This is a genomic window from Streptomyces sp. NPDC014861 (genome assembly GCF_043081625.1).
GTDB lineage: Bacteria > Actinomycetota > Actinomycetes > Streptomycetales > Streptomycetaceae > Streptomyces.
This window is the reverse complement of the sequence record NZ_JBIBWV010000001.1, coordinates 284,702-339,349: the sequence shown is the minus strand read 5'-3', so window position 1 is coordinate 339,349 and position 54,648 is coordinate 284,702. Positions and strand designations below refer to the sequence as shown.

57 protein-coding genes (2 of these 57 only partly in view) are annotated in these 54,648 nt (G+C 73.7%); 33 read left to right on the top strand and 24 right to left on the bottom strand.

Features of this window, described 5'->3' with window-relative positions; translation table 11 throughout:
• The 3 genes from ACF1BN_RS01405 to ACF1BN_RS01395 form a co-directional block, all read right to left on the bottom strand.
• Positions 1 to 1,128, bottom strand: partial view of an MDR family MFS transporter gene (locus ACF1BN_RS01405; RefSeq protein ID WP_392329532.1) — the 5' portion only. The gene continues 975 nt to the left of window position 1, outside the view; only the first 1,128 of its 2,103 coding nucleotides appear in the window; its start codon is at positions 1,126 to 1,128; its stop codon lies off the left edge, out of view.
• 63 nt (positions 1,129 to 1,191) lie between these two features.
• Positions 1,192 to 1,440, bottom strand: coding sequence for a hypothetical protein (locus ACF1BN_RS01400; protein WP_373307825.1), 249 nt, complete (start codon positions 1,438 to 1,440; stop codon positions 1,192 to 1,194).
• A 356-nt stretch (positions 1,441 to 1,796) separates the two neighbouring features.
• Complete coding sequence (locus ACF1BN_RS01395) at positions 1,797 to 2,855, bottom strand: ATP-dependent DNA ligase (RefSeq protein ID WP_392329531.1); 1,059 nt, start codon at positions 2,853 to 2,855, stop codon at positions 1,797 to 1,799.
• A gap of 52 nt (positions 2,856 to 2,907) precedes the next feature.
• Here ACF1BN_RS01395 and ligD point away from each other — a divergent pair, with 52 nt between their 5' ends.
• Together ligD and ACF1BN_RS01385 are read left to right on the top strand one after the other, a co-directional pair.
• Positions 2,908 to 4,020: a non-homologous end-joining DNA ligase gene (ligD, locus tag ACF1BN_RS01390; RefSeq protein ID WP_392329530.1), complete on the top strand. Its 1,113-nt coding sequence runs from the start codon at positions 2,908 to 2,910 to the stop codon at positions 4,018 to 4,020.
• A gap of 45 nt (positions 4,021 to 4,065) precedes the next feature.
• A complete protein-coding gene (locus ACF1BN_RS01385; RefSeq protein ID WP_392329529.1) occupies positions 4,066 to 4,338 on the top strand; it encodes a WhiB family transcriptional regulator in 273 nt (90 codons plus the stop codon).
• Between the two features lie 27 nt (positions 4,339 to 4,365).
• On the opposite strand, the gene ACF1BN_RS01380 is transcribed toward ACF1BN_RS01385, so the two are convergent.
• The 3 genes from ACF1BN_RS01380 to ACF1BN_RS01370 form a co-directional block, all read right to left on the bottom strand.
• Positions 4,366 to 5,340, bottom strand: a complete 975-nt coding sequence (locus ACF1BN_RS01380; RefSeq protein WP_392329528.1) for an acyl-ACP desaturase — start codon at positions 5,338 to 5,340, stop codon at positions 4,366 to 4,368.
• 205 nt (positions 5,341 to 5,545) lie between these two features.
• Complete coding sequence (locus ACF1BN_RS01375) at positions 5,546 to 5,803, bottom strand: hypothetical protein (RefSeq protein WP_392329527.1); 258 nt, start codon at positions 5,801 to 5,803, stop codon at positions 5,546 to 5,548.
• Positions 5,804 to 5,815: 12 nt separating this feature from the next.
• Complete coding sequence (locus ACF1BN_RS01370) at positions 5,816 to 6,661, bottom strand: helix-turn-helix domain-containing protein (protein ID WP_392329526.1); 846 nt, start codon at positions 6,659 to 6,661, stop codon at positions 5,816 to 5,818.
• Between the two features lie 204 nt (positions 6,662 to 6,865).
• Here ACF1BN_RS01370 and ACF1BN_RS01365 point away from each other — a divergent pair, with 204 nt between their 5' ends.
• A complete protein-coding gene (locus ACF1BN_RS01365) occupies positions 6,866 to 7,330 on the top strand; it encodes an ATP-binding protein (protein ID WP_392329525.1) in 465 nt (154 codons plus the stop codon).
• Here the strand turns inward: ACF1BN_RS01365 and ACF1BN_RS01360 are convergent.
• The 3 genes from ACF1BN_RS01360 to ACF1BN_RS01350 all read right to left on the bottom strand — a co-directional run bounded on the left by ACF1BN_RS01360 (position 7,316) and on the right by ACF1BN_RS01350 (position 10,314).
• On the bottom strand, positions 7,316 to 8,986 hold the full coding sequence (locus ACF1BN_RS01360; RefSeq protein WP_392329524.1) for an ABC-F family ATP-binding cassette domain-containing protein: 1,671 nt from the start codon (positions 8,984 to 8,986) through the stop codon (positions 7,316 to 7,318). The two genes, ACF1BN_RS01365 and ACF1BN_RS01360, sit on opposite strands and share 15 nt — an antisense overlap.
• A gap of 252 nt (positions 8,987 to 9,238) precedes the next feature.
• Positions 9,239 to 9,655 carry an SsgA family sporulation/cell division regulator gene (locus ACF1BN_RS01355; protein ID WP_376602287.1) on the bottom strand — a complete coding sequence of 139 codons (417 nt, stop codon included), beginning with the start codon at positions 9,653 to 9,655 and terminating at the stop codon, positions 9,239 to 9,241.
• A gap of 164 nt (positions 9,656 to 9,819) precedes the next feature.
• Entirely contained in the window at positions 9,820 to 10,314 is a 495-nt protein-coding gene (locus tag ACF1BN_RS01350) for a (4Fe-4S)-binding protein (protein ID WP_392329523.1), read from the bottom strand.
• A 144-nt stretch (positions 10,315 to 10,458) separates the two neighbouring features.
• Between ACF1BN_RS01350 and ACF1BN_RS01345 the strand changes: the two genes are divergently transcribed.
• A complete protein-coding gene (locus ACF1BN_RS01345; protein ID WP_392329966.1) occupies positions 10,459 to 11,553 on the top strand; it encodes a WD40/YVTN/BNR-like repeat-containing protein in 1,095 nt (364 codons plus the stop codon).
• Between the two features lie 100 nt (positions 11,554 to 11,653).
• Here the strand turns inward: ACF1BN_RS01345 and ACF1BN_RS01340 are convergent, their stop codons facing one another.
• Positions 11,654 to 11,953: a YciI family protein gene (locus tag ACF1BN_RS01340; RefSeq protein ID WP_360315913.1), complete on the bottom strand. Its 300-nt coding sequence runs from the start codon at positions 11,951 to 11,953 to the stop codon at positions 11,654 to 11,656.
• Positions 11,954 to 11,987: 34 nt separating this feature from the next.
• Positions 11,988 to 12,545, bottom strand: coding sequence for an SMI1/KNR4 family protein (locus tag ACF1BN_RS01335; RefSeq protein WP_392329522.1), 558 nt, complete (start codon positions 12,543 to 12,545; stop codon positions 11,988 to 11,990).
• 77 nt (positions 12,546 to 12,622) lie between these two features.
• Here ACF1BN_RS01335 and ACF1BN_RS01330 point away from each other — a divergent pair, with 77 nt between their 5' ends.
• From ACF1BN_RS01330 to ACF1BN_RS01315, 4 genes are all read left to right on the top strand, one after another.
• The gene (locus tag ACF1BN_RS01330) at positions 12,623 to 13,339 is read left to right on the top strand and encodes an endonuclease V (protein ID WP_392329521.1); all 717 of its coding nucleotides are present in this window, start codon (positions 12,623 to 12,625) and stop codon (positions 13,337 to 13,339) included.
• A gap of 56 nt (positions 13,340 to 13,395) precedes the next feature.
• Entirely contained in the window at positions 13,396 to 13,536 is a 141-nt protein-coding gene (gene mmpA / locus ACF1BN_RS01325; RefSeq protein ID WP_392329520.1) for a morphogenic membrane protein MmpA, read from the top strand.
• On the top strand, positions 13,533 to 13,964 hold the full coding sequence (locus ACF1BN_RS01320) for a VOC family protein (protein ID WP_392329519.1): 432 nt from the start codon (positions 13,533 to 13,535) through the stop codon (positions 13,962 to 13,964). Before mmpA ends, ACF1BN_RS01320 begins: the two co-directional genes overlap by 4 nt.
• 72 nt (positions 13,965 to 14,036) lie before the next feature.
• Positions 14,037 to 14,468, top strand: coding sequence for a RidA family protein (locus ACF1BN_RS01315; RefSeq protein WP_392329518.1), 432 nt, complete (start codon positions 14,037 to 14,039; stop codon positions 14,466 to 14,468).
• 29 nt (positions 14,469 to 14,497) lie between these two features.
• On the opposite strand, the gene ACF1BN_RS01310 is transcribed toward ACF1BN_RS01315, so the two are convergent.
• The gene (locus ACF1BN_RS01310; protein WP_392329965.1) at positions 14,498 to 15,715 is read right to left on the bottom strand and encodes a saccharopine dehydrogenase family protein; all 1,218 of its coding nucleotides are present in this window, start codon (positions 15,713 to 15,715) and stop codon (positions 14,498 to 14,500) included.
• A 263-nt stretch (positions 15,716 to 15,978) separates the two neighbouring features.
• Between ACF1BN_RS01310 and ACF1BN_RS01305 the strand changes: the two genes are divergently transcribed.
• From ACF1BN_RS01305 to ACF1BN_RS01290, 4 genes are all read left to right on the top strand, one after another.
• Positions 15,979 to 17,229: a CaiB/BaiF CoA transferase family protein gene (locus ACF1BN_RS01305; RefSeq protein WP_392329517.1), complete on the top strand. Its 1,251-nt coding sequence runs from the start codon at positions 15,979 to 15,981 to the stop codon at positions 17,227 to 17,229.
• On the top strand, positions 17,226 to 18,377 hold the full coding sequence (locus tag ACF1BN_RS01300) for an acyl-CoA dehydrogenase family protein (RefSeq protein WP_392329516.1): 1,152 nt from the start codon (positions 17,226 to 17,228) through the stop codon (positions 18,375 to 18,377). The genes ACF1BN_RS01305 and ACF1BN_RS01300 overlap by 4 nt, the downstream gene beginning before the upstream one ends.
• A gap of 169 nt (positions 18,378 to 18,546) precedes the next feature.
• Complete coding sequence (locus tag ACF1BN_RS01295; protein ID WP_392329515.1) at positions 18,547 to 19,761, top strand: acetyl-CoA C-acetyltransferase; 1,215 nt, start codon at positions 18,547 to 18,549, stop codon at positions 19,759 to 19,761.
• Between the two features lie 39 nt (positions 19,762 to 19,800).
• Positions 19,801 to 21,975, top strand: coding sequence for a 3-hydroxyacyl-CoA dehydrogenase NAD-binding domain-containing protein (locus ACF1BN_RS01290; protein WP_392329514.1), 2,175 nt, complete (start codon positions 19,801 to 19,803; stop codon positions 21,973 to 21,975).
• Here ACF1BN_RS01290 and ACF1BN_RS01285 read toward each other — a convergent pair.
• The 3 genes from ACF1BN_RS01285 to ACF1BN_RS01275 are packed head-to-tail and all read right to left on the bottom strand — an operon-like array spanning position 21,962 to position 23,518.
• On the bottom strand, positions 21,962 to 22,699 hold the full coding sequence (locus tag ACF1BN_RS01285; RefSeq protein WP_392329513.1) for a MerR family transcriptional regulator: 738 nt from the start codon (positions 22,697 to 22,699) through the stop codon (positions 21,962 to 21,964). The two genes, ACF1BN_RS01290 and ACF1BN_RS01285, sit on opposite strands and share 14 nt — an antisense overlap.
• Before the next feature lie 55 nt (positions 22,700 to 22,754).
• Positions 22,755 to 23,309, bottom strand: coding sequence for a Clp protease N-terminal domain-containing protein (locus ACF1BN_RS01280; RefSeq protein ID WP_392329512.1), 555 nt, complete (start codon positions 23,307 to 23,309; stop codon positions 22,755 to 22,757).
• On the bottom strand, positions 23,309 to 23,518 hold the full coding sequence (locus ACF1BN_RS01275; protein WP_317875982.1) for a helix-turn-helix domain-containing protein: 210 nt from the start codon (positions 23,516 to 23,518) through the stop codon (positions 23,309 to 23,311). Before ACF1BN_RS01275 ends, ACF1BN_RS01280 begins: the two co-directional genes overlap by 1 nt.
• A gap of 163 nt (positions 23,519 to 23,681) precedes the next feature.
• Between ACF1BN_RS01275 and ACF1BN_RS01270 the strand changes: the two genes are divergently transcribed.
• Positions 23,682 to 24,179 carry a hypothetical protein gene (locus ACF1BN_RS01270; RefSeq protein ID WP_392329511.1) on the top strand — a complete coding sequence of 166 codons (498 nt, stop codon included), beginning with the start codon at positions 23,682 to 23,684 and terminating at the stop codon, positions 24,177 to 24,179.
• A gap of 22 nt (positions 24,180 to 24,201) precedes the next feature.
• On the opposite strand, the gene sph is transcribed toward ACF1BN_RS01270, so the two are convergent.
• On the bottom strand, positions 24,202 to 25,185 hold the full coding sequence (sph, locus tag ACF1BN_RS01265; RefSeq protein ID WP_392329510.1) for a sphingomyelin phosphodiesterase: 984 nt from the start codon (positions 25,183 to 25,185) through the stop codon (positions 24,202 to 24,204).
• A 172-nt stretch (positions 25,186 to 25,357) separates the two neighbouring features.
• Here sph and ACF1BN_RS01260 point away from each other — a divergent pair, with 172 nt between their 5' ends.
• Positions 25,358 to 25,849, top strand: a complete 492-nt coding sequence (locus ACF1BN_RS01260; RefSeq protein WP_392329509.1) for a hypothetical protein — start codon at positions 25,358 to 25,360, stop codon at positions 25,847 to 25,849.
• Between the two features lie 146 nt (positions 25,850 to 25,995).
• Positions 25,996 to 26,898: an oxygenase MpaB family protein gene (locus tag ACF1BN_RS01255; protein ID WP_392329508.1), complete on the top strand. Its 903-nt coding sequence runs from the start codon at positions 25,996 to 25,998 to the stop codon at positions 26,896 to 26,898.
• A 22-nt stretch (positions 26,899 to 26,920) separates the two neighbouring features.
• Here the strand turns inward: ACF1BN_RS01255 and ACF1BN_RS01250 are convergent, their stop codons facing one another.
• On the bottom strand, positions 26,921 to 28,441 hold the full coding sequence (locus ACF1BN_RS01250) for a M1 family metallopeptidase (RefSeq protein WP_392329507.1): 1,521 nt from the start codon (positions 28,439 to 28,441) through the stop codon (positions 26,921 to 26,923).
• Between the two features lie 223 nt (positions 28,442 to 28,664).
• Here ACF1BN_RS01250 and ACF1BN_RS01245 point away from each other — a divergent pair, with 223 nt between their 5' ends.
• Positions 28,665 to 29,975 (top strand): M14 family metallocarboxypeptidase, encoded by a 1,311-nt coding sequence (locus tag ACF1BN_RS01245; protein ID WP_392329506.1) that lies wholly within the window; start codon positions 28,665 to 28,667, stop codon positions 29,973 to 29,975.
• A gap of 116 nt (positions 29,976 to 30,091) precedes the next feature.
• A complete protein-coding gene (locus tag ACF1BN_RS01240) occupies positions 30,092 to 30,397 on the top strand; it encodes a hypothetical protein (protein WP_392329505.1) in 306 nt (101 codons plus the stop codon).
• A gap of 162 nt (positions 30,398 to 30,559) precedes the next feature.
• On the opposite strand, the gene ACF1BN_RS01235 is transcribed toward ACF1BN_RS01240, so the two are convergent.
• Positions 30,560 to 31,528 (bottom strand): NAD(P)/FAD-dependent oxidoreductase, encoded by a 969-nt coding sequence (locus ACF1BN_RS01235; protein ID WP_392329504.1) that lies wholly within the window; start codon positions 31,526 to 31,528, stop codon positions 30,560 to 30,562.
• A 53-nt stretch (positions 31,529 to 31,581) separates the two neighbouring features.
• On the opposite strand from ACF1BN_RS01235, the gene ACF1BN_RS01230 reads away from it, so the two are divergent.
• On the top strand, positions 31,582 to 33,219 hold the full coding sequence (locus ACF1BN_RS01230) for an ABC-F family ATP-binding cassette domain-containing protein (protein WP_392329503.1): 1,638 nt from the start codon (positions 31,582 to 31,584) through the stop codon (positions 33,217 to 33,219).
• Positions 33,220 to 33,571: 352 nt separating this feature from the next.
• Complete coding sequence (locus tag ACF1BN_RS01225; protein ID WP_392329502.1) at positions 33,572 to 33,976, top strand: hypothetical protein; 405 nt, start codon at positions 33,572 to 33,574, stop codon at positions 33,974 to 33,976.
• A 337-nt stretch (positions 33,977 to 34,313) separates the two neighbouring features.
• On the opposite strand, the gene ACF1BN_RS01220 is transcribed toward ACF1BN_RS01225, so the two are convergent.
• Both ACF1BN_RS01220 and ACF1BN_RS01215 read right to left on the bottom strand, forming a co-directional pair.
• The gene (locus ACF1BN_RS01220) at positions 34,314 to 36,776 is read right to left on the bottom strand and encodes a Tex family protein (RefSeq protein ID WP_392329501.1); all 2,463 of its coding nucleotides are present in this window, start codon (positions 36,774 to 36,776) and stop codon (positions 34,314 to 34,316) included.
• A gap of 119 nt (positions 36,777 to 36,895) precedes the next feature.
• The gene (locus ACF1BN_RS01215) at positions 36,896 to 37,762 is read right to left on the bottom strand and encodes a hypothetical protein (protein ID WP_392329500.1); all 867 of its coding nucleotides are present in this window, start codon (positions 37,760 to 37,762) and stop codon (positions 36,896 to 36,898) included.
• A gap of 127 nt (positions 37,763 to 37,889) precedes the next feature.
• Between ACF1BN_RS01215 and ACF1BN_RS01210 the strand changes: the two genes are divergently transcribed.
• Positions 37,890 to 38,888 carry a GlxA family transcriptional regulator gene (locus tag ACF1BN_RS01210; protein WP_392329499.1) on the top strand — a complete coding sequence of 333 codons (999 nt, stop codon included), beginning with the start codon at positions 37,890 to 37,892 and terminating at the stop codon, positions 38,886 to 38,888.
• Between the two features lie 26 nt (positions 38,889 to 38,914).
• Positions 38,915 to 39,556, top strand: coding sequence for a DJ-1/PfpI family protein (locus ACF1BN_RS01205; RefSeq protein WP_392329498.1), 642 nt, complete (start codon positions 38,915 to 38,917; stop codon positions 39,554 to 39,556).
• Between the two features lie 3 nt (positions 39,557 to 39,559).
• On the opposite strand, the gene ACF1BN_RS01200 is transcribed toward ACF1BN_RS01205, so the two are convergent.
• Positions 39,560 to 40,312 (bottom strand): enoyl-CoA hydratase/isomerase family protein, encoded by a 753-nt coding sequence (locus tag ACF1BN_RS01200; RefSeq protein ID WP_392329497.1) that lies wholly within the window; start codon positions 40,310 to 40,312, stop codon positions 39,560 to 39,562.
• Between the two features lie 72 nt (positions 40,313 to 40,384).
• Between ACF1BN_RS01200 and ACF1BN_RS01195 the strand changes: the two genes are divergently transcribed.
• Positions 40,385 to 41,092, top strand: coding sequence for an HdeD family acid-resistance protein (locus ACF1BN_RS01195; protein ID WP_392329496.1), 708 nt, complete (start codon positions 40,385 to 40,387; stop codon positions 41,090 to 41,092).
• Positions 41,093 to 41,222: 130 nt separating this feature from the next.
• Positions 41,223 to 41,738 (top strand): ATP-binding protein, encoded by a 516-nt coding sequence (locus tag ACF1BN_RS01190; RefSeq protein WP_392329495.1) that lies wholly within the window; start codon positions 41,223 to 41,225, stop codon positions 41,736 to 41,738.
• Here the strand turns inward: ACF1BN_RS01190 and idi are convergent.
• The 3 genes from idi to ACF1BN_RS01175 form a co-directional block, all read right to left on the bottom strand.
• Entirely contained in the window at positions 41,704 to 42,336 is a 633-nt protein-coding gene (gene idi, locus ACF1BN_RS01185; protein ID WP_392329494.1) for an isopentenyl-diphosphate Delta-isomerase, read from the bottom strand. The genes ACF1BN_RS01190 and idi overlap by 35 nt on opposite strands.
• 150 nt (positions 42,337 to 42,486) lie before the next feature.
• Entirely contained in the window at positions 42,487 to 43,752 is a 1,266-nt protein-coding gene (locus ACF1BN_RS01180) for a GNAT family N-acetyltransferase (RefSeq protein ID WP_392329493.1), read from the bottom strand.
• 189 nt (positions 43,753 to 43,941) lie between these two features.
• A complete protein-coding gene (locus tag ACF1BN_RS01175; RefSeq protein ID WP_392329492.1) occupies positions 43,942 to 44,883 on the bottom strand; it encodes a cation diffusion facilitator family transporter in 942 nt (313 codons plus the stop codon).
• Positions 44,884 to 45,294: 411 nt separating this feature from the next.
• Between ACF1BN_RS01175 and ACF1BN_RS01170 the strand changes: the two genes are divergently transcribed.
• The 10 genes from ACF1BN_RS01170 to hpnE form a co-directional block, all read left to right on the top strand.
• Positions 45,295 to 47,118 (top strand): DUF5941 domain-containing protein, encoded by a 1,824-nt coding sequence (locus ACF1BN_RS01170; RefSeq protein ID WP_392329964.1) that lies wholly within the window; start codon positions 45,295 to 45,297, stop codon positions 47,116 to 47,118.
• A complete protein-coding gene (locus ACF1BN_RS01165; RefSeq protein WP_392329491.1) occupies positions 47,115 to 47,852 on the top strand; it encodes a sugar phosphate nucleotidyltransferase in 738 nt (245 codons plus the stop codon). The genes ACF1BN_RS01170 and ACF1BN_RS01165 overlap by 4 nt, the downstream gene beginning before the upstream one ends.
• Positions 47,840 to 48,901 (top strand): iron-containing alcohol dehydrogenase family protein, encoded by a 1,062-nt coding sequence (locus ACF1BN_RS01160; protein ID WP_319013220.1) that lies wholly within the window; start codon positions 47,840 to 47,842, stop codon positions 48,899 to 48,901. The genes ACF1BN_RS01165 and ACF1BN_RS01160 overlap by 13 nt, the downstream gene beginning before the upstream one ends.
• On the top strand, positions 48,879 to 49,658 hold the full coding sequence (locus ACF1BN_RS01155) for a CDP-alcohol phosphatidyltransferase family protein (RefSeq protein WP_392329490.1): 780 nt from the start codon (positions 48,879 to 48,881) through the stop codon (positions 49,656 to 49,658). The genes ACF1BN_RS01160 and ACF1BN_RS01155 overlap by 23 nt, the downstream gene beginning before the upstream one ends.
• Positions 49,659 to 49,821: 163 nt before the next feature.
• The gene (locus ACF1BN_RS01150) at positions 49,822 to 50,754 is read left to right on the top strand and encodes an ABC transporter permease (protein ID WP_392329489.1); all 933 of its coding nucleotides are present in this window, start codon (positions 49,822 to 49,824) and stop codon (positions 50,752 to 50,754) included.
• On the top strand, positions 50,747 to 51,535 hold the full coding sequence (locus ACF1BN_RS01145) for an ABC transporter ATP-binding protein (protein WP_392329488.1): 789 nt from the start codon (positions 50,747 to 50,749) through the stop codon (positions 51,533 to 51,535). Before ACF1BN_RS01150 ends, ACF1BN_RS01145 begins: the two co-directional genes overlap by 8 nt.
• A gap of 119 nt (positions 51,536 to 51,654) precedes the next feature.
• On the top strand, positions 51,655 to 52,290 hold the full coding sequence (locus ACF1BN_RS01140; protein ID WP_392329487.1) for a TetR/AcrR family transcriptional regulator: 636 nt from the start codon (positions 51,655 to 51,657) through the stop codon (positions 52,288 to 52,290).
• 231 nt (positions 52,291 to 52,521) lie between these two features.
• Complete coding sequence (gene hpnC, locus ACF1BN_RS01135) at positions 52,522 to 53,439, top strand: squalene synthase HpnC (RefSeq protein WP_392329486.1); 918 nt, start codon at positions 52,522 to 52,524, stop codon at positions 53,437 to 53,439.
• Entirely contained in the window at positions 53,436 to 54,380 is a 945-nt protein-coding gene (gene hpnD, locus ACF1BN_RS01130; protein WP_392329485.1) for a presqualene diphosphate synthase HpnD, read from the top strand. The genes hpnC and hpnD overlap by 4 nt, the downstream gene beginning before the upstream one ends.
• Positions 54,380 to 54,648, top strand: the beginning of a protein-coding gene (hpnE, locus tag ACF1BN_RS01125) for a hydroxysqualene dehydroxylase HpnE (protein ID WP_392329484.1). It continues 1,135 nt past the right edge of the window; the window shows 269 of its 1,404 coding nt (coding positions 1-269); its start codon is at positions 54,380 to 54,382; the stop codon falls past the right edge of the window. Before hpnD ends, hpnE begins: the two co-directional genes overlap by 1 nt.

Genomic DNA, 54,648 nt, shown 5'->3' with positions numbered 1-54,648 from the left:
CGACTCCGGCCAGGTGCCGGTCGTCTCGTCCATCAGCGACAGCAGATAGAGCCCGACGCCCATCACCGCGCAGCCGACGATGGGGAAGATCCGGTAGTGACCGGTCTTGCTGACCACGTTGCCGCTGAAGACGGAGGCGATCAGCAGGCCGACGACCATGGGCAGGGTCCGGATGCCGGAGACCGTCGCCGAGTCCCCGTCCACGTACTGGAGATAGGTCGGCAGGAAGGTCATCGCGCCGAGCATCGCGAAGCCGACGACGAAGCTCAGCACCGAGCAGACGGTGAAGACCGGGTTGCGGAACAGCTTCATCGGCAGCATCGGTTCGGCCGCCCGGGACTCCGCCCAGCAGAACAGGCCGAGGGCGAGGATGCCGCCGACGAAGAGCCCGATGATGACGCCGGAGCCCCACGCGTACTCGTTGCCGCCCCAACTGGTCGCCAGGATCAGGGCGCTGGAGCCGACCGCGACGAGCGCGATGCCGAGGTAGTCGATCACCGGCCGGCTCGCCGAGCGGACCGAGGGGATCGTGCGGGCGGCGGCGATGACGACGAGGATCGCGATCGGCACGTTGACGTAGAAGGCCCAGCGCCAGCTGGCGTGGTCGGTGAACAGGCCGCCGAGCAGCGGTCCGATGACCGTGGAGACGCCGAACACGGCGCCGATCGCGCCCTGGTACTTGCCGCGTTCGCGCAGCGGGATCACGTCGGCGATCAGCGCCATCGAGGTGACCATGAGGCCGCCGGCGCCGATGCCCTGGAGGCCGCGCCAGACGATCAGCAGCGTCATGTTGGTGGCGAGGCCGCAGAGGAACGAGCCGGTGATGAAGATGACGGCGGAGATCTGGAAGATCACCTTGCGGCCGAAGAGGTCGCCGAACTTGCCGACCAGGACGGTCGCCACGGTCTCCGCGAGGAGGTAGGAGGTGACGACCCACGACATGTGGGCCGCGCCCCCGAGGTCCGCGACGATCGTGGGCAGGGCGGTGCCCACGATGGTCTGGTCGAGCGCGGCCAGGAGCACGCCGAGCATGATCGTGCCGAACACGATGTTGCGGCGGCGCCCGTCGAGCACGGGCGGTGCGGGCGCGGCCGGGGCGGCTGGGCTTGCGTCGCTGGTCGTGGTCACCCTCGCAGCGTCACACCGCGTCGCCCCCGCTGCCCGGCGGGTGCGGCCGAACGGGCGAGGCCGTCAGGGGCGTACGGGCAGCGTCGGGTGGTGCTTGGCCAGGATCTTGTTGGCCCGGGCGAGAGCGGCCAGCGCGTGCTCGCGGTCGGCCCGGTCCTCCGCGCAGAGCGGTCCGCGGAAGCGGTAGACCTCGCGCGCCGCGCAGTCCGCCTCGATCTCCGCCTGGAGGACGTGCGCGGGCAGACAGGAGCCGATGAGGGCGGCCACGCGGTCGGGGATCGGGACGGGGACGAGGGGAGAGGGCGAGGCGATCACGGGTCAGTCCTAGCGGTTCGTGGGGGCGGACGGGAAGGGCTCTCACCTCCATACGTACCGGACGGCGGGAGCGGTTCCGGTACGGCTCCGGTGCCGCCGTACGCCGGGGGCGCCCGCTCCGCTCCGAGTGCGCGGGCGCACCCGCCCGGCCCCCTCCGCGGCGGGTGATCACGTGCGCCGGCGTTCCCGCAGGTACGGGGCACGGCGCCGGACCGGGATTCCGCACGGACCTTGCGCATCGCGGGCGGCGGCGGCCGGCGGCGGAGCCGGGCGGGCGCGGCGCAAGCCCCCGGACGGAGGTCGTGGTGTGAAGGAAATCACGTGGCGCCGGGGCGTCCGGACCGGGACGATCGTCAGCTCAGTACGTCCGACAGGTCGTACGAGACGGGCTCGTCCAACTGCCCGTAGCCGCACGACCCGGGGGCGCGGTCCGGGCGCCAGCGCTTGAACTGCGCGGTGTGCCGGAAGCGGTCGCCCTCCATGTGGTCGTAGCCGACCTCGCAGACCCGCTCGGGCCGCAGCGCCACCCAGGACAGGTCCTTCTTCCCCGACCAGCGGCTCGGCGCGCCGGGCAGCCGGGCCCCCGCGTGGGCGGCCTCCTCGGCCCAGGCGGCCCACGGGTGCCCGTCGGGCGGGTCCATCCGCAGCGGCTCCAGCTCCTCGATCAGCTCGGCGCGGCGCCTCGCGGTGAAGGCGGCGCAGACGCCGACGTGCTGGAGGGCGCCCCGGTCGTCGTACAGGCCGAGGAGGAGCGAGCCGACGGCGGGCCCGCTCTTGTGGAAGCGGTAGCCGGCCACGACCACATCGGCGGTGCGCTCGTGCTTGATCTTGTACATGAGCCGCGCGTCGGGCCGGTAGGGCAGGTCGAGCGGCTTGGCGATCACCCCGTCGAGCCCGGCGCCCTCGTACTGCTCGAACCAGCGCGCGGCCAGCTCGGCGTCCCGGGTGGCGGGGGCGAGGTGGACGGGGGCGGTGACGCCGTCGAGCATCCGCTCCAGGGCCTCGCGGCGCTCCGCGAGCGGGGTGTCGAGGAGGGCGTCGTCCCCGAGGGCGAGCAGGTCGAAGGCGACGAAGCGGGCCGGGGTGGTCTCGGCGAGCATCCGGACCCGGGAGTCGGCCGGGTGGATCCGCTCGCTGAGCCGGTCGAAGTCGAGCCGCCCGCCGTGCTCGACGACGATCTCGCCGTCCACCACGCACCGCTCCGGCAGCCGCTCCCGCAGCGCCTCCACGAGTTCGGGGAAGTAGCGGGTGAGGGGCTTGCCGGTACGGCTGCCGATGACGAGGTCAGGGCCGTCGCGGTGGACGATGGCCCGGAAGCCGTCCCACTTGGCCTCGTACTGCATCCCGGGCGGGATCTTCTTCACGGCCTTGGCGAGCATCGGCTTCACGGGCGGCATCACCGGCAGATCCATGGGTTGATTGTCCGGTATGCGATAGATGTCGGCGAGCTCTAGGGTGGCGCCCATGGCAGGCAAGACGGCAGCGGTGGAACTGGAGGCCGGCGGGCGCACCGTCCGCGTCTCCAACCCGGACAAGATCTACTTCCCTGAGCCCGGCTACACCAAGCTGGACATGGTCACCTACTACCTCGCCGTCGGCGAGGGCGTCACCCGCGCCCTGCGGGACCGCCCGACCACCCTGGAGCGCTACCCCGACGGGGTGACCGGCGAGTCCTTCTTCCAGAAGCGGGCCCCCAAGTACCTCCCGGACTGGATCCCCACGGCGCACATCACCTTCCCCAGCGGCCGCTCCGCCGACGAGCTGTGCCCCACCGAGCCGGCCGCCGTCCTCTGGGCCGCCAACCTCGGCGCCGTCACCTTCCACCCCTGGCCGGTGCGCCGCGCGGACACCGACCACCCCGACGAGCTCCGCCTCGACCTCGACCCGCAGCCCGGCACCGACTACGCCGACGCCGTCCGCGCCGCCCACGAGCTGCGGGCCGTCCTCGACGAGTACGGACTGCGTGGCTGGCCCAAGACCTCCGGCGGCCGGGGCCTGCACGTCTTCGTCCCGATCCGCCCCGACTGGACCTTCGTCCAGGTCCGGCGGGCGGCCATCGCCTGCGGCCGGGAGCTGGAGCGGCGGATGCCGGACCGGGTCACGATGAAGTGGTGGAAGGAGGAGCGCGGCGAGCGGATCTTCGTCGACTACAACCAGACGGCCCGCGACCGCACGATCGCCTCCGCCTACTCGGTCCGCCCCCGGCCGCACGCCCCCGTCTCGGCACCGCTGCGCTGGGAGGAGATCGACGACGCCGTGCCGCGGGACTTCGACATCCGTACGATGCCCGCCCGGTACGCCGAGCTCGGCGACGTCCACGCCGACATGGACGACGAGCGCTTCGACCTGGAGCCCCTCCTGGAGCTGGCCCGGCGCGACGAGGCCGAGCACGATCTCGGGGACCTGCCCTATCCGCCCGAGTACCCGAAGATGCCCGGCGAGCCGAAACGGGTCCAGCCGAGCCGGGCGAGGAAGGCCGCCGGCGGGGATGCCGGCGAGGCTTCCGGTGGGGATGCCGGCGCGCGGCCCGGCAAGGATTCCGGCGCGGCCTCCGGTGCGGTCGACGAGCCGCATTGATCGGACGTTGACGGTGTGTTTAGCGCCCCGGGCGAGGGTGGAGCCATGCAGACCGACACGGACGTCCTGACCTTCCCCGCCCCCCGCCCCGCCGGCGACCTCTCCTGGCGCGAGAACGCCCTGTGCGCCCAGGCGGGACCGGAGTTCTTCTTCCCCGCCCCCGGCTCCTCGACCCGCGAGGCCAAGCAGCTCTGCGGGGGCTGCGAGGAGCGCGTCGCCTGCCTGGAGTACGCGCTGGCGCACGACGAGCGGTTCGGGGTGTGGGGCGGGCTGTCGGAGAAGGAGCGGGGGCGGCTCAGGCGCGCACAGCGCTCCTGAACCGCCCTCGGGGGAGTGCGGCGGTGCTCAGCCGGCGGCGCGCGAGGCCATCCGGGCCTTGCGGGCGGCGAGCTTCACGTCGAACTTCGTGGCCTCCGCGTCCAGCCCGTTCATGTAGAGACCCAGCTCCTCCTGGGCGCGCAGCCCCTCCGGGCCGAGACCGGAGATCTCCAGGACCTTCAGGTGCCGCAGCACCGGCTCCAGCACGTCGTCGTGGTGGATGCGCATGTTGTAGATCTCGCCGATCGCCATCTGGGCGGCGGCGCGCTCGAAACCGGGGATGCCGTGTCCGGGCATCCGGAAGTTGACCACCACGTCGCGGACGGCCTGCATGGACAGGTCGGGGGCGATCTCCAGCGCGGCCTTCAGCAGGTTGCGGTAGAAGATCATGTGCAGGTTCTCGTCGAGCGCGATGCGGGCCAGCATCCGGTCGCAGACCGGGTCGCCGGACTGGTGGCCGGTGTTGCGGTGCGAGATGCGGGTGGCGAGCTCCTGGAAGGACACGTACGCCACGGAGTGCAGCATCGAGTGGCGGTTGTCCGACTCGAAGCCCTCGCTCATGTGGGACATCCGGAACTGCTCCAGCTTGTCCGGGTCCACGGCGCGCGAGGCGAGGAGGTAGTCGCGCATCACGATGCCGTGCCGGCCCTCCTCCGCGGTCCAGCGGTGCACCCAGGTGCCCCAGGCGCCGTCGCGGCCGAAGAGGCTGGCGATCTCGTGGTGGTAGCTCGGGAGGTTGTCCTCGGTGAGCAGGTTGACCACGAGGGCGGTCTTCCCTATGTCGGTGACCGGCGACTGGGTGGGGTCCCAGGGCTCGCCGTCCTCGAAGAAGCCGGGGAAGTTGCGGGCGTCCGACCACGGCACGTACTCGTGCGGCATCCAGTCCTTGACGACCTTGAGGTGCCGGTTGAGCTCCTTCTCCACCACCTCTTCCAGCGCGTACAGCAAGCGCGCGTCGGTCCACCCTGCCGAGCTGCCGAGGTGGGGAGAGGTGAGCGTCACGGGGACTCCTGGGGACGGAGAGAGGGAGAACGGAACTACCTACGGACTCGTAGGTTACGAAACCGTAGGTTAAGGCCCTGTAAGGCGCCGACCAAGTCCCTCCCGGGCGTTGTCCGGTTACGTTCCGTTATGCGTGCAGCTCGCGCCGCGAAAAGAGATGCAGGTCACGTCGGGTTCGATCACCCGTGAACACGTGATCGGCTACTCAGAGCAGATGGTCGGCGGCCCCGGACTTCACCGCGGAGATCAGCGCGCGCAGCGCCTCGACCGAGTCGCTGACGTACGCGCCGGGCGCGAGGGTCGAGCCGATGTAGGCTCGGCCGTCGCCGTCGAGGCCGAAGCGGAAGCAGTTGGCCCCCTCGCTGCAGAAGGCCTCGCCCCAGGCGATCTCGACGCCGGGGGCGGCGGGCGAGGAGGGGGCGGCGGGGCCGGTGGGTGGCGTGACGTTCACGGTGTGGCGCATGGGTGCGGGTCCTCACAGGTCCTGGGCTATCAAGCGGATGAACGCGCGGGAGTCGGCGGTGGACAGGGCGAGCCCGCGCAGCCGTTCCAGCAGGCCCTGGTACCGGCGCAGCTTCATGTCGGCGTCGAGGAGGATCGAGCCGTGCGAGGAGTCGAGCTGGACGGTGTCGAGCTGAGGCACGGGCGCGGACACATAGGTGAACGACTGTCCCGCTCCGGGGAAACCCCCGGCGGCGAAGGGGATGGCCCGTACGGTGACGGTGGCCCGCTCGGACTGCTCCAGGATGTGTTCCAGCTGGGCCCGGGCGACCTTCGGGCCGCCGAACTGCATCCGCAGCGCCGCCTCGTGGATCAGCGCCTCGTACGGCACCGGCCGGTCCAGGGTCTCCTGGCGGCGCAGCCGCAGCGCGAGCCTGGCCTCCAGGTCCGGTGCCGGGAGCGGCGGCACGGCGGTGTCGAAGACCGCCCGCGCCTGCTCCCCGGTCTGGAGCAGACCGGGCACGTGGGTGGTCACGGCCGTGGTCAACTCGGCCGCGTGGTATTCCAGTTCGGCGATGTCGAGGAGGGTGGGCGGCAGCAGGCCGCGGTGCTCCTCCCACCAGCCGCGGTCGCGCTCCTGGGCCATGGCGGCGAGCAGGTCCACCAGGGCCGTGTCGGGGCAGCCGTAGTTGAAGGCCAGGGTCCGCACCCGCTCGGGACTGATGCCGAAGCGGCCGGACTCGATGTTGGGGATGCGGGTGCGGTCGACGCCGAGGAGGGCGGCGGCCTGCTGGGCCGACATGCCGGACTGTTCGCGCAGCTTGCGCAGTTCGGCGCCGAGTCGCTGCTGGCGTGCTGTGGGGCTGCTCCTGGGTGGCACGTCGTTCTCCCTCGTCCTGCCGGGCGGCCCCCTGCCGCCCCGCTCCCGCGCCGCTGATCGCTCTCTGTCCGAAAACGGCGCCACTACCCGCAAGTAGTAGCACCGTGCTCCGCTTCTGCGCTACGTTCGGTAGCGTAAGTCTCACACGGGGCGACCATCCCCGTGTGCGGAGCACCCCCATGTACCGGAAATGTGAGCAATCCGATGAAAGGCGCCCTGCGTTGCCTTCCGGCCGCCGCCACGGCGGCCGGGCCCATACCCCTCACCGCGGAGAACCTCAGCCACTCGATGCTGCTCCCCGGTGACGCCTCCTGCGCGGGCCTCGCCCGCGAGGCCGTCCGCGGCCTCCTCGCCCGCCACGGGCTCGCCGAACTCCGCGGGACCGCCGCCCTCGCCGCCTCCGAACTCGCCGCGTCCGCCCACCGGTTCACTCCCGACCGGGAGATGGTGCTACGGCTGCGCTGGCGGTACGACGCCCTGCGGATCGTCGTCTACGACCAGCATCCGGCCCACCGCGCGCCGGACGCCGCCGAGGCGTGCCGCGACCGCCGCAGCCGCGGCATGTGGCTGCTGGCCGCGGCGGTCGAGGAACATGGCGGCGACTGGGGCCTGACCCCCGCCCTCACGCCCGAGGGCGGCACCAAGTCCTGGGCGTTACTCCCTCGTTGACCCCGAACCGGCCCCCGGAACGAACCCCGCCGCGGTACGGAGCTCCTCCGCCGACGTCGGCCGCAGACGGCCGTCGAGGAGCAGCCGGCGCGTGATCCCCAGCGACTCCAGGAATGTCAGGTCGTGACTGGCCACGACCAGCGCCCCCTCGTACGCGCGGAGGGCCGCGGTCAGTTTCCGCACCGACGCGATGTCCAGATTGTTCGTCGGCTCGTCCAGCAGCAGCAGCTGCGGAGCCGGCTCCGCCAGCAGCAGCGCAGCCAGCGTCGCCCGGAACCGCTCCCCGCCCGACAGGGTGCCCACCAGCTGATCCGCCCGGGCCCCCCGGAAGAGGAAGCGCGCGAGCCGGGCCCTGATCGCGTTCCCCGAGGCCGTGGGCGCGAACCGGGCCACGTTCTCCACGATGCTCAGCCCGTCGTCGAGGACGTCCAGCCGCTGCGGCAGGAAGCGGAGCGGCACCAGCCGCTCCACCTCCCCCGACACCGGCTCCAGCTCCCCGGCGACCGTCCGCAGCAGCGTGGTCTTGCCGGCCCCGTTACGGCCCACCAGCGCGATCCGCTCCGGTCCCCGCAGCTCGAACCCGCCCTCGACCCGGGCCCCGTACCGCAGCTCCAGGTCGCGCAGACGCAGCACCTCGCGCCCCTGCGGCACCGAGGTGTGCGGCAGCTCGACGCGGATCTCGTCCTCCTCCCGCACCGCCTCCGCCGCCGTGTCCAGCCGCTCCCTGGCCTCCGCGAGCCGGTCCGCGTGCAGATTGCGGTGCTTGCCCGCCGACACCTCCGCGGCGCCCCGCCGAGTGTTGGCCACCACCTTCGGCACGACCTTGTTCTCGAAGCTCTTCTGCGCGTACCGCTTCCGGCGCGCCAGCTTCTGCCGGGCCTCCGACAGCTCCCGCCGCTGCCGCTGGACGTCCGCCTCGGCCACCCGCACCATCCGCTCCGCGGCCTCCTGCTCGGCGGCGAGCGCCTCCTCGTACGCCGAGTAGGTCCCGCCGTACCAGCTCACCCCGCCCTCGTGGAGGTCGGCGATCTGGTCGACCCGCTCCAGGAGCTCCCGGTCGTGGCTGACCACCACCAGCGCCCCGGACCAGCTGTCCACCGTCTCGTACAGGCGTGAACGGGCGTACAGATCGAGGTTGTTGGTCGGCTCGTCGAGCAGCAGGACGTCCGGCCCCGCCAGCAGCAGCGCGGCCAGCCGCAGGAGCACGGACTCGCCGCCGGACACCTCGCCGACCGTCCTGTCCAGGCCGATCGAGCCGAGACCGAGCCGGTCGAGGGTGGCCAGGGCCCGCTCCTCGACGTCCCAGTCGTCGCCGAGCGCCGAGAAGTGCTCCTCGGCCGCGTCGCCCGACTCGATGGCGTGCAGCGCGGCCCGCTTCCGGTCGATCCCGAGGATCGCGTCGACCCTCCGGCCGGTGTCCAGGACCAGGTTCTGCGGGAGGTGGCCGATCCGGCCCGAGGCCCGTACGGACCCCCCGGTCGGGGTCAGTTCGCCGGCGAGCAGCCGCAACAGGGTGGACTTCCCTGAGCCGTTGGTGCCGACCAGGCCGGTGCGGCCGGGACCGATCCTCACCCCGAGGTCGTCGAAGACCTCGGTGCCGTCCGGCCAGGAGAAGGAGAGCGAGGTGGTGGAGAGGAAGACAGGCTGATGTGACACGAGGGCCTCCGGTGCCGCGAGCACGGTGTGAGCGTGGAAGGGGTGCGACGCGTGAGACACCGGGGCGCGGGCGGCAGGAAGAACGGCTCGTCCACCGAGGTCGAGAACGGCGCGCACGGCACGGGGCACGCACGCGGCACGGTGTCTCGGGACCTCAGAGAATCAACGTTCCTGCTCCGATCGGGAGGCGATCTGACCTCACCGACGGTAGGAGCCGCCGCAGGAGGAGGCAAACGAATTAAGGGGAGCCGCTCAGGGCAGTTCGCCCAGGAGCGCGGCCAGGTTCCGGTCCCAGTCCAGGTACTGGTGCTCGCGCCCGGCCGGTACCAGATGCTGCGAGCGCTCCAGGAAGAGGCGCAGCTCCGAGGTGCGCACATGGACCATCGCCACGCCCTCCGGAGCGTGGAACTCCACCACCGTCCGGTCGTAGCCGTACGGTCTCAGCCGCACGTCCCCGTCCCCGGCGGGCCGTTCGACGCCCTGCGCGAGGAGTTCGCGGGCGAAGGCCCACGAGACCTCGACGCCCTCCAGGGTCGCCGGCGGCGGGAAGGCCATGCTGACGGCGTACGGGTCCTCGCGGTCGTAGCGGAGCGTGGCGGGGACGGTCTCCATCCGGGGAGCGGAAGCGACCAGACGGGCCTGGACGGGCTGCTCGATCACGGCGGACACGGCGGGCTCCTCTCGCGGCGTTGCGATCCTGTGCGTCTCCCCGACACCAGGGCACCTGACACCCATGAAGACGAGCGGAACGGCCGGAACGTGCACTCACCCCCCACGTGAGGTGAGTCACCGCCCTCACCCGGAACCACCGCCGCCCCCACCCGGAACCGCCGCTACCGGCTCCCGGGAACCTCGTCGTCGGGCTCCGCGCAGCGCCCGGAGTGATCGCAGTACGGCTGGTTCCGCGAGGCCCCGCAGCCGCAGAGCGTCACCCGCGTCTCGTGCCGGTCCCCCCGCTCGCCCGAGACCACCAGATCGCCGCGTACCACCAGCTGACCGGCGGGACCGCGGCGCACCGTCGTCGGGACCTCGGGCCGCTCCTCCGCGCCGCCGTCCGCCGGCGGGTGGTACCGGAGCGCCCCGGACGGGCAGCGCCGGACCACCTCGGCGACCCGTTCGGACGCGGCGGCGTCCGGCAGCACCCAGGGCCGGCGGGACAGGTCGAAGACCTCCGGCAGACCGTGGACGCACTCGGCCGCGTGCAGGCAGCGGCGTGGCTCGAAAGTGACGGTGATGCCCTCGCCGTCGTACTCCTTCAGCCGCGGATTCTCCGCGACCGGGGAGTCCGCCGGGGATTCCGCCCCGGCCTCCGCAGGTCCCTCGGTCATGTGCCCAGCCTAGGAACGCCCGGCGCGCCCCGCACTCCGACGACGGGCCCGAGGCCCTCTGGACGGGCCGGGCCGCCCCCGCTACCTTCCGGCGCCATGACACCTGTGCGAAAGATGCGTACCACGCGCCGCACGATGACCACGATGACGGCGGGGCTGGTGGGGGCGGCGCTGGCGCTGACCCTCGCGGCCCCGGCACGGGCCGGGGAGACCCCCGTGGCCCGCCCGGCTCCCGCGGCCCCCACGGCTCCCGTCGCCGCGGTCGGCTGGCAGCTCACCCCGACCGGGACCGACGTCCGCTTCCGCGGTCTCGCCGCGGTCGACCGCCGCACCGCCTGGGCTGCCGGCTCCCGGGGCACCGTCCTGCGCACCACCGACGCCGGCCGCACCTGGCGGAACGTCTCGCCGCCCGGCGGCGAGACGCTGGAACTCCGCGACGTGGAGGCGTTCGACGCCCGTCGCGCCGTCGTCCTCGCCATCGGCGAGGGCGAGGCGTCCCGGCTGCTGCGCACCGAGGACGGCGGCGCCACCTGGACCGAGGCCTTCCGGAACACCGACCCGCGCGCCTTCTACGACTGCGTGACCTTCCTCGACCGTCGGCACGGGCTCGCCCTCGGCGACCCGGTCGACGGGAGGTTCCGCATCCTCGCGACCCGCGACGGCGGCCGCAGCTGGCAGGTCCTGCCGGACTCCGGGATGCCCGCGGCCCTCCCCGGCGAGGCCGGCTTCGCCGCGAGCGGCCAGTGCCTGGTCACCGCAGACCGGGGCGGGAAGGACGTCTGGTTCGCGACCGGCGGCGCCGCCACCGCCCGCGTTTTCCACTCCGCCGACCGGGGCCGGACCTGGACCGTCACCGACAGCCCGGTCCCGGCCGCGGACCCCGCCCGGGGGGTCTTCGCGCTCGCCTTCCGCGACCGCCGGCACGGCCTCGCGGTCGGCGGCGACTACCGGGCCGGGCAGCCGTCCCCGCGCGCCGCCGCCGTCACCGCCGACGGCGGGCGCACCTGGACCCCGGCCGCCACGCCCCCGCCCGCCTACCGCTCCGGAGTCGCCTGGCTCCCGCACGCCGAGGGCGCCGCCCTCGCCGTCGGGCCCACCGGCACCGACCTCACCCGCGACGGCGGCCGCACCTGGCGGACCGTGGACACCGGCTCGTACGACACCGTGGACTGCACCCCGGACGGCGGCTGCTGGGCCTCCGGCGAGAAGGGCCGCATCGCCCGGCTCGCCCGCCGCTGACGGACCACGCGACTCGCCCACCGCTGACGGACCGCCGGACTCAACCGTCCCGATGGAACCGCCGGGGCCCGGTCGGCGCGGACGGGTTCCCGGGCTCGGGTCAGGCCGGCGGCTGCTCGCGGTAGCCGGCCAGGCCCTCGACGGTCTTCGACGCGTAGAACTCGGTGATCCGGTACGCGCACACGCCCTCGGAGCTGAAGGGGTCGGCCGCCGCGATCCGCTCGATCGCGGCCCGGTCGACCCCGGCCGCCAGGATCACCCCGCCGTCCCGCGGGTTCTTCCGCCCGGAGGCGAGGAACACCCCGGCGGCGTACTGCTCGTCCAGCCAGGCGATGTGCGCGTCCATCAGGGCGTCCGCCCGCTCGACGGGCGCGGTGTAGGTCAATTCCAGTACGAACATGCGACCAGGCTACCGGCGGGCCAGGCCCCGGTGATCAGCCCCCGAACGCCTCGGCGGCGGGCTCGAAGCGGTGCTCCACCGGCTCCGGCACCGCGTACAGGAAGCCGAAGTAGGAGGTCTCCGCCGTGCCCGTCAGGACCCCGAGCAGGAACGCGGCGCAGCCCGGTCCGTGACGCTCCCAGAGCGGGCCTCGCCCCTCGTTGTAGAGCACCGGCCAGGTGTCGGGGTGCCGGTCGGGACGCGCCAGCCAGTACAGGAACGCCCCCGACCCCTCCTCGTACGCCCACGGCACCACCCGCGTGCCCGGCTCGCCCAGCTCCTCGGGCCGCTCCTCGCCGATGTCCCACAACGACTCCAGGATCTCGTCCCGTTCGGCCGTCTGCGCGACGAGGTCGAGGTCGGCCGTGGCCGCGCCGGGGACGAGCAGCCACACCGTCTCGGTGAAGACCCCCTCGCCGTACGTCTCCACCAGCCGCTTGTAGTCGGCGGGGAGCGGCATCCCGAGGGCGCGCTCGGCCCGCGCCCAGTCCACGGGCGGCGGCGGCACGGCGGGCGGCGGGCAGAGGCGCACGAGCTCGTCGATCGCGTTCACCGGAGGGACGCTAGCGCACGCCGGGAAGGCGGCGGCCGGGCCCCCGCGCCGGGGAGGCGCCGCCGTAGGCTGGCCGCATGGGGATCATCGGGGTTCCGGCGGGCTGGCCCGCCGACGAGGCGACGGCACTGGAGGTCCAGCGCGAGCTGCGGGGACGGCTCGTACGGACGGAGGAGGGGCCGCCGCCGGGGGAGGGGCACGTCACCGGACTCGACGTGGCGTACGACGACGAGCGGGACCTGGTCGCCGCCGCGGCCGTGGTCCTCGACGCCCGGACGCTCGCGGTCGTGGCGGAGGCGACCGCCGTGGGGCGGGTCTCCTTCCCCTACGTCCCCGGGCTGCTCGCCTTCCGCGAGATCCCGACCGTGCTGGCCGCCCTCGACGCGCTCACCGCCGATCCGGGGCTCCTGGTCTGCGACGGTTACGGGCTCGCCCACCCGCGCCGGTTCGGGCTCGCCGCCCACCTCGGCGTGCTCACCGGCCGGCCCGCGATCGGCGTCGCCAAGAACCCCTTCACCTTCTCGTACGACGAGCCGGGGCCGGACCGGGGCGACTTCGCCCCGCTGCTCGCCGGCGGCGAGGAGGTCGGGCGGGCGGTGCGGACCCGGCGCGGGGTCAAGCCCGTCTTCGTCTCCGTCGGGCACCGGATCTCCCTCGACAACGCCTGCGCGCACACGCTCGCGCTCACCCCGCGCTACCGGATCCCCGAGACCACCCGGCACGCCGACGCGCTCTGCCGGCGCGCGCTCGCCGAGGCGCTGGCGGTGAGCGATGCGCGTGCCCGTGCTGAGTAGCGTCTGAGTACCCGTACGGATGTCCGCCGTCAGTCCCTCACGGCACAGTGGCCGTCATGACAACCCCCGTCACCACGTGCCCCCGTGGCCGCTCCGGCGGCCGGGCGATGCCCGTCGTCCTCGCGGTCGCCGCGCTCTCCGCCCTCGCCTGGACCTGCGCCGTCGTGTACGTGCTCGCCGACTGGACCACCGGATGAACGGGCGGCTGCGCTGCGTCGTCCTCGACTGCCCCGACGCGCACGAACTCGCCGCGTTCTACCGGGAGTTGCTGGGTGGGGAGATCACGGCGCCCGACCCGGGGCTCGCCGTCGGAGCCGGTTCCGCCGTGCTGCGCGACGCGCACGGACCGGTCCTCGCCTTCCAGGACGTCGCCGACCACCGACCGCCCGTCTGGGGCGCCCCGGAGCAGCAGTTCCTGCTGGACATCCGGGTCCCGGACCCGGCCGCCGTCCACGACCTGGTGCTCGCCCTCGGGGCCGTTCCCCTCAGCGAGGGCGGACACGGCCAGGGCGGACCGGGGGAGGACGGATCCGGGGCGGAGCCTGGGACCGTCGAGGCCGCCGGACCGCTGTGGCGGGTGTACGCGGATCCGGCCGGACACCCCTTCCGGCTGATGGGGGACTGAGGGCCCCGGGGCGCCTTCGGAGCCGTTCCGCGCACCCGCATCGACCGGGCGCGCGGTGGGCAGGATGAGCGGATGGATCCGCAGACCACACCCCGACGACTCGTCTCCTCCGGCTCCCCCCTCGAACCGGAGATCGGCTTCTCCCGCGCGGTACGGCACGGCCCGTACGTCTCCGTCGCCGGCACCGCGCCGATCGCGGCCGACGGCACCACCTCCGCGCCCGGCGACGTCTACGCCCAGACCGTGCGATGTCTCGACATCGCCGAGGCCGCCCTCCGCGAGGCGGGCGCCCGCCTGACCGACGTCGTCCGCACCCGGGTCATGCTCACGGACGCCACGACCTGGCGGGAGGCGGCCCGCGCCCACGGCGAGCGGTTCGCCGCGATCCGGCCCGCCTGCACCTTCCTGGAGGTGTCCCGGTTCATCGACCCGCAGTGGCTGGTCGAGGTCGAGATCGACGCGATCGTGACCGACCACACCGCCCCGGACATGATCGGCTGGTGAGAGGCCTCCGGTGACGGCGCGGCCGCCCGCTACTCCGTGTGCGCCACCCGGAAGCGGAGGCCCGCCGCCCGCAACCGGGCGATGAGCGCGTCGCCCATCGCCACCGCCGTGGTGACCTGGCCCGCCGTCTTCGGCAGCGGGTCCAGGGCGAGGCAGAGCGCCGACTCGGCGAGCATCTTCGCCGTCTCGTCGTAGCCGGGGTCGCCGCCCGACACCTCGGTGAAGACCCGCCGTCCGCCGCCCTCGCCGACGAAGCGGACGGTGAACCAGCTGCGGGCACGCCGCTCGGCCGACGGGCCGGAGCCCGCCTGGTAGCGGTCCATCATCCACCGCCGTGCGGCGGGCACCTGGGCCGCCGTGACGGCCGCGCCGATCGCCGCGGTGCCGCCGAGCGCCATCGGCAGCGTCTTCACCGAGGCGTAGTGGCGGTACCGGAAGTCGGGGCCGTACCGGTCGAGCGCGGCCGCCGACCGGGCCACCACCTGCGGGTCGAGGGTGGGCAGCGGCAGCGCCCAGGTGCCCGTCTCGGTGCTGAAGCGGGGGGCGCCCAGCGGTGCTCGGGCCCGCCGGCCCACCGACCGGGGCGCGTGCAGCCGGCGCTCACGGGCGGCCCGCAGGATCTCCCGGCCGCGCCCGAAGGCGGTCAGGGCGGAGGCGAAGGTCCCGCCGGAGAAGACGGCGCCGGCCCGGACGTAGCCGTCGACGCGCAGCGGTACGCCCTCCGGCAGCTGCTCCACGGTGAAGAGGACGCCGAGGTCGTGGGGGACGGAGTCGAAGCCGCAGGCGTGCACGATCCGGGCACCGGTCTCCCGGGCGCGGGCGTCGTGGCGGACGTACATGTGATCGACGAACTCGGCCTCGCCGGTCAGATCCAGGTAGTCGGTGCCGGCGTCCGCGCAGGCGGCGACGAGTCCTTCGCCGTACCAGACGTACGGGCCGACCGTGGAGGCCACCACCCGGGCGGACCGGGCGAGTTCCCGCAGCGCGGCTGGGTCCCCGGAGTCCGCGACCACCAGCGGCAGGTCCGCGCAGTGCGGCCGGCCGGCGGCGAGCCGGTCCCGCAGCGCCGCCAGCTTCGCCGCCGAGCGCCCGGCGAGGGCCCAGCGGCACCCGGGGGGCGCGTGCTCGGCCAGATACTCGGCGGTGAGCTCGCCCACGAACCCGGTCGCCCCGTAGAGGACCACGTCGTACGGCCGTGCCCCGGCCTCCGCGCCGGGCTCCCGCCCCGCGTCCGCGCCTGTCTCCATCGAGCCCCACTCCCGTCCCTCGCGTCGCCCCTCGGCGACGCTCTCGGCCGCGTACCCCGTCACGCGTCGGCGAAGCCCCTCGGTCGTGCCGTGGGCGACGCCGTCGGCGATGTCGTCGGCGGTGTAGTCGGCGGAGGATAGCGGACCCGGTCGCCCCGTCGAATTTCCAAGCGCTTGCTCGGCCGGGGGGCTTGTGCCGAGTGGAACACGTTCCTAGCATCTCCGGTGTTACATCATTGGTGTCACACACTCCTGGGGGCTCGATGGGCACGAGGCAGACCGAGCGGACCGGCCCGCTCGCCGGCGTCCGGGTGGTGGAACTCGCCGGCATCGGCCCCGGCCCCTTCGCCGCCATGCTCCTCGGCGACCTCGGCGCCGACGTCGTCCGCGTGGACCGCCCGGGCGGCGCCGGCATCGGCGTCGACCCGGCCAAGGATCTGACCAACCGCAACAAGCGCTCGGTCCTCCTCGACCTGAAGAGCCCCGAGGGCCGCGCCGCCGCCCTCGACCTGACCGAGCGCGCCGACGTGCTGATCGAGGGGTACCGCCCCGGTGTCGCCGAACGCCTCGGCGTCGGCCCGGAGGAGTGCCTCGCCCGCAACCCCCGACTCGTCTACGGGCGGATGACCGGCTGGGGCCAGGACGGACCGCTCGCCCCCACCGCCGGCCACGACATCGGCTACATCGCCGTCACCGGCGCCCTCGGCATGATCGGCCCGGACCCGGACGGCCCGCCGGCCATCCCCGCCAACCTCGTCGGCGACTACGCCGGCGGCTCCCTCTACCTCGTCATCGGCGTCCTCGCCGCTCTCCAGCACGCCCGCGCGCACGGCGAGGGGCAGGTCGTCGACGCGGCCATCGTGGACGGCACCGCCCACCTCACCACCATGATCCACGCCATGGTCGCGGCCGGCGGCTGGCAGGACCGGCGCGGGGTGAACCTCCTCGACGGCGGCTGCCCCTTCTACGGCGTGTACGCGACCTCCGACGGCGGCCACATGGCCGTCGGCGCCCTGGAGGAACGCTTCTACGACGAGTTCGCCCGCCTCCTCGACCTCACCGAGCCCGGCTCCGGAGCCGGGCCCGGAGCGGAGCCCAAAGCCACAGCCGAGCCCGCAGCCGGTGCCTACGCCACCGCGCTCCGCCGCGACCTCGCCCGCTGGCCCGAGCTGCGCGAGGCCGTCGCGGCGCGCTTCCGGAGCCGTACCCGCGCCGAGTGGACCGAGGTCTTCGAGGGCACCGACGCCTGCGTCGCCCCCGTCCTCTCGCTCCGCGAGGCCCCCGCCCACCCGCACCTCGCCGCCCGCGCCACCTTCACCGAGCACGGCGGGCTGGTCCAGCCGGCGCCCGCGCCCCGCTTCTCCGCCACCCCCGGCACCCTCCGTACCGGCCCGGTGCTGCCCGGCGCCGACACCGCCGAGGTCGCCCGCGACTGGGGCGTCCCCGCCCTGCGCCCCGAGGACGCCCCGCACATCCCGGACGCCCCGCCCACCCAGGAGTCGAAGACCGCATGAAGCGCACGCTCTACACCGAGGACCACGAGGCCTTCCGGGCCACCGTCCGCACCTTCCTGGAGAAGGAGGTCCTGCCCCACTACGAGCAGTGGGAGAAGGACGGCATCGTCTCCCGCGAGGCCTGGCTCGCCGCCGGCCGGCAGGGCCTGCTCGGCATCGCCGTCGAGGAGGAGCACGGCGGCGGGGGCAACCCCGACTTCCGGTACGCCGCCGTGCTCGCCGAGGAGTTCACCAAGGCGGCCGCCCCCGGCCTCGCCATCGGCCTCCACAACGACATCATCGGCCCGTACCTCACCAAGCTCGCCACCGAGGAGCAGCGGCGGCGCTGGCTGCCGGGCTTCTGCTCCGGCGAGATCGTCACCGCGATCGCGATGACCGAGCCCGGTGCCGGTTCCGATCTCCAGGGCATCCGCACCACCGCGGAGGACCGCGGCGACCATTGGGTCCTCAACGGCTCGAAGACCTTCATCTCCAACGGCATCCTCGCCGATCTGGTGGTCGTCGTCGCGAGGACCACCCCTGAGGGCGGCGCCCGCGGCCTCTCCCTGCTCGTGGTCGAGCGGGGCATGGAGGGCTTCGAGCGCGGCCGCAACCTCGACAAGATCGGGCAGAAGTCCCAGGACACCGCCGAGCTCTTCTTCAAGGACGTCCGCGTCCCCAAGGAGAACCTGCTGGGCGAGCTCGACGGCGCCTTCGTCCACCTGATGACCAACCTCGCCCAGGAGCGCCTCGCGATCGCGGTCGCCGGGATCGCCGGCGCCGAGCACCTGCTGGAGCTCACCACCCGGTACGTCAAGGAGCGCGAGGCCTTCGGGCGGCCGCTCGCCAAGCTCCAGCACGTGCGGTTCGAGATCGCGGAGATGGCGACCGAGTGCGCCGTCACCCGCGCCTTCGTGGACCGCTGCATCGCCGAGCACGCGGACCCGACCGGGCTGGGCCTCGATCCCGTCAACGCCTCCATGGCGAAGTGGTGGGCGACCGAGCTCCAGAAGCGGGTCACCGACCGCTGTCTGCAACTGCACGGCGGATACGGCTACATGAGCGAGTTCCCGGTCGCCCGCGCCTTCACCGACGGCCGCATCCAGACCATCTACGGCGGCACGACCGAGATCATGAAGGAGATCATCGGCCGCTCCCTCCTCGGCTGATCGCCGCCCTCGGCCGACCCCCGGACGTCCTCGGCCGACCCCCGACATCCTCGGCCGACCCCAGAAACCCCCGGCCGACCCTCAGGCGTCCTCGGAAGACACGACGGACGCCACGCCCCGCCCCGACCCCTCCCGCTCGTCGCAAACCCTCACCCGCGAAAGGCTTCCCGTGAGCACCGAAGCGTACGTGTACGACGCGATCCGCACCCCGCGCGGACGCGGCAAGGCCAACGGCTCCCTGCACGGCACCAAGCCCATCGACCTGGTCACCGGCCTGATCCGGGAGATCCAGACCCGCAACCCCGGGCTCGACCCGGCCGCCGTCGACGACATCGTCCTCGGCGTCGTCGGCCCGGTCGGCGACCAGGGCTCCGACATCGCCCGGATCGCCGCCATCGCCGCCGGTCTCCCCGACACCGTCGCCGGCGTCCAGGAGAACCGCTTCTGCGCCTCGGGCCTCGAAGCGGTGAACATGGCCGCCATGAAGGTCCGCTCCGGCTGGGAGGACCTCGTCCTCGCCGGTGGCGTCGAGTCCATGTCCCGGGTGCCGATGGCCTCGGACGGCGGCGCCTGGTTCGCCGACCCGATGACCAACCTGGAGACCAACTTCGTCCCGCAGGGCATCGGCGCCGACCTCATCGCCACCATCGAGGGCTTCAGCCGCCGCGACGTGGACGAGTACGCCGCCCTCTCCCAGGAGCGCGCCGCGACCGCCTGGAAGGAGGGGCGCTTCGGCCGCTCCGTCGTCCCCGTCGTCGACCGGGCCGGCCTGACGGTCCTCGACCACGACGAGTTCATGCGCCCCGGCACCACCGCCGACTCCCTCGCCCGGCTCAAGCCGTCCTTCGCGGACATCGGCGAGCTCGGCGGCTTCGACGCGGTCGCGCTCCAGAAGTACCACTGGATCGAGGAGATCGACCACGTCCACCACGCGGGCAACTCCTCCGGCATCGTCGACGGCGCCTCCCTCGTCGCCGTCGGCTCGAAGGAGATCGGGGAGCGGTACGGGCTGACGCCCCGCGCCCGGATCGTCTCCGCCGCCGTCTCCGGCTCCGAGCCCACCATCATGCTCACCGGCCCCGCCCCGGCCACCCGCAAGGCGCTCGCCAAGGCCGGACTCACCATCGACGACATCGACCTGATCGAGATCAACGAGGCCTTCGCCGCGGTCGTCCTCCGCTTCGTCAAGGACATGGGCGTCTCCCTGGACAAGGTCAACGTCAACGGCGGCGCCATCGCGCTCGGCCACCCGCTCGGCGCCACCGGCGCGATCATCCTCGGCACCCTCGTCGACGAGCTGGAGCGCCAGGACAAGCGCTACGGCCTCGCCACCCTCTGCGTCGGCGGCGGCATGGGCATCGCCACCATCGTCGAGCGCGTCTGACCTCCCCGTCCGCACCCCTCTACCGGAGAAGCATCAGTCATGAGCGAGAGCAGCACCATCCGCTGGGAGCAGGACCACACGGGGATCGTCACCCTCGTCCTCGACGACCCGAACCAGTCCGCCAACACCATGAACCAGGCGTTCCGCGCGTCGATCAAGGCCGTCGCCGACCGCCTGGAGGCCGAGAAGGACTCCATCCGCGGCGTCATCTACACCTCCGCGAAGAAGACCTTCTTCGCCGGCGGGGACCTCAAGGACATGATCCAGGCGGGCCCCGAGCACGCCCAGGACATCTTCGGCGCCGCCATGGACATGAAGCGGGCCCTGCGCCGCATCGAGACGCTCGGCAAGCCCGTCGTCGCCGCCCTCAACGGCGCGGCCCTCGGCGGCGGTTACGAGATCGCGCTCGCCTCCCACCACCGGATCGCGCTCGACGCGTCCGGCTCCAAGATCGGCCTGCCCGAGGTCACCCTCGGTCTGCTGCCCGGCGGCGGCGGCGTCACCCGCACCGTCCGCCTCATGGGCATCACCGACGCCCTCCTCAAGGTCCTCCTCCAGGGCACCCAGTACACCCCGAAGCGCGCCCTCGACAGCGGCCTGGTCCACGAACTGGCGTCCACGCCGGAGGAGATGATGGCCAAGGCCATCGCCTTCATCGACACCCACCCGGAGTCCGCGCAGCCCTGGGACGTGCCCGGGTACCGCATCCCCGGCGGCACCCCGTCGAACCCGAAGTTCGCCGCGAACCTGCCGGCCTTCCCGGCCAACCTGCGCAAGACGCTGAACGGCGCCCCCTACCCGGCCCCGCGCAACATCATGGCCGCGGCCGTCGAGGGCTCCCAGGTCGACTTCGAGTCCGCTCAGGTCATCGAGTCGCGCTACTTCACCGAGCTGGTCACCGGCCAGACCGCGAAGAACATGATCCAGGCGTTCTTCTTCGACCTCCAGGCCGTCAACTCCGGCGCCAGCCGCCCCAAGGGCGTCGAGAAGCGCCAGGTCCGCAAGGTCGCCGTGCTCGGCGCCGGCATGATGGGCGCCGGCATCGCCTACTCCTGCGCCCGCGCCGGCATCGAGGTGGTCCTCAAGGACGTCACCGACGAGGCCGCCGCCAAGGGCAGGGCGTACTCCGAGAAGCTCTGCGCCAAGGCCGTCTCCCGGGGCCGTACGACGCAGGAGAAGGCCGACGCCCTGCTCGCCCGCATCACCCCCACCGCCGACCCGCGGGCGCTGGCCGGCTGCGACGCGGTGATCGAGGCCGTCTTCGAGGACACCTCGCTCAAGCACAAGGTCTTCCAGGAGATCCAGCACGTCGTCGACGCCGACGCGCTGCTCTGCTCCAACACCTCGACCCTGCCCATCACCGTCCTCGCCGAGGGCGTCGAGCGCCAGGACGACTTCATCGGCCTGCACTTCTTCTCGCCGGTCGACAAGATGCCGCTGGTCGAGATCATCAAGGGCGAGCGCACCGGGGACGAGGCCCTGGCCCGCGCCTTCGACCTGGTCCGCCAGATCAACAAGACGCCGATCGTCGTCAACGACTCGCGCGGCTTCTTCACCTCCCGCGTCATCGGGCACTTCCTCAACGAGGGCGTCGCGATGGTCGGCGAGGGCATCGAGCCCGCCTCGATCGAGCAGGCCGCGGCGCAGGCCGGCTACCCGGCCAAGATCCTGTCCCTGATGGACGAGCTGACCCTCACGCTGCCGCGCAAGATCCGCAACGAGACGAAGAAGGCCGTCGAGGAGTCCGGCGGCGTCTGGGCCACCCACCCCGGCGAGGCCGTCATCGACCGCATGGTCGACGAGTTCGGCCGCCCCGGCCGCAGCGGCGGCGCGGGCTTCTACGACTACGACGAGACGGGCAGGCGCGGCAGGCTGTGGCCGGGTCTGCGCGAGCACTTCGCGAAGCCGGGGTACGAGATCCCCTTCCGCGACATGCAGGAGCGCATGCTCTTCGCGGAGGCCCTGGACACCGTCCGCCTCCTGGAGGAGGGCGTCCTGACCTCGGTCGCCGACGCCAACATCGGCTCCATCATGGGCATCGGCTTCCCGGCCTGGACCGGCGGCATCCTCCAGTACGTCAACGGCTACGAGGGCGGTGTCGCCGGCTTCACGGCGCGCGCCCGCGAGCTGGCGGAGACGTACGGCGAGCGCTTCGCCCCGCCGGCCCTCCTGGTGGCGAAGGCGGAGCGGGGCGAGACCTTCACGGACTCCTGAACGCCGACCGCAACTCCTCGCTCAGGGAGCGCTGGAACGCGGTGACGAGGGCCTGGACCACCATCGGCTGCATGTGCGCCGAGAGCGACCTCATCGCGGTGAGGTGGTCCGGGTCCTCCCCGCTCTCCCGGTACGGGTTCCACACCTCCTCCTGGAACAGCCGCGCCAACTCCTGGGCGGCGGACCGGGCGTGGGCGAGGAGCACCGTCCGGGAGGCGAGGATGGTCTCGTGCTCGATCGGCACGTCGAGGAGTTCGACACCGAGCCGCAGCAGGGACCCGTCGAGCCGGAACACCCCGTCGTCGCCGGACGGCTCCAGCACCCCGATGGCGGCCAGCCGTTCGAGGTCCCGGTCGGCCAACTCCCTCCCGGCGCGCCGCTCCAGCTCCCTCCGGGTGATGGTCTCCGCGGACTCCGGCGCCCAGGACGCCACGAGCGCCCGGTGCACGGCGAGGTCCTGGGCGCTGAGTTCGGGCGGCAGCTGCTCCAGGTACCGCTCGATCGCGGCGAGCGTCATGCCCTGCCGCTGGAGCTCCTCGATGAGCGCGAGCCGGGCCAGGTGCTCGGGGCCGTACCGGCCGACCCGGCGGGGGCCGATCACCGGCGGCGGCAGCAGCCCCCGCGTCCCGTAGAACCGCACGGTCCGCACCGTGACCCCGGCCCGCGCGGCCAGTTCGTCGACGGTGTACCCGGGCAGCCGTCCCTCGTCGCTCGCGTCCTCCATGGTGGAACAGTATTGCTGTCTCACCACTGCTGTGAAAGACCCCGGGCCTCCCGGGTCACCGCCGCGCGGGTGCGGCGAGGGCGGCGTCGACGGCCGTGTACGTCACTCCGTGGTCGGCCAGGGCCTCGGCGACCACCCCGCCGGTCGTGGTGAGGGCGAGGAGCAGGTGCTCGTCGCCGATCTCCCGGTCCTTGCGGGCCAGCGCCACGCGCAGGGACTTCTCCAGCACGGTCTTCGCCTCGCGGGAGAAGGTCCGGCGCCCGGACCACCGGCCCGGGTCCTTGCGGTCCGCCGCGAGCGCCCCCGTCCCGTGGGTCTCCTCGACGCGGGCGACGATCGCGCCGACGTCGATGCCGAGGTCCGCCAGGGCCTCCGCGTCCGCCCGGGACAGCCCGGCCCGGCGCCGGGCGTCGGTGAGGGCGGCGAGCAGCGAAGGGCGCCGGTCCGGCGGGCAGAGCCGGCCGAGCGCCGCCGCCGCGCGGGTGTCCTCCCGGTCGAGCAGGGCCAGCAGCAGGTGCTCCGGAGTGACGGTCGCCGCGCCTCCGCGTCCGGCGTGCTCGGCGGCGCCCTGCACCACGGCGCGCGCGGCCTTCGTGAACCGTTCGAACATCACTGCCTCCCGTACTTCTTGTGGACGGCCTGCCGGCTGACACCCAGCTCGGTCGCGATCTCCTGCCAGGACCACCCCTGGTTGCGCGCGGCGCGCACCTGGACGGCCTCCAGCTGTTCCAGCAGTCGCCGCAAGGCGGACACGGCCCGCAGTCCGACCCGGGGGTCGCGGTCACCGGCCCGTGCGGCGAGATCGGTCGCATCGGTCATGGTGTCAATGTAGGTTGACATCCGATCGGATGTCAACCCCGGTTGACGGCTCCCGTTGTCGGACCCTCCCCCTACCGTGTGCGGGGGCGGGGGCGGACGGAGCGCCGGTGGGGGTTAGAGTCGGCGGCCGGTCCGCGTCGGCGGGCGGGAACAGGGGAGTGGGATGTACGCGCAACTGAGGGAGACCGCTTCGGAATTGGCCGGAGTCCTGTGGCGGGAGCACACCGTGTACCGGGAGCGGGGCGGTGGCGTGGTGATCCGGGGGGAGCACGTGGAGCGGTGGATCAGCCTGGCGCCGACGGGCGGCAAGGACCGCGCGCTGCTGCGGGCCGGACGGCTGCTCGACGGCGGGACGACGGCCCCGGCGCGTACCGAGGTCGTCGTGGACCTCACGGCGCCGGTCTCCGAGCTGGCCGCCGTGTGCCGGCGGATGCTCGCCGAGGTCGCCGCGGCGGCGGAGCCGCCCGCCGCCGGGCCCTCGCGGGCCGGGCGCCCCGGGAAGCCCCGGAAGGACAAGGGCTCCGGCCCCTCGCGCGCCGGGCGGCCGGAGCGGGCGCGGAGGAGCCGGCACACGGGTGCCGGCTCCTGGGTGGTGCTGGTGCTGGTCGGCATAGCCGTGGCCGCCTGGGCGTACACCGTCTTCGGCGGCCCCGGCTACTGACCCGCGGGCCCGGGAGGCCGGCTCAGAAGGCGGTCACCGGGTAGTGGTCCGACAGGTTGGTGTACGTGTACGTCGTGCCCCAGCTGGAGACCGTCCACGGCGCGGCCGACTCCAGGATCACGTGGTTGGTCCAGTTCGCCGGGCGGGCGTTCCCCGCCCGGTGGAGGACGTGATCCAGGTCCTCGCGCGGGTCGTCCGGGTAGCGCTCGGCCGCGATCGAGTTCAGTTCGGTGTCGAAGGAGTACGGGTGGCCGGTGCGGGCGTCCGCGTCCGCCAGGCCCGCGTCGGCGAGCATCGAGGCGTACTCGGGCGAGTGGGAGTCGACGTTCATGTCGCCGGCGACGATCACCTGCTCGCCGGCCGGGATGTTCTTGGCGTCGAGGAAGGCGTCCATCGCCTTGAACTGGCGGCTGCGCGTCTGCGCCGCCTCGCCCGCCGCGCAGCCCGGGTCGGTGGACTGGGCGTGGGTGCCCACGACGTGCACCCGGCTGCCGTTCACGTCGAGGACCGCGTAGGCGAAGCCCTTGTTCGAGAACCAGTCGGCGCCGCAGGCGTCCTTGTAGACGTACTGCTCCTTGCGGACGATCGGCCACTTGCTGAGGATCGTCACCCCGCCGTCCTCGGGCGTCGCCGCCGCGTAGGAGCCGCCGGTCGCGTCCCAGCCGCTCTTGGAGCGGCCCACGACGGGCGTCTGGTGCGGGTACGCGGCGGCGGCGTTCGCCTTCAGCGCGTCCGAGGAGGAGTTGTCGAACGCCTCCTGGATCACCACGACGTCCTGGCCCCGGAAGAAGGGCGCCGCGGGTATCGCCCGGGCCCGGTGGTCCTGTCCCCAGTTCGGGTAGAGGGTCTTGCTGAAGAGGAAGGCGTTGTAGGTGAGCACCTTCAGGCGGGGCACCCCGTCCGTGGCGGACGCGGAGGCGGCGGGGGCGGTCGCCCCCAGGGTGGCGGCGGCGAGTGCCAGGGGGACGGCGGCACCGGGGATGCGGCGGAACGTGCTGAGGGACACGTGAACTCCCGACGGGTGGTGGGGGGTTGTACTCGGCGCGCGCCATACAATCAGTCGTAGTTACCTTCCGGTAGCCTTCAGGTGCCGGGAATCTTGCCCGCGTCGTACGAGCGCGCCAACGATCGCCCGGGTGTACGATTCGCCGCTTCCGGGACCAGGTAGAATGCGCGCCATGACGACCCTCGCCTCCAACTCCACGATCTTCAACATGGACCTCGGTCCGCTCAACCCGGTCTGGGCTGAGCTCATCCTCGGCTTCGCCGTCTTCTTCCTCACCTTCTTCTTCCTGGCCAAGGTGATCCTTCCGAAGATCAAGCGCACCATCGAGGAGCGCGAGGACGCCACCGAGGGCGCCACCGGCCGCGCCGACGACCTGCGCGCCGAGGCCGCCGAGATCCGCGCCCAGTACGAGGCCGAGCTCGCCGAGGCCCGCCACGACGCCGCCCGGATCCGCTCCAAGGCCGTCGAGGAGGGCTCCACCGCCATCGCCGCCGCCCGCGCCGAGGGCCAGGCCGAGCGCGACGCCATCCTCGTCGCCGGCACCGCGAAGATCACCGCCGAGCGCGAGGCCGCCGAGCGCGAGCTCAACGCCGACGTCGACGCCTGGGCCCGCGCCCTCGCCAGCCGCATCGTCGGCGAGCCGGTCGGCGCCGACCGCGCCTGACCGCGACCGAACCGCGACCACCACGCCGGGGCCGTTCCCGGGGCGAGAGCCCACGGGAACGGCCCCGGCGTCGTACGCCCCGACCGTGCGCCCGAGGTGCACCCTGGAGGGGCGGCCACCGAGGCGAGAGGCAGGGGGACCCCCGTATGAGCACCAGGTCCGGAACCGAGACCCGGGCGCAGGCCCCCGGCGGACGGCGGGCGCCCGACCCCGCCCCGCCGCCCGTCGGCGGCGTGCTGTGGAGCGTCGCCGGGGACGTCCGGGCGCTGCTCATGCTGCCCGCCGCGCTCACCATGCAGGTCGCCCACCCGGCGATCGGCGCCGGCGTCGACGAGCACTCCGTCTTCCGCACCGACCCCTGGGGGCGCGGCGAGCGCTCGCTGCGCTCCGTCCAGCTCTGGGTGTACGGGGGCGACGAGGCCGCGGCCGAGGGGCGCCGGCTGCGCGCGCTGCACCGGGACATCCAGGGCACCGACGCGCACGGGCGCCGCTACCACGCCCTCACCCCCGCCTACTACGCCTGGGTCCACGCCACCGGCTACCCCGTCTACCGGCACGGCCTCGCCCTGCTCCACCGCCCCCTCACCGAGGCCCAGGACCGCGCGCTGTACGCGGAGTGGCTCCAGGTCGGCCGGATCCTCGGCATCCACGACCGGGACATGCCGCAGGCCGTCGAGGAGTTCTGGCCCTACTACCGCGAGGTGCTCGCGGAGGAGCTGGAGGCCACCGCCGTCGTCCGCGAGCTCATCGACCCGGACGCCCCCGTCCCCGCCCCCGACCGGGGCCCGCTGCTCGTCCGGCTCGCGCTTCGCCCGCTCTGGCCGCTGCTCCGCCGCCCCTTCCAGCGGATCCGCGCCTTCCTCACCGTCGGCCTGATGCCGCCGGACGCCCGCGCGGCCATCGGCCTGGAGTGGACGCCCGGGCAGGAGCGCCGGCTGCGCCGCCTCGCCCGCTTCGTCCGGCTCGTCGTGCCGGTCCTGCCCGAGCGGCTGCGCTACCTCCCGCTCGCCCGCGACGCCCGCGAGGCCGCCCGCCGCGCGGAGCGCTGACGGACGGCCTCGCGGGGGCTTCTCAGTGGTCCTCGTGGTCGTGAACCGTGTTCGTCGCGGCGATCTTCTTCCACGACCTCGGCTGCGCGGGCTTCGCCCGGAGGGACTCCGGCGCGGCCGACCGCGCCGCCGGGGCCGCCGCCGCCGACGGACCGGCGGCCGGCTTGGAGGGCTCGTACAGCCAGGTGTCGAAGAGCGCCGCCAGCGGCTTGCCGGAGACCTGCTCCGCGTACCGGACGAAGTCCGCGACCCGCGCGTTGCCGTGCGCGAACCGCTGCGGCCACCCCTTCAGGATCGCGAAGAAGTCCTCGTCGCCGATCTCGTTCCGCAGTGCCTGGAGCGCCAGCGCGCCCCGGTCGTACACCGCGATGTGGAACAGGGCGTCCGCCCCCGGGTCGCCCGGCTTCACCGTCCAGAACGGGTCCTCGGCCGTCCGCAGGGCGTAGACGTAGTCCGCCAGTTCCTGGGCCGTGCCCTCGCCCTCCTTCTCCGACCACAGCCACTGGCTGTAGCGGGCGAAGCCCTCGTTGATCCAGATGTCCTTCCAGTCGCGCACCGAGACGCTGTCGCCGTACCACTGGTGGGCCAGCTCGTGCACGACCACCGAGGTGTTCGCGCCGTTGGCGAACTGGCGGGGGCTGTAGAAGGGCCGGGTCTGGGTCTCCAGGGCGTAGCCGCTGGTCACGTTCGGCACGTAGCCGCCGAGCGCGTTGAAGGGGTACGGGCCGAAGACCCCCTCCAGCCACTCCGCGACCTCGGCGGTCCGCTCGACCGAGGCGCGGGCCGCGCCCGCGTTGTCGCCGAGGTCCTTGCTGTAGGCGTTGAGGACGGGCAGCCCGTTCGCGGTCCGGTCCGTCGTGATGTCGAACCTGCCGACCGCGAGGGTGGCCAGATATGTCGCCTGCGGCTTGGTGGAGCGCCAGTGGAAGCGGGTCCAGCCGAGCCGGGAGGACTGTGCCTGGAGCACGCCGTTGCTGATCGCCTGGGTGCCGTCCGGCACCGACACCGACACGTCGAAGGTGGCCTTGTCGCGCGGGTGGTCGTTGGAGGGGAACCACCAGGCGGCCGAGTCCGGCTCCTGCGCGGCGACCCCGCCGTCCGGGGTGCGGTGCCAGGCGGACCAGCCGTCGACCTTGAACTCCGAGGGCTTGCCCGCGTACCGGACCACCACCGTGACCTGCTTGCTCCTCGGCAGCGGGGCCGCGGGGACGATCTCCAGCTCGTGCTCGCCGGTCGCGGTGAACTTCGCGAGCCGCCCGTCGACCCGGACCTCCGTGGCCTTCAGTCCCAGGTCCAGGTTGAAGCGCGAGAGGTTCTGCGTGGTCGTCGCCAGGATCGTCGCCGTGCCCTCCAGGAGGTCGGTCGCCGGCTGGTACTTCAGGCGCAGGTCGTAGTGGGAGACGTCGTACCCGCCGTTGCCGCTGACGGGGTAGTAGGGGTCGCCGATGCCCGGCGCGCCCGGGACGTAGTCGGCCGCCGATGCCGGGATCGCCAGCAGCAGGGAGGCCGCGAGGGCGCTCGGAACGATGATTCTGCGGTGCACGGATGGTCTCCAAGTCGTGAGCGACAGAGCGGACGCGAGACGCGTGGGTGGGCGTCGGTCCTCAGTTCGTACGCATTCGGACTCTAGGAACCACGCGACGCAGGGTCACGTAAAGACCGCGTCCCGTCACACGATCGCCATTCGGCCGACACGAACCGCCGGTTCACCCGTTTCCCGTACACGGTCTTCCGCCCCGCCCCGGGCGACGAGTACGTTCCCGCCCATGCCGATGCGATTCCGCGCCGCCCGCCGCGTCCTGGCCCTCGCCGCCGGGACCGCCGTGCTCGGACTGCCCCTCGTCAGCGTCCCCGCGAAGGCGGCGGGCCCCGCCGGGCCGCCGGCCCCGCCCCGGACCGGCTTCGAGACGAGCGGCGGCGCGCGCTGGACGACCGAGGCGGAGGAGCGGGACTTCCTCGCCGCCGTCGACCGGGGCAGCGACCGGGTCACCGTCACCACCCTCGGCACCACCGAGCAGGGCCGGCCGCTCCGGCTCGCCGCGCTCGGCCCCGCGCACGGCGCCACCACCGTCCTCCTCGTCTGCGGCCAGCACGGCGACGAACCCGCGGGCCGGGAGGCCTGCCTCGCCACCGTCAGGGACCTCGCCCACGCCTCCGCCCCCGCCACCCGGCGCCTCCTCGCCCGCACCACCGTCCTCGTCGTCCCCAACGCCAACCCCGACGGCCGCGAGGCCGGCACCCGCGGAAACGCCGCCGGCGTCGACGTCAACCGCGACCACCTCGCCCTGCGCACCGCGGAGGCCCGCGCCCTCGCCGCCCTCGTCCGGGACCGCCGCCCGGACCTCGTCCACGACCTCCACGAGTACGCCGCCACCCCCGGCTTCTACGACAAGGACCTGCTCGCCCTCTGGCCGCGCGGCCTCGACACCCACGCCCGCGTCCACGCCGAGTCCCGCACCCTCTCCGAGGAGTACGTCCGCCCCGGCGCGGCCCGCGCCGGGTACACCCACGGCGTCTACGGCATCTGGACCGACCCCCTCACCGGACGCCCGGTGAAGCAGGTCGCCGGCGACGGCCAGGAACGGATCCTGCGGAACACCGCCGGGATCAAGCACATGACCGCCCTCCTCGCCGAGACCCGCGAGGACCCGCTCGGCGCGGCCGAGGAGCGCGACCCCGCACTCAACCAGCGGCGCAGGGTCGCCACCCATCTCAACGCGCTGGCGGACGTCTTCGCGTACGTCTCCGAGCGCCGCGGCCCGCTCGCCGCCGCCTCCGCCGCCGCCCGCCTCTCCGGTCTCGCCGACCGGGGGCCCGTCCACCTCGGCGGCGCCGACAACGACCCGCCCGAGCCCGCCGAGATCCTCGCCGACCCGCCCTGCGGCTACCGGCTCGACGCCGTCCAGTACGCCGGGACGGGCGACGAACTCGCTCTGCACGGCGTGACGGTGAGCCGCCTGGCCGACGGCGGGGCCTTCGTGCCGCTGCGCCAGTCGCAGCGGGCGCTCGTCGCGCTGCTGCTCGACCCCAGGGCGACCTACCACCTCGTCAGTGGGCGTCCTGTGGAGGAGTGTTGACGATCGGGTGGATACGGCGGGCCGTGTCCGATCGGTCCTTTCACTCCAGGTAAAGTTACCGATCGGTACTGACCATGCCTCATCCGGGCCGCAACAGCCCCGACTTGGAGAAACACATGCACCACGCGACGCGCGCGCGCCGCATCCTGCCCGCCCTGTTCACCACGACGCTGCTGGCCGGGGGCCTGCTGCTCGGACAGGCCGTCACCGCCCCGACGGCCGAGGCGGCACCGCACCGCACCTGCAACGTCAAGCAGTTGAGGAACCAGGCGCAGGACGAGCGCAACCGGGGCGCCCAGCTCAAGCGCCTCGGCGCCCACGAGGAGTCCCGCCGCGCCTACGCCCGCGCCGCGGCCCTGGACACCCGCGCCAGGCAGTGCGAGCGCGCCGACGAGATCGTCGCGCCGCCCATCTGGAAGTGACCCGCGGCGGGACCCCGCATCCGGGAGTGACCGGCGACGGGATCTCCCGCGTCCGGTAGCGACCGGCGGCGGGACCTCCCGCATCCGGTAGCGACCGGCAGCGGGACCTCCCGCCCCGTGCCGAAGGCCCCCGCCCCCTCCAGGGCGGGGGCCTCCGGCCGTTCAGCCCGTCACGAGGTCCGCCGCCCGCCGCGCGCAGCCCCACGCCACCGTGACCCCGGCGCCCCCGTGCCCGTAGTGGTGCACGAGCAGCCCGCCGCCCGGCAGCCGCTCCGCCTCGACGCGCACCCCGCCGGACCGGGCCGGGCGCATCCCCACCCGGTGGCCCAGCACCCGGGCGCCGGCGATCTCCGGCCTGATCCGGGCGCACCGCGCCACGATCCCCGCCGCCGTCGCCGGGTCGGGCTCCGTCCCCTCCGCCCCCTCCTCCGCCGTCCCGCCGAGGACCAGCCGCCCCGGCTGCGGGAAGAAGTACGTCGTCTCCGCCGACCCGGCGTCCGCCGCCGTGAACCACTCCTCGATCCCCGGGTTCTCCACCAGCACCAACTGCCCCCGCACCGCACCCACTCCGCCGTCCGGCACCAGCTCCCGCGCGGCGAGCCCCGTGCAGTTCACCACCACCGGCGCCGCCGCGGCCGGCTCCTCCCAGCCCGTCACCGCCCGCCGCTCGACCACCCCGCCCGCCGCCTCCAGCCGGGCCCGCAGCCACGCCAGGTGGACCGGCATGTCGATCAGCGGCAACCGGGCCGCGAGCCCGGTGGCGTACGGCCCCGGCACCTCGGCCGCCGGCAGCTGACGCAGCCCCTCCACCCGCGCCGCCCACGCGCCGAGACCGGCCAGGACCGTGTCGGCGTGGACCCCCGGCACCCACCGCACCCCGGTCTCCTCCGGCGCGCCGGCCAGCTCCCCGTAGACCCGCAGCGACTCCAGCGCCCACTCCCCGGCCTGCGCCGCCGGCTCTATCCGGTACGGCCACCACAGGGCGCCCGCCACCGCGGAGGTCGTCGCCTCCGCCGGGTCCCTGGACCAGACCCGTACCAGCGCCCCGCGCTCCGCCAGCGTCACCGCCGTCGTCAGCCCGACGACCCCGCCGCCCACCACGACCACCTCGCCGATCACGCCGCTCCCCATGCCTCGGACCGTACCCGGACGACGCCCCGCACCCACGTAGGATGCGTGGTCTGATGACTGCCACTCTCGTCGCCAAGGACCTCGCCGCCGGCCACGGCGAACGCACCCTCTTCGCCGGGCTCGACCTCGTCGTCGCCCCCGGCGACGTCATCGGCCTCGTCGGCGTCAACGGCGCCGGCAAGTCCAGCCTGCTGCGGCTGCTCGCCGGGCTCGACACCCCCGAGGAGGGCGAGGTCAGGCTCTCGCCGCCCACCGCGACCGTCGGCCACCTGCCGCAGGAGCCCGAGCGGCGCGAGGGCGAGACCGTCCGGGAGTTCCTGGCCCGCCGCACCGGCGTCGCCGCCGCCCAGACCGCGATGGACGAGGCCACCCAGGGTCTCGTCGACGGCACCCCCGGCGCCGACGACGCCTACGCCACCACCCTGGAGCGCTGGCTGGACCTCGGCGGCGCCGACCTCGACGAGCGCGCCGAGGAGGTCACCGCCTCCCTCGGCCTCACCGTCGGCCTCGACCAGCCGATGACCGGCCTCTCCGGCGGCCAGGCCGCCCGCGCGGGCCTCGCCTCCCTCCTCCTCTCCCGCTACGACGTCTTCCTCCTCGACGAGCCGACCAACGACCTCGACCTGGACGGCCTGGAGCGCCTGGAGTCCTTCGTGAAGGGCCTGCGGGCCGGCACCGTCGTCGTCAGCCACGACCGCGAGTTCCTCACCCGCACCGTCACCAAGGTCCTCGAACTCGACCTCGCCCAGCAGCAGATCACCCTCTACGGCGGCGGCTACGACGCCTACCTGGACGAGCGCGCCACCGCCCGCCGGCACGCCCGCGAGGAGTACGAGGAGTACGCCGACAAGAAGTCCGCCCTGGAGGGCCGCGCGCTCATGCAGCGCAACTGGATGGACAAGGGCGTCCGCAACGCCCGCCGCAAAGCGAGCGACAACGACAAGATCGGGCGCAAGCTGCGCGGCGAGTCCAGCGAGAAGCAGGCCGCCAAGGCCCGCCAGACCCAGCGCATGATCGAGCGCCTGGAGGTCGTCGACGAGCCCCGCAAGGAATGGGAGCTGCGCATGGAGATCGCCTCCGCGCCCCGCTCCGGCGCCGTCGTCGCCACCCTCCGCGACGCCGGGGTCCGCCGCGGCGACTTCTCCTTCGGACCGGTCTCCCTCCAGATCGACTGGGCCGACCGGGTCGCCGTCACCGGAGCCAACGGCGCCGGCAAGTCCACCCTCCTCGCCGCCCTCCTCGGCCGTCTCCCGCTCGACTCCGGCCACGCCGTCCTCGGCCCCGGCGTCGTCGTCGGCGAGGTCGACCAGGCCCGCAGGCTCTTCCACGGCACCGAGACCCTCCTCGACGCCTTCTGCGCCGCCGTCCCGGAGACCGAACCGGCCGAGGTCCGCACCCTGCTCGCCAAGTTCGGCCTCAAGGCCGACCACGTGCTGCGCCCCGCCACCACCCTCTCCCCGGGCGAACGGACCCGCGCCGCGCTCGCCCTCCTCCAGGGCAGGGGCGTCAACCTCCTCGTCCTCGACGAGCCCACGAACCACCTCGACCTGCCCGCCATCGAGCAGCTGGAGTCCGCCCTCGACTCCTACGACGGCACCCTCCTCCTGGTGACGCACGACCGCCGGATGCTCGACGCGGTCCGCGTGAACCGGCGCGTCGAGGTCGCCGCGGGCAAGGTCACCGAGCTCTGATGGGCGTCGCCTCCGGCCGGGGGCGCGCCACGGCGCGCCCCCTCGCCGTCCTCGCCCCCGGCGAGCGGTGGGCGGGCGGCCCGCTCCGCCCCGCCCCGGAGGACCACCTCGGGGCCGGCGCGGTCCCCGACGCCCCGCGCGCCCCGGCGCCGGGGCTCCCCCCGACTCCGGCGGCGACCGCGGCGGCCACGCCGCGGGCGGCGACGGACGACCCGGCCGCCGCCTTGCACGGCTGCGGCGCGGGCCGTGAACTGTACGAGTACGGCTGTCCCGAGGACACGGCCGTGGCCGCCCGGACCGACGGCGCCACGACCGTGCCGGTCCTCGCGGGCGGCGCATCTACGGAGGCACCATGACCGACGACAGCGTGACCCGGCTCCTCGCGATGCTGGACGACCTCGACGCGGACGTCGACGCCACGATCGACCTCGCCGACGAGATCGCGGCCGGAGGCGACCGGGCGCTGCTGCCGCGCCTGGAGTCCGAGCTGGACCGGGCCGTCGCCGAGCGCAACGGCTACGCCCGCGAACTCCTCGGCGGCGTCCTCGCCGCCCTCGGCGGCCCGACCACCCTCCCGGTCCTCGTCCGGGCCTCGGCCGCCGACCTCGGCGACGACCAGGACGGCCTGGCCACCGAGATCGTCGACCTGGTCCAGGCCGACCCGAAGACCGCCGAGCGCGTCCTGCGCCCCCTGACCGGGGACGACGACCTCACGGTCGCCAACCGCGCCGACTGGGCACTCCGCTTCCTGCCGTAGCCCCCGGGTTCTCGCTCCGCCGGACCGGCCGCTCTGCCGGACCGCCGGTCTGCCGGACCGCAGGAGCGCCGGGCCCCCGGGTTTTCGGGCCGCCTGGCGGCCGGATCTGCCGGCCGTCGGGCGGCAGGCCGACGGTCAGCCGGCTTGCTGGGTCGCTGGGCCGCCGGACCGCCGCTCAGCCGGCCTCTTGCTTGGCCGACCTCGGGGCCCCCCGGGCCCGTCGACCCGAGCGCTTCAGCCCGGCCGCCGTGGGGCGACGGCCGCCCGGCACCGGGCCGTACGCGCGGCGCCCCCGGTCCCGCCGGGAAGGCGGGGCCGGGGGCGGCCGGGCGAGACGTCAGCGGCGCTTGCCGCCGCCCTCTCCGAGCAGTCCCGCCTTGCGGAGGGCGTCGGCCATCGCGCTGTTCGCGGGCGCGGCGGCCTGGCCGCGACCCTGGTTCTGGCCACGGCCCTGACCCTGACCCTGCCCCTGAGCGCGACCCTGGCCCTGACCCTGACCCTGGCCACGGCCCTGACCCTGGCCCCGGTCGCGGCCCTGGCCGCCCTGGCCGCCCTGGCGCTGCTGGGGCGGGCGGCCGCCCCGGTCGCGGCGCTGTCCGGCCGGGGCGCCGGCCGTCCCGTCGTCCGCCGTCGCCTCGTCGTCGAGGCGCAGCGTCAGGGAGATCCGCTTGCGCGGGATGTCGACGTCGAGGACCTTCACCTTCACCACGTCACCCGGCTTCACCACGTCGCGGGGGTCCTTGACGAAGGTCTTCGACATGGCCGAGACGTGCACCAGACCGTCCTGGTGCACACCGACGTCCACGAACGCGCCGAACGCCGCCACGTTCGTCACCACGCCCTCCAGGACCATCCCCGACAGCAGGTCGCCGATCTTCTCGACGCCGTCCTTGAAGGTGGCCGTCCTGAAGGCGGGGCGGGGGTCGCGGCCCGGCTTCTCCAGCTCGCGCAGGATGTCGGTGACGGTCGGCAGGCCGAAGGAGTCGTCGACGAAGTCGGCCGGCCGCAGCGACCGCAGCGTGCCGGTGTCGCCGATCAGCGCGGCGACCTCGCCCCCGGTGGTCTTCGCCATCCGCCGCACCACCGGGTACGCCTCCGGGTGAACCGAGGAGGCGTCCAGCGGGTCGTCGCCGCCCCGGATACGCAGGAAGCCCGCGCACTGCTCGTACGCCTTCGGGCCGAGCCTGGCCACGTCCTTGAGCGCCCTGCGGGAGCGGAAGGGGCCATTGGCGTCGCGGTGCGCCACGATGTTCTCCGCGAGGCCGCCGCTGATGCCGGAGACCCGCGAGAGCAGCGGCGCGGAGGCGGTGTTGACGTCCACGCCGACGCCGTTCACGCAGTCCTCGACGACCGCGTCGAGCGAGCGCGAGAGCTTCGTCTCGGCGAGGTCGTGCTGGTACTGGCCGACGCCGATCGACTTCGGGTCGATCTTCACCAGCTCGGCCAGCGGATCCTGGAGGCGTCGGGCGATCGACACCGCGCCGCGCAGCGACACGTCCAGTTCCGGGAGTTCCTGGGAGGCGAAGGCGGAGGCCGAGTACACGGAGGCGCCCGCCTCCGAGACCATCACCTTGGTCAGCTTCAACTCGGGGTGCTTCGCGAGGAGGTCGGCGGCGAGCTTGTCGGTCTCGCGGGAGGCGGTGCCGTTGCCGATGGCGACCAGCTCGACCGCGTGCTCCTTCGCGAGCCGCGCGAGCCGCGCCAGCGACTCGTCCCACCGGTTGGCCGGTACGTGGGGGTGGATCGTGTCGGTGGCCACGACCTTGCCGGTCGCGTCGACCACCGCCACCTTCACCCCGGTGCGGTAGCCGGGGTCGAGGCCCAGCGTCGCCCGGGTGCCCGCCGGAGCGGCCAGCAGCAGATCGCGCAGGTTCGCCGCGAAGACCCGGACGGCCTCGTCCTCGGCGGCCGTCCGCAGCCGCAGCCGCAGGTCGATCCCGAGGTGCACCAGGATCCGGGTCCGCCAGGCCCAGCGGACCGTGTCCTGGAGCCACTTGTCGCCCGGGCGCCCGCGGTCGGCGATGCCGAAGCGGTGCGCCACGATCGGCTCGTAGGACGACGGCCCGTCCACGGCCTCCTCCGGCTCCAGGTCGAGGCTGAGCACGTCCTCCTTCTCGCCGCGCAGCATCGCGAGGACCCGGTGGGAGGGCAGCGCCGTGAACGGCTCGGCGAAGTCGAAGTAGTCGGCGAACTTCGCGCCGTCCTGCTCCTTGCCCTCGCGGACCTTCGCCGCGAGCCGGCCCCGGCCCCACATCCGCTCGCGCAGCTCGCCGATGAGGTCGGCGTCCTCGGAGAACTTCTCGGTGAGGATCGCCCGCGCGCCCTCCAGGGCCGCCGCGGGATCCGCCACGCCCTTGTCCGCGTCCACGAAGGCGGCCGCGGCGGCGGCCGGCTCCACGGAGGGGTCGGACAGCAGCCCCTCCGCGAGCGGCGCGAGACCGGCCTCGCGGGCGATCTGCGCCTTGGTGCGCCGCTTCGGCTTGAACGGCAGGTAGATGTCCTCCAGGCGCGCCTTGGTGTCGGCGGCCAGGATCCTGGCCTCCAGCTCCTCGGTGAGCTTGCCCTGCTCGCGCACGGAGTCGAGCACGGCGGTCCGCCGGTCCTCCAGCTCCCGGAGGTAGCGCAGCCGCTCCTCCAGGGTGCGCAGCTGCGCGTCGTCGAGCATCTCGGTCGCTTCCTTGCGGTAGCGCGCGATGAACGGCACGGTGGAGCCGCCGTCGAGCAGCTCGACCGCCGCCCTCACCTGTCGCTCGCGTACGCCGAGCTCCTCGGCGATCCTTGCTTCGATGGACGTCGTCACGGTGTCCCGACTCGCCTTCTCGTGCCTACTGCTTGCACCTGGCATTCTGCCGGGTCGGTCACCCGTACGCGGCAACCGACCCGCTCCCGGCGCGCGCCGGGGGGCCGCGGGCCCTCGGCTCAGCCCTTGCCGACGAGGTCGGCGGGGAAGGCGCCCGCGCCCGCGGCGGCGATCAGGAAGCCGCGGCCCAGCTCGGTGAGCCGCTCCACGCCGGCCGCGCCGAGGTGCTCGTAGGGGGCGGCGTCCAGGCGGTCCGTCGTCTCCTCCAGCTCCTCGCGCAGCCGGCCGCCGGCCTCCGTCAGCTCGCCGTCGGCGTCGAGGAGCCCGCGCTCGCGCAGCCGTTCCCGGGCGGCCTCCCAGTCGGCGCGGCGCCAGCCCCGGGTGCCGAGGACCCAGCGCGGTGCCATGCCCTTGCCGGTGGCGGTGTGCGAGGCGAGCGCCTCGACCGGGTCGAGGCCGGCGGAGAGCAGGGCGGCCAGGTGGCCGTCGCCCCGGTGCTCGCGGAGCAGGGTCGCCGCGTGCCAGTAGGCGAGGTGCGGCTCCTCGGGCACCGGCAGGTCGGCGTTGGCGGAGTAGAGCGGGCGGCCGTGCCGGGTGCACGCCTCCGCGGCCCGCAGGGCGAGTCCGGCGGCCTCGGCCATCTCGGGGGAGGCGACGGCCTCCTCGCCGAGCAGCCGGCGCAGGGTGGCGTCGACGGTCCGCAGTCGGGCGTCGAGGACGGCGGCGGGGGACGCGGTCTCCCAGACGCCCGGCAGGTGCCGGGCGAGGAGCTCCGCCTTGTAGTTGTAGAAGGTCGCGGCGACCGTGCCGGAGCCGACGGCGCCGAGCGGGGCGCTGCGGGCGGCGAGCCGCACGGCGGCGGTGTCGGTGAGGCCGAGCGCGCCGAACTCCCGGTCGAGGTCGGGGGAGAAGTACAGCGTCGAGTGGAGCGGGTTCAGGGCGTTGTGGCAGCGGCGCCCGGCCCGCGGCGGCAGCGAAGTCGTCATGACACCGAACCTAACCGACTGCTTGGTACGGAGGGAACGCCCCCCGGCCACCGCATCGCGCAGGATGGCAGGAAAGGTGGGGTGAGCGTCCTTGCGGCCACACCCCGCGGGCCCGAAGGATGGTGCCATGACCCAGCGCCCCGTCCTCGTCGTCCTCTTCGACGACGTGCAGAGCCTCGACGTCACCGGCCCGGTGGAGGTCTTCCACGCCGCCGGCTGGGCCGCGGGCGCCGAGGAGGAGCCGTACCCGATCCGTACCGCCTCCCTCGACGGCGGATCGGTGCGCACCAGCAGCGGCCTGCGGGTTCTCCCGGACAGCAGCCTCGACGAGGCCGTCGCCGACGGTCCGCCGCACACCCTCGTCGTCCCCGGCGGCGAGGGCACCAGGGTCGCCGACCAGCCCCTCGTCGACTGGCTCCGTGTGCACGGCCCGCGCGCCGAGCGGCTGGTCTCGGTCTGCACCGGGGCGCTCCGGCTCGCCGAGGCGGGGCTCCTCGACGGACACCGGGCCACCACCCACTGGATGGCCTGCGAGCACCTGGCCCGCAGCCATCCGGAGGTCGACGTCGACCCGGAGCCGATCTTCGTCCGGGACGGCCGGATCGCCACCTCCGCAGGGGTCACCGCCGGCATCGACCTGGCCCTCGCCCTCGTCGAGGAGGACCTGGGCCGGGAGGCGGCCCTGACCATCGCCCGCCTCCTCGTGGTCTTCCTCCGCCGCCCCGGCAACCAGGCCCAGTTCAGCGCCCACCTCGCCGCCCAGACCGCGCTCCGCGAACCGCTGCGCGACGTCCAGACGTGGATCGCCGAGCATCCGGACGGCGACCTGTCCGTCGACCGGCTCGCCGCCCTCGCCCGGCTCTCGCCCCGTCACTTCGCCCGCGCCTTCCACGCCGAGACCGGGGTCACCCCGGGCCGCTACGTCGACCGGATCCGCCTCGAACACGCCCGCAGGCTCCTGGAGGAGACCACCCGCGGGGTCGAGGAGGTCTCCCGCGCCGCCGGCTACGGCACCCCCGAGGCGATGCGCCGCGCCTTCGTCAAGGCGCTCGGCACCGCCCCGGCCGACTACCGCCGCCGCTTCCACGCACCGCTCGTCGCACCGGGCACCGCGCACGCCACCTGACCCGCCAGCCGAAAGGGACCCCACCCATGCAGATCGCCGTCCTGCTCTTCGAGGGCTTCACCGCGCTCGACGCCGTCGGACCGTACGAGATCCTCTCCCGTCTCCCCGAGGCGGAGACCGTCTTCGTCGCCAAGGAGACCGGCCCGGTCCGCAACGACCAGGGCAGCCTCGCCCTCTCCGCCGACAAGACCCTCGCCGACGTCCCGCACCCGGACATCGTCCTCGTCCCCGGCGGCCCCGAGACCCGGCAGGCCGCTCAGGACCCGGAGATCCAGGAGTGGCTCCGTACGGCCGACGCCACCAGCACCTGGACCACCTCGGTGTGCACCGGCTCGCTCCTGCTCGCCGCCGCCGGACTGCTCACCGGCCGCCGTGCCACCACCCACTGGCTGGCCTACGAGGAGCTGCGGGCGCTGGGCGTCGAGCCCACCGGCGAGCGGGTCGTCCTCGACGGCAAGTACGTGACCGCCGCCGGCGTCTCCTCCGGCATCGACATGGGCCTGCACCTGTTCGGCCGGATCGCCGGCGACGAGGCCGCCATGACGGTCCAGCTGCTCACCGAGTACGACCCGCAGCCCCCGTACGACGCGGGCTCTCCGCTCAAGGCGCCCGCCGAGCTCGTGGAGCGCTGGCGGGGCGTGGCGACCGAGGATCTGCCCCAGGGCTGAGCCTCAGAGTCCGTAGGTGAAGCGGGGCGCCCGGCGCTCCAGGAAGGCGGCGACACCCTCCGCGGTGTCGCCGCTGCCGCGGGCCTGCGCGGACCAGTGGGCGTCCCGGTCGAGGCGCCCGTCGGCGAACTCCTTCGCCGCCGCCTGGGTGAGCAGCGAGCGCGAGACGAGGATCCGGCAGAACTCCTCGACCCGCTTCGCGAGCCCCTCCGCCGGGTGCGCCTCGTCGACGAAGCCGGTCCGCAGGGCCCGCTCGGTGTCGATCAGCTCGCCGGAGAAGAGCAGGTACTTGGCGGTGGCCGGGCCCACCAGGGCGGTGAGCCGCCGGGTGGAGGAGGACGGGTAGACGATGCCCAGCTTGGCCGGGGTGATCCCGAAGAGGGCGCCCTCGGCCGCGAACCGCAGGTCGCAGGCGCCGGCCAGCTGACTGCCGCCGCCGACGCAGTAGCCGCGGACGGCGGCGAGGGTCGGCCTGGGGAAGGCGGCGAGCGCCTCCTCGGCGCGGACCGCGAGCGCCTGCTGCTCGTCGCCCGGTTCGCGGAGCGTCGAGATGTCGGCACCGGCGCAGAAGGTGTCGCCCGCGCCGGTCAGCACCAGCACCCGGACGGCCGGGTCGCCGGCGAGCCGGTCGAGGATGCCGGGCAGCGACCGCCACATCGCGGCCGTCATCGCGTTGCGCTTGGCCGGGTTGGTGATGACGAGGGTCGCGACCCCGTCCGTGACGGTGTCGACGAGCCGGGGCTCCACGGTCTCCATGGGCCGGATGCTATCCACCGGTGCCGAACGTACGATCAGGAAGGGGTCGTCAGGCAGCCGTGAGGAGGCACGATGGCCAGGAAGACCCGGGACGACGGCCACGATCCCGTGCAGGAGATGGCCCGCGAGGGGAAGCGGCTCGGACGGAGCTTCGGCTGGCTCGCCGCGCTCGGCACGATCCTCGTGATCTGCGGCGTCGTCGGGCTGGTCTACACCGGGTTCGCCACCCTGACGTCCATGTGGCTCTTCGGATGGCTGCTGCTCGTCGGCGGCCTGGTGGGGCTGCTCCAGGCGTACCAGTCGAGGGGCACCAGCTCCTTCTGGCTGGTGGTGGTCGTGGCGGCGGTGAACCTCGCGGCCGGTTGCGTGGTCCTCCGTCACCCGGAGGGCACGGCCGAGGCGCTGACCATGTTCGCGGCCCTGCTCTTCCTCACCGGCGGGGTCTTCCGGCTGGTGGGCAGTCTGGTGGTGCGCGGTCCGCAGTTCGGCTGGACCCTGTTCCAGGGCGCCTTCGGTCTGCTGCTCGGGCTGCTGGTGCTCTTCGACTGGCCGGACAGCAGCCGTTACGTGATCGGCGTCTTCTTCTCGCTGGCGCTGCTCTTCGACGGCCTCGGGCTGGTCGCCATCGGCGTGGGCGGGCGGCGGATCGTCGGTCTGGTCACCCCGCAGCCCGGGTCGACGCGGGAGCCGGGGTCCGACCCGGAGGTGAAGCAGGAACCGGCCACGGACCGACCCCCGGTGACCCCCACGGAAAACGCGCAGGATCAGTCGAACAACTGACGTCGACATACGCCATCGATCAGAAGCCGGCCGATAAGTGTCGACTTGTGGTCAGTACGTCGGGAGACCCCTCCGGATTGCCAAGACTCGCGGTGTGGCGAGAATCGAGCACGAGGGTGGGAACCGGACCATGGATGCCCGCGGAGGTGTCCCCGCCCGGCCCCCGTCCTACGAAGGAGTCTGGCGCTTCACCGCTCCCGCGGTCGACGTCTCCGTCCCCCAGGCCCGGCACGCGGTACGCGATCTGCTGGCCCGCCAGGGAGTTCCGCTCCACGAGGACATCCGGCACGGGCTGCTGCTGATCGTGTCCGAGCTGGTGACCAACGCCGTGCGGCACGCGGCGCTGCTCTCCCCGGAGATAGCGGTCGAGGTGGCCATCGGGCCGGAGTGGGTGCGGGTGTCCGTCGAGGACAACCACCCCTACCGGCCCAAGGCCCTGGAGGCGGACTACGGGCAGACCGGCGGCCGGGGGCTGCTCCTGGTGAAGGAGATCGCCCTGGAGGCCGGCGGCGCCTGCGACGTCGAGCACACCGCGGGCGGCGGCAAGATCATCTGGGCGGCGCTGCCCCTGGCCCCGATGGCACCGGGGCCGGGGACGGCCGACGGCCGGGTCACCAGCCCCCGGCAGGACCCGTCAGCTCCCTGATCGCCGGGCGGGCCGCGTCGAGCACCGTCATGAACCAGGCGGAGAACGGCGCGGCCGCGTGCCGCTCGGCCAGCTCGGCCGAGGTGACGAAGGCGTACTCGCCGATCTCCTCCGGGTCCGGCTCCGGCGTGGCCTGCACCAGGCCGACGAAGAGGTGGTTGAACTCCTGCTCCACCAGGCCCGAGGCCGGGTCCGGGTGGTTGTAGCGGACGGTGCCGGCCTCGCCCATCAGGGTGGGGGAGACGCCCAGCTCCTCGAAGGTGCGCCGGGCGGCCGCCGCGAAGGGGGCCTCACCCGGGTAGGGGTGGCCGCAGCAGGTGTTCGACCAGACGCCGGGGGAGTGGTACTTGCCGAGCGCCCTGCGCTGGAGCAGCAGGCGGCCCTCCTCGTCGAAGAGGAAGACCGAGAAGGCGCGGTGCAGCTGCCCGGGGGCCTGGTGGGCGGCGAGCTTCTCCGCCGTACCGATGGTGTTCCCGGCCTCGTCGACCAGTTCCAGCATGATCGGTTCCGGGGTGGCGGACGGCTCCGTGCCGTTCGACGAGAGCTTCGACGCAAGCCCCGGCGCGATCGCGGCCGCGGTGCCCTGTGTGGTCGGCATACCCATCCTTCGCTTCGGTCCTCGGCCCGTGGGGGCCACCCCAGTCTGCCGCACAAAACCGGCTTGTCGGCACTTCGGCGGCCGGAGCCCGCCGCTCCCACCGCACCGGAGTACGCCGGCGCGGGGGAGCGGCGGGCCCGTCGGGGCAGGTCAGACGCCGAAAGCCGCCGGATAGGCGATCGTGCCCGACGGGACCGGAACGGAACCGTCCAGGACGAGCGCCATCATCGCTTCGTCCGGAACCTCGAAACCTGGCTTGATCTCATACGCGGACGCACGTACGAACCCGAACCGGGGGTAGTACTCCGGATGGCCCAGCACCAGCACGACCCGCTCGCCCGCGAGCCGCGCCGCGTCGAGCACCGCGCGGGTGACGGCCTGCCCGGCGCCGGTGCGCTGGTGCTCCGGGGCCACCGACACCGGAGCGAGCGCCGCCGCCGGCGCCCCGTCCACCCGGCAGCGGGTGATCAGCGCGTGCGCGGCGACCGAGCCGTCCGGGGCCTCGGCGACCACCGAGAGACCCGGCAGCCAGGCGTCCGGGTCGGCCCGCAGGGCGTCGACCAGCTCCGCCTCGGCGGACGAGCCGAAGGCCGCGGCGGTCAGCTCCCGTACGGCCGCGTGGTCGGCCTCCCGCTCGGGGCGGGTGGGCCAGCGGGGATCGGCCGGGCGGAGCACGAAGCCCGCGTAGCCGTAGTCGCCGCCGTGCTCGCGCCGCATGGCGATCTCGGCACGGGCGCCCGCCACCGCTTCGGCCGTGCCGGGCACCGAGGTGTCGGCGGCGTCGGCGTGCGCGGCGAGCGGGACGTAGTACTCGTCCCAGTCGCCTTCGGGCTGGGTGAAGGCGGACACAACGTGGTAGCCGGCCCCGACCGCGACCGCGCCGAGCTCCGCGGTCGTACGCAGCGGATAGTGCGCGTCCCAGAAGGCGCGCGCCTCCGGGGCCGGGGAGCCGGTGGTCCACACGCACTCGGTGAGGACCAGCGTCCCTCCCGGCGCGAGCAGGCGGCGCCACTCGGCGAGCGCCCGGTCGAAGCCGATCGCGAAGACCGAGCTCTCGGCCCAGACGAGGTCGAAGGAGCCGTCGGGGTGGGGCAGCGCGCCCATGTCCCCCAGGACCGGGCGCACCGATCCGGTGAGACCGCGCTCGGCGGCGGCCGCGCGCAGCTCGTCGAGGAACGGCTCGTGGGTGTCGACGGCGGTCACCTCGGCGCCGGCCTCCGCGGCCAGGAGCAGCGCGGAGCGGCCGGGGCCGCAGCCCAGGTCGAGCACGCGCGGACGCTCCGGCAGCCTCCCCGCGAGCGCGAGGAGACGACGGGTGGTGGCGTCGGAGCCCGGGCCCTGCCGCGGAAGACCGTGGTGCAGGGCGAAGAAGGCGTCGCGAGACGCGGAAGTGTTCTGGATGTCGTTGTCGGACAACGTGGAAACCCTCGGTGTGAAAGGGTCCCGGCCGACGACGTGACGAACCGGTGGAAGAACCGGGATCAGGTCAGCCGGAGACCCGGGAGCTGAAGCTGGACCGGGTGCGGCCGCGGAAGGCGGCCTCCATCGCGACGGTCATCAACCTCAGCTCCTCTCACGCACGTGTTCGTACGACGAGCCTAGCAGTCACAGGCAGAGCTTGGCCTCGTGCTCGGCGTGCCCGGCCGGCTCCAGCTGGAAGGTGCAGTGCTCCACGTCGAAGTGGTCGCCGAGGCAGCCCTGGAGCTGGTGGAGCATCTTCTCGTGGCCGCCCGCGTCCAGCGCCGCCGCGTCCACCACGACGTGCGCGGAGAGGACCGGCATGCCGGAGGTGATGGTCCAGGCGTGCAGGTCGTGCACGTCCTCGACGCCCGGCAGGGCCAGGATGTGCGCCCGCACCTCCGCCATGTCGACCCCCTTGGGGGCCGCCTCCAGGAGCACGTCCAGCGTCTCCCGCAGCAGCTTCACCGTGCGCGGCACGATCATCAGGCCGATGACGAGGGAGGCGATCGGGTCGGCGTACTGCCAGCCGGTCGCCAGGATGATCGTGGCGGAGACGATCACCGTCACCGAGCCGAGCGCGTCGGCCAGCACCTCCAGATAGGCGCCCCGGACGTTCAGGCTCTCCTTCTGGCCCCGCATGAGCAGCGACAGCGAGATGACGTTGGCCACCAGGCCGACCGTGGCGAAGGCGATGGCGAGCCCGCCCTTGGTCTCGGCCGGCTCCATGAACCGCTGGACCGCCTCGTAGAGCACGTATCCGCCGACGCCGAGCAGCAGCAGGCAGTTGGCGAGGGCCGCGAGGATCTCCGCGCGGGCGAAGCCGAAGGTGCGGTTCCCGGAAGGCGGCCGGTTGGCGAAGTGGATCGCGAGCAGCGCCATGGCGAGGCCGATCGCGTCGGTCGCCATGTGGGCCGCGTCGGCGATCAGCGCGAGCGAGTCGGCGACGACGCCGCCGATGATCTCGACCACCATCACGGAGAGCGTGATCCCGAGCGCGATCCGCAACCGGTTGCGGTACGCGGCGCCCGCGGTGCCGGTCGGCGGCGTCCCCCCGTGGCTGTGCCCGTGGTCGTGTCCAGCCCCCATGACATGGCCTCCCAAGTCCAGTTCCGTCGGTGCCCCAAGTCGCCAGTGAACTACGGGTGGGGGGTATGCGCAACACGGTACTGAACACCGTTGTCATTGCTCTGACCTGCGGTGATGTCATATCGACCGGCATCAGTACGATCACCTGCCGGAATGCCGTCCGGGAGCCCTCCGGCACCGGTTTGGAGGGCGGCCCGGTGATCCCCGATGATGATCACGCGGAGCCCCGCGCACCCCGGCGGCGAGGGGCGGGCCGGGGGGAGTCCGGCGTGCGAAGCCTCGGTGAACTCACGCTCCGTCCATCCGATAGCCTCAGCCGACGTGCCGCCGTCCGGTGCCGGGGCGCACCGTCGCGCCCGGGGCCGTTCAGGACCCCGCCGGCCCACTGCCCGTTCCAAGGAGTGAGTTCGTCTGTCGACCGCCATCCTCACCGGCCCGCCGGCACCCGGATCCTCGCTCGACGGTGATCTGCGGTCGCTCGGCTTCGACGTCCGCCGGGCCGCCGGAGCCGAGGAGGTCCGCACCCTCCTGGCCGCCGTCCCCGCGGGCGAGCGCGTCGCCCTCGTCGACTCCCGCTTCGTCGGCCACCCGCACGCCCTGCGCCTCGCGCTGACCGACCCCCGCTTCCCGGCCGCCGCCGTGCCCGGCGCGCTCTCCGCGCAGCCCGAGGCCCGCCCGGCGCTCGTCCGCGCGCTGACCGCGGCCCCCGCGCTCACCGCCCCGGCCGCCGCCGAGCCCGACCGGGACCTCACCGAGGCCGTCGCCGACGCCCTCGACGCCGGCGGCGTCGCCGTGCACCGGCCCGCGCTCGGCACGCTCGTCGCCACCGTCCCCTCCGACGCCGCGGCCCGCCACGAGGCCCGCGCCGCCGTCGACGCCGTCGACGACGAGGCCGTCCGCCTCCGCTCCGCCGTGAAGGCCCACGACGGCTTCTTCACCACCTTCTTCATCAGCCCCTACTCGCGGTACATCGCCCGCTGGTGCGCCCGCCGCGGCCTCACCCCCAACCAGGTCACCACCGCCTCGCTGCTCACCGCCCTGATCGCGGCCGGCTGCGCGGCCACCGGGGAGCGCGGCGGCTACGTCGCCGCCGGCGTCCTGCTGCTGGTCTCCTTCGTCCTGGACTGCACCGACGGGCAGCTCGCCCGGTACGCGCTGAAGTACTCGACGATGGGCGCCTGGCTCGACGCCACCTTCGACCGGGCCAAGGAGTACGCCTTCTACGCCGGTCTCGCTCTCGGCGCGGCCCGCGGCGGCGACGACGTGTGGACGCTCGCGCTGGCCGCGATGATCCTCATGGCCTGCCGGCACGTCGTCGACTTCGCGTTCAACGAGGCGAACACGCCCGACGAGGCGGCCGCGGGCACCATGGCCAGGACGGGCCTCGCCCTCTCCAGCCGCCTCGACGGCGTGGGCTGGACCGTCTGGGCCCGCCGCATGATCATCCTGCCGATCGGCGAGCGCTGGGCGATGATCGCCGTCCTCACCGCCGTGACCTCCCCCCGGATCGTCTTCTGGGCGCTGATCATCGGCTGCGCGTTCGCCGCCTCCTACACCACCGCCGGCCGCGTCCTGCGCTCCCTCCGGAACCGGACCCCGCGCGGCGAGCGCGCCACCCGCGCCCTGTACGAGCTCACCGACACCGGGCCGCTGGCCCGCGGCGTGGCCCGGATCCTCGGGACGAGCCCCAGGGGCGCGGGCCTGAGGATCCCCCTCGGCGCCGCGATCGTGGCCGGGCTGCTGTACGCGGCCTGGCGGTGGCCGTCCGACGACCGCCTGGTCGTGATCGCCGCCGTCGGCTACGTCGTCGTCTCCGGAGCGCTCGTCGCCGCCCCCCTGAAGGGCCGCTTCGACTGGCTCCTCCCGCCGCTCTTCCGCGCCGCCGAGTACGGCACGATCCTGCTGCTCGCCGCCCGGTCGGACGTCCCGCAGGCCGTGCCCGCCGCATTCGGCCTGGTCGCGGCGGTCGCCTACCATCACTACGACACGGTGTACCGCATTCGCGGCGGCACCGGCGCGCCGCCCGCCTGGCTGGTGCGGCTCACCGGCGGACACGAGGGGCGCACGCTCCTGGTGACCGTCCTCGCCGCGCTCCTCGCGAGCCGCGGCGACGACTTCACCCTGGCGCTGACCGCCCTGGCGGGCGCGCTCGCCCTCGTGGTGCTCGTGGAGTCCATCCGCTTCTGGGTCTCCTCAGGAGCACCCGCCGTTCACGACGAAGGAGAAACAGCATGATCGGCCTCGTACTGGCAGCCGGTGCCGGACGGCGACTGCGCCCCTACACCGACACCCTCCCGAAGGCCCTCGTGCCGGTCGACGGTGACACCACCATCCTCGACCTCACGCTGAAGAACTTCGCCGAGATCGGCCTCACCGAGGTCGCGATCGTCGTCGGCTACCGCAAGGAGGCCGTCTACGCGCGCAAGGAGGCCCTGGAGGCGCAGTACGGCCTCTCCCTCACCCTGATCGACAACGACAAGGCCGAGGAGTGGAACAACGCCTACTCCCTGTGGTGCGCGCGTGAGGTCCTGAAGCGCGGTGTGATCCTCGCCAACGGCGACACCGTCCACCCGGTCTCCGTCGAGAAGACCCTGCTGGCCGCGCGCGGCAAGGGCCAGAAGATCATCCTCGCCCTCGACACGGTGAAGCGGCTCGCCGACGAGGAGATGAAGGTCGTCACCGCCGAGGGCAAGGGCGTCCAGAAGATCACGAAGCTGATGGACCCGGCCGACGCGACCGGCGAGTACATCGGCGTCACCCTCATCGAGGCCGAGGCCGCCGAGGAGCTGGCCGACGCCCTGAAGGCCACCTTCGAGCGCGACCCCGACCTCTACTACGAGGACGGCTACCAGGAGCTCGTCAACCGCGGCTTCACCGTCGACGTCGAGCCCATCGGCGAGGTCTCCTGGGTCGAGATCGACAACCACGACGACCTCGCGAAGGGCCGGGAGATCGCGTGCCGGTACTGACCCGACTGATCCCGTCGCCGGTCGTCGTCGACATCCGCAGGGGAGCGCTGGACGACCTGTCCGCGCTCCTCGCGGACCAGCGGATCTCCAGCAACGGCAAGATCGCCGTCGCCATCAGCGGCGGCTCCGGGCTCAAGCTCCGCGACCAGTTCGCGCCCGAGCTGCCCGGTGCCGACTGGTACACGGTCTCCGGCGGCACCATCGACGAGGCCGTCAAGCTCGCCGACGCCATGCGCGGCAAGCGGTACGACGCCGTGGTCGCCCTCGGCGGCGGCAAGATCATCGACGTGACGAAGTACGCGGCGGCCCGGGTCGGGCTGCCGCTGGTCGCCATAGCGACCAATCTCTCGCACGACGGCATCTGCTCGCCGATCTCCACCCTGGACAACGACAACGGGCGCGGCTCGTACGGCGTCCCGACCCCGATCGCGCTCGTCATCGACCTCGACGTGATCCGGGACGCCCCGATCCGCTTCATCCGCTCCGGCATCGGCGACGCCATCTCCAACATCTCCGCCCTCGCGGACTGGGAGCTGTCCCACCGCGAGACCGGCGAGAAGATCGACGGCCTGGCGGCCGCCATGGCCCGCAGCGCGGGCGAGGCGGTCCTGCGCCACCCCGGCGGCGTCGGCGACGACGACTTCCTGGTGACCCTCTCCGAGGGCCTGGTGATGTCCGGCATCGCCATGTCGATCAGCGGTGACAGCCGCCCCTCCTCGGGCGCCTGCCACGAGATCAGCCACGCCTTCGACCTGCTCTTCCCGACCCGCGCGGCAAGCCACGGCGAGCAGTGCGGCCTGGGGGCTGCCTTCGCGATGCACCTGCGCGGTGCCCGCGAGGAGTCCGGCGTCATCGTGGAGACCCTGCGCCGGCACGGCCTGCCCGTGCTGCCGGAGGAGATGGGTTTCACGGTCGACGAGTTCGTGCGGGCGGTGGAGTTCGCCCCGCAGACCCGGCCGGGCCGGTTCACCATCCTGGAACACCTCGACCTGTCCGCCGACGAGATCAGGGACGCGTACGCCGACTATGCCAAAGCCATCGGTAGCTGAGCTCCGCCCGGTCGTCCACCCCCCGGGTGTGAAGGACCGGCGGAGCGGCGAGCACTGGGGCGGCCGCCTCTACATGCGGGAGATCTCGCTGCGGATCACCCGGCAGCTGGCGAACACCCGGGTGACCCCGAACCAGCTGACGTACCTGATGACCCTGGCGGGCGTCCTCGCCGCCCCGGCCCTCCTGGTGCCGGGCGTGTGGGGCGCGGTGCTCGGCGTCGTCGCGGTGCAGCTGTACCTGCTGCTCGACTGCGTCGACGGCGAGCTGGCCCGCTGGAAGAAGCAGTACTCGCTGGCCGGCGTCTACCTGGACCGGGTCGGCGCCTACCTGTGCGACGCGGCGGTGCTGGTCGGCTTCGGCCTGCGCGCCGCCGACCTGTGGGGCGAGGGCCGGATCGACTGGCTGTGGGCCTTCCTCGGCACCCTGGCCGCGCTCGGCGCCATCCTGATCAAGGCCGAGACTGACCTGGTGGGCGTCGCCCGCCACCAGAACGGCATGGCCCCGGTCAAGGAGGCGGCCTCCGAGCCCCGCTCCTCCGGCGTGGCGCTGGCCCGCCGGGCCGCCGCCGCCCTGAAGTTCCACCGGCTGATCCTCGGGATCGAGGCGTCCCTGCTGATCCTGGTCCTGGCCGTCGCCGACCAGATGCGCGGAGACCTCTTCTTCTCCCGCCTCGGCGTCGCCGTCCTCGCCGGCATCGCCCTGCTCCAGACCGTCCTGCACCTCGTGTCGGTGCTGGCGTCCAGCAGACTGAAGTAAGGCCCCCCGGCCCGCCGCCCGCCGGGAAGATCGCCCGGCGTCCCGGCGGGCCCCCCGGATGGCGTACGGTGTGGCGGCGGACCCGGTGCCGGGGGCCGCCCACCGGTCAGCTGACATCGTGGCACCCCACGTGCCGCACACCGTGAACACGAAAGTTTCGACTGTGAGTGACATTCACCAGGGCGGGGCGGTCGCGACCAGCGCGCCTCCGGCCCCCGTCGACGCGGGCCTCACCCCGGGCGACCTCGCCGCGAAGTACGGCCTCGCGGTCAGCGGCGCCAGGCCCGGACTGTTCGAGTACGTCCGGCAGCTGTGGAGCCATCGCCACTTCATCATGGCCTTCTCCTCGGCCAAGCTCACCGCCCAGTACAGCCAGGCCAAGCTGGGCCAGGTCTGGCAGGTGGCGACGCCGCTGCTCAACGCCCTGATCTACTACCTGATCTTCGGCCTGATCCTGGGCGCCGGCAAGGGCATGGAGAAGGACGTCTACATCCCCTTCCTGGTCACGGGCATCTTCGTGTTCACCTTCACGCAGAGCTCCGTGATGGCCGGCGTACGGGCGATCTCCGGCAACCTCGGACTGGTGCGGGCCCTGCACTTCCCCCGCGCCAGCCTCCCCATCAGCTTCTCGATCCAGCAGCTCCAGCAGCTGCTCTTCTCGATGATCGTGCTCGTCGCGATCGTCATGGTCTCCGGCAGCTACCCGTCGGCGAGCTGGCTGCTCGTGATCCCGGCGCTCGTGCTCCAGTTCGTCTTCAACGTGGGCCTCGCCCTGATCATGGCCCGGGCCGGCGCCAAGACGCCCGACCTCGCCCAGCTGATGCCCTTCGTCATGCGGACCTGGCTGTACGCCTCCGGCGTCATGTTCTCGATCCCGATCATGCTCGAGGGCAAGCCGCAGTGGATCGCGGACATCCTCATGTACAACCCGGCGGCGGTCTACATGGACCTGATCCGCTTCGCCCTCATCGACGGCTACGGCTCCGAGAACCTGCCCGACCACGTCTGGGCCACCGGCCTCGGCTGGGCGCTGCTCTTCGGGATCGGCGGCTTCGTCTACTTCTGGAAGGCCGAGGAGAGGTACGGCCGTGGCTGAGACCATCCCGGGCGACAAGACGCCCACCGTCATCTGCGACGACGTCCACATCGTCTACCGCGTCAACACCGGCGGCGGCGGCAAGGGCAGCGCCACCGCGGCCCTCAGCCGGATCGTCGGCCGGGACAAGGCCGAGGTCACCCGGGGCGTCCGCAAGGTGCACGCGGTCCGCGGCGTCACCTTCACCGCCTACCGGGGCGAGGCCATCGGCCTCATCGGCACCAACGGCTCCGGCAAGTCGACCCTGCTGCGCGCCATCGCCGGCCTGCTCCCCACCGAGAGCGGCCGGGTCTACACCGACGGCCAGCCCTCGCTGCTCGGCGTCAACGCGGCCCTGATGAACGACCTGACCGGCGAGCGCAACGTCATCCTCGGCGGCCTCGCCATGGGCATGAGCCGCGAGGAGATCCACACGCGGTATCAGGACATCGTCGACTTCTCCGGGATCAACGACAAGGGCGACTTCATCTCCCTGCCGATGCGGACCTACTCCTCCGGCATGGGCGCCCGGCTCCGCTTCGCCATCGCGGCCGCCAAGAACCACGACGTGCTCCTCATCGACGAGGCGCTCGCCACCGGCGACCGCAAGTTCCAGATCCGCTCCGAGGCGCGCATCCGCGAGCTGCGCAAGGAGGCCGGCACGGTCTTCCTGGTGAGCCACAGCAACAAGTCCATCCGGGACACCTGCGACCGGGTGCTCTGGCTGGAGAAGGGCCAGCTCCTCATGGACGGCCCGACCGACGAGGTGCTCAAGGCGTACGAGCGCGAGACCGCCCGCTGACGCCCGCGCCGCCCCGCGCGCCGAACGCTCCCCACCGCCCGGTGGGGAGCGTTCCGGTTTTCGCCGCCGGGACCCCGGAGCGGAATGTTCATGCGGTCAACATCGGGCAGGATGAGCCCATGGCAGGGATCTCGGGCGGAAAGAACTACCACCACGGCGACCTGCGCAACGCCCTGGTCTGCGCCGCCGTCGGCCTCGCCGCCGAGGGCGGCCCCGAGCGGGTCGTCCTGCGCGAGGCGGCCCGCCGCGTCGGCGTCTCGCCCACCGCCGCCTACCGCCACTTCGACGGACGCGGCGAGCTGCTCCGTACCGTCCGCGCCCACGCCCGGGCCCGCCTCGCCGAGGCCATGGAGCGGGCCGCCGCCCGCGAGCCCGGCGCCGACGACCCCGCCCTCGCCGCGGAGCGCCGGCTCGCCGCCCTCTGCCGCGGCTACGTCGGCTTCGCCGTCGAGCACCCCGGCCTCTACCGCGCGGCCTTCGGCACCGTCCGCCCCACCGCGGAGGAGCGCCCCGCCCTCCCGCCGGTCCCCCCGGAGCCCGAGGCCCGCGCCTTCACCCTGCTCCGCGAGGCTCTCGAAGCCCTCGACCGGACCGGCGGCCGCAGGTCCGCAGCCGGCGCCGCCGCGTGGTCGGCCGTGCACGGCCTCTCGCTGCTGCTCCTCGAAGGCCCGCTGCGCCGGCTCTCGGCCCAGCGCCGCGCCGACGTGGTCGAGACCACCCTCGCCATGGTCGTCTCCGGAGCGCGCCCCCGCTGACCTGCCCCCCGAATGGCGACATCCCTCGTACAACGTAAGCTGTACCGGTCTGATCCACACCGCCCCGCACGGCGCCCCCGGGACATCCCGGAGGGCGCGTGCTCCGCGCGCGGCGGCGTGTCCGAAATGGGATGGATTGGATCGGCAGTGTAGAACGGGAGATATGACGGCCATGACGCAGAATCTCCAGCTTCACGTGGGTGTCGCCGTCCCCGCGCCGGGCGCCGCCCGGTGACGGCTCCCCGGTACGTGCGCGCCGACGACCCCTCGCGCACCACGCTCGGCAAGGCCGCGGACGAGAACTTCCCCGTGGCCCCCTTCTTCCTGCCCCGCGCCTGGCGCGAGGACCTCATGGCCGTCTACGGATACGCCCGCCTCGTCGACGACATCGGCGACGGCGACCTCGCCCCCGGCGGCGCCGACGCCCGCCTGCTGGGCCTCGGCCCCGAGGAGGCCGCCGACCGGCTCGTCCTCCTCGACGCCTTCGAGGAGGACCTGCGCCGGGTCTTCGACGGCACCCCCCGTCACCCGCTGCTGCGCGCCCTCCGGCCCACCGTCCGGCGCCGCGGCCTCACCCCGGACCCCTTCCTCGGCCTGATCCGGGCCAACCGGCAGGACCAGCTCGTGCGCCGGTACGAGACGTACGACGACCTCCTCGCCTACTGCGAGCTCTCCGCCAACCCCGTCGGCCGGCTCGTCCTCGGCATCACCGGCACCGCCACCCCCGAGCGGATCCGCCGCTCCGACGAGATCTGCACCGCCCTCCAGCTCGTCGAGCACCTCCAGGACGTCGCCGAGGACCTCGGCCGCGACCGGATCTACCTCCCCGCCGAGGACCTCAAGCGCTTCCACGTCACCGAGGACGACCTCGCCCGGCCCACCGCCGGCGCCGCCGTACGCTCCCTCGTCGCCTTCCAGGCCGAGCGCGCCCGCGCCCTGCTGCACGCCGGAACCCCCCTCGTCGGCAGCGTCCGCGGCCGCCTCCGCCTGCTCCTCACCGGCTTCACCGCCGGCGGACTCGCCGCGCTCGACGCCATCGCCGACGCCGGCTTCGACGTCCTCGCCGGACCGCCGAAGCCCACCAAGCCGAGCCTGACGCGCCAGGCGGGAGCGGTCCTGCTCCGGGCGCGACGAGAGGGGGCATCGTGACCGTCGAGGAAACGGCCCGGCCGTCCGCGCCCGTGCAGGCCGCGTACAGCTACTGCGAGGCAGTCACCGGGCAGCAGGCCCGCAACTTCGCCTACGGCATCCGCCTCCTGCCCGCCGACAAGCGGCAGGCCATGTCGGCCCTGTACGCCTTCTCCCGGCGCGTCGACGACATCGGCGACGGCACCCTCGCCCCCGAGGTCAAGCGGGAACGCCTGGAGGCCACCCGCACCCTGCTCGACCGGGTCCGCAAGGACGACGTCGACGAGGACGACACCGACCCCGTCGCCGTCGCCCTCGCCGACTCCGCCCGCCGCTTCCCGATCCCCCTCGAAGGGCTCGACGAGCTCATCGACGGCGTCCTCATGGACGTCCGGGGCGCCACCTACCGCACCTGGGACGACCTCGCGGTCTACTGCCGGTGCGTCGCCGGCGCCATCGGCCGGCTCTCCCTCGGCGTCTTCGGCACCCAGCCGGGCGCCGCCGGAGCCCACCGGGCCGCCGCGTACGCCGACACCCTCGGCCTCGCGCTCCAGCTCACCAACATCCTCCGGGACGTCCGCGAGGACGCCGGCAACGGCCGCACCTACCTGCCCGCCGACGACCTCGCCCGCTTCGGCTGCGAGGACGGCTTCGCCGCCCCCGTCCTGCCGTCCGGCGCCGACTTCGCGGGGCTCGTCCACTTCGAGGTCCGCCGCGCCCGCGCCCTCTTCGCCGAGGGGTACCGGCTGCTGCCGATGCTCGACCGGCGCAGCGGCGCCTGCGTCGCCGCCATGGCCGGCATCTACCGCCGGCTCCTCGACCGCATCGAGCGCGACCCCGCCGCCGTGCTCCGCGGCCGGGTCTCGCTGCCGGGGCCCGAGAAGGCGTACGTCGCCGTCCGCGGCCTCTCCGGCCTCGACGCCCGCCACATCGCCCGCTCCACCGTCAGGAGGCGCACCTGATGGCCGCCCCCCACGGCACGCCCTCCGACACCACCGCCCCGACGGCCGTCGTCGTCGGCGGCGGGCTCGCCGGCGTCACCGCGGCGCTCCAGCTCGCCGACGCCGGAGTCGGCGTCACGCTCCTCGAAGGACGGCCCCGCCTCGGCGGCCTCGCCTTCTCCTTCCGCCGCGGCGACCTCACCGTCGACAACGGCCAGCACGTCTACCTACGCTGCTGCACCGCCTACCGCTGGTTCCTCGACCGCGTCGGCGGCGCCCGCCTCGCCCC

Bases quoted from the DNA above. Each gene is read 5' to 3' on its own strand.
- ACF1BN_RS01215 (WP_392329500.1), bottom strand. From the start codon at position 37,762: ATGACGACTTCGCTGCCGCCGCGGGCCGGGCGCCGCTGCCACAACGCC.
- ACF1BN_RS01330 (WP_392329521.1), top strand. From the start codon at position 12,623: ATGGGGATCATCGGGGTTCCGGCGGGCTGGCCCGCCGACGAGGCGACG.
- ACF1BN_RS01315 (WP_392329518.1), top strand. From the start codon at position 14,037: ATGGATCCGCAGACCACACCCCGACGACTCGTCTCCTCCGGCTCCCCC.
- ACF1BN_RS01285 (WP_392329513.1), bottom strand. From the start codon at position 22,699: ATGGAGGACGCGAGCGACGAGGGACGGCTGCCCGGGTACACCGTCGAC.
- ACF1BN_RS01345 (WP_392329966.1), top strand. From the start codon at position 10,459: ATGACGGCGGGGCTGGTGGGGGCGGCGCTGGCGCTGACCCTCGCGGCC.
- ACF1BN_RS01200 (WP_392329497.1), bottom strand. From the start codon at position 40,312: ATGGAGACCGTGGAGCCCCGGCTCGTCGACACCGTCACGGACGGGGTC.
- ACF1BN_RS01260 (WP_392329509.1), top strand. From the start codon at position 25,358: ATGACGACCCTCGCCTCCAACTCCACGATCTTCAACATGGACCTCGGT.
- ACF1BN_RS01375 (WP_392329527.1), bottom strand. From the start codon at position 5,803: ATGCGCCACACCGTGAACGTCACGCCACCCACCGGCCCCGCCGCCCCC.
- ACF1BN_RS01235 (WP_392329504.1), bottom strand. From the start codon at position 31,528: ATGGGGAGCGGCGTGATCGGCGAGGTGGTCGTGGTGGGCGGCGGGGTC.
- ACF1BN_RS01280 (WP_392329512.1), bottom strand. From the start codon at position 23,309: ATGTTCGAACGGTTCACGAAGGCCGCGCGCGCCGTGGTGCAGGGCGCC.
- ACF1BN_RS01205 (WP_392329498.1), top strand. From the start codon at position 38,915: ATGCAGATCGCCGTCCTGCTCTTCGAGGGCTTCACCGCGCTCGACGCC.
- ACF1BN_RS01210 (WP_392329499.1), top strand. From the start codon at position 37,890: ATGACCCAGCGCCCCGTCCTCGTCGTCCTCTTCGACGACGTGCAGAGC.
- ACF1BN_RS01140 (WP_392329487.1), top strand. From the start codon at position 51,655: ATGGCAGGGATCTCGGGCGGAAAGAACTACCACCACGGCGACCTGCGC.
- ACF1BN_RS01270 (WP_392329511.1), top strand. From the start codon at position 23,682: ATGTACGCGCAACTGAGGGAGACCGCTTCGGAATTGGCCGGAGTCCTG.
- ACF1BN_RS01155 (WP_392329490.1), top strand. From the start codon at position 48,879: ATGCCAAAGCCATCGGTAGCTGAGCTCCGCCCGGTCGTCCACCCCCCG.
- idi (WP_392329494.1), bottom strand. From the start codon at position 42,336: ATGCCGACCACACAGGGCACCGCGGCCGCGATCGCGCCGGGGCTTGCG.
- ACF1BN_RS01310 (WP_392329965.1), bottom strand. From the start codon at position 15,715: ATGGAGACAGGCGCGGACGCGGGGCGGGAGCCCGGCGCGGAGGCCGGG.
- ACF1BN_RS01255 (WP_392329508.1), top strand. From the start codon at position 25,996: ATGAGCACCAGGTCCGGAACCGAGACCCGGGCGCAGGCCCCCGGCGGA.
- ligD (WP_392329530.1), top strand. From the start codon at position 2,908: ATGGCAGGCAAGACGGCAGCGGTGGAACTGGAGGCCGGCGGGCGCACC.
- ACF1BN_RS01365 (WP_392329525.1), top strand. From the start codon at position 6,866: ATGAAAGGCGCCCTGCGTTGCCTTCCGGCCGCCGCCACGGCGGCCGGG.
- ACF1BN_RS01245 (WP_392329506.1), top strand. From the start codon at position 28,665: ATGCCGATGCGATTCCGCGCCGCCCGCCGCGTCCTGGCCCTCGCCGCC.
- ACF1BN_RS01230 (WP_392329503.1), top strand. From the start codon at position 31,582: ATGACTGCCACTCTCGTCGCCAAGGACCTCGCCGCCGGCCACGGCGAA.
- ACF1BN_RS01320 (WP_392329519.1), top strand. From the start codon at position 13,533: ATGAACGGGCGGCTGCGCTGCGTCGTCCTCGACTGCCCCGACGCGCAC.
- ACF1BN_RS01395 (WP_392329531.1), bottom strand. From the start codon at position 2,855: ATGGATCTGCCGGTGATGCCGCCCGTGAAGCCGATGCTCGCCAAGGCC.
- ACF1BN_RS01190 (WP_392329495.1), top strand. From the start codon at position 41,223: ATGGATGCCCGCGGAGGTGTCCCCGCCCGGCCCCCGTCCTACGAAGGA.
- ACF1BN_RS01350 (WP_392329523.1), bottom strand. From the start codon at position 10,314: ATGACCGAGGGACCTGCGGAGGCCGGGGCGGAATCCCCGGCGGACTCC.
- ACF1BN_RS01175 (WP_392329492.1), bottom strand. From the start codon at position 44,883: ATGGGGGCTGGACACGACCACGGGCACAGCCACGGGGGGACGCCGCCG.
- ACF1BN_RS01165 (WP_392329491.1), top strand. From the start codon at position 47,115: ATGATCGGCCTCGTACTGGCAGCCGGTGCCGGACGGCGACTGCGCCCC.
- ACF1BN_RS01300 (WP_392329516.1), top strand. From the start codon at position 17,226: ATGAAGCGCACGCTCTACACCGAGGACCACGAGGCCTTCCGGGCCACC.
- ACF1BN_RS01340 (WP_360315913.1), bottom strand. From the start codon at position 11,953: ATGTTCGTACTGGAATTGACCTACACCGCGCCCGTCGAGCGGGCGGAC.
- ACF1BN_RS01225 (WP_392329502.1), top strand. From the start codon at position 33,572: ATGACCGACGACAGCGTGACCCGGCTCCTCGCGATGCTGGACGACCTC.
- ACF1BN_RS01305 (WP_392329517.1), top strand. From the start codon at position 15,979: ATGGGCACGAGGCAGACCGAGCGGACCGGCCCGCTCGCCGGCGTCCGG.
- ACF1BN_RS01195 (WP_392329496.1), top strand. From the start codon at position 40,385: ATGGCCAGGAAGACCCGGGACGACGGCCACGATCCCGTGCAGGAGATG.
- ACF1BN_RS01385 (WP_392329529.1), top strand. From the start codon at position 4,066: ATGCAGACCGACACGGACGTCCTGACCTTCCCCGCCCCCCGCCCCGCC.
- ACF1BN_RS01240 (WP_392329505.1), top strand. From the start codon at position 30,092: ATGCACCACGCGACGCGCGCGCGCCGCATCCTGCCCGCCCTGTTCACC.
- ACF1BN_RS01290 (WP_392329514.1), top strand. From the start codon at position 19,801: ATGAGCGAGAGCAGCACCATCCGCTGGGAGCAGGACCACACGGGGATC.
- mmpA (WP_392329520.1), top strand. From the start codon at position 13,396: ATGACAACCCCCGTCACCACGTGCCCCCGTGGCCGCTCCGGCGGCCGG.
- ACF1BN_RS01275 (WP_317875982.1), bottom strand. From the start codon at position 23,518: ATGACCGATGCGACCGATCTCGCCGCACGGGCCGGTGACCGCGACCCC.